Source organism: Novosphingobium sp. BL-S-20, assembly GCF_055521635.1.
Window position 1 is genome coordinate 3,102,802 of record NZ_CM145494.1, and the last position, 57,671, is coordinate 3,160,472.

The window sequence follows — 57,671 nt, forward strand, 5'->3', positions numbered from 1 at the left end:
TTTCCGAGGCGGGAATGAATCCTTTCGTGCATTGGGCACTCTACGGAAAGCAGGAATTGCGGCCGGCCCTTTCGTTCAGCCGTAAGCTAGCAAAAAAGCGGTATGCTCCTAAGGTTTCTGCCATCGTTCCGAATTACAACCATGGCCGGTTCCTTGCTCAACGCCTTGATTCCATTCTGGCGCAGACCTATCCGAATATCGACATTCTTGTCCTGGACGACTGTTCGAAGGACGACAGCAGAGAAGTGATCGATAGCTATGTCGCGCGCCATCCCGATCGCATCCGGACAATCTATAACGAGACAAATTCCGGCGGGGTCTTCAAGCAGTGGCGCAAGGGTGTCGAGGCCATAGACGGCGAGATCGTTTGGATCTGCGAGAGCGATGACTACTGCGAGTCCGATTTCGTCGAGAAGTTGGTTCCCAAATTCGCTGACGACAGCGTGCAAATGGCTTTCGGTCGGATTCTGGAAGTCGATACCGATGGAGCGGTGAACTATTTTCTGGATACGTATCGGGAAAATTCCGAGGCAGGGATCTGGGAGAGGCCACTCGTTCGCCCGGCGGCGGACTGGTTCGCACACGGTTTCGGCATTAACAACGTGATCGCTAATGTGGGGGGCTGCCTGTTCCGGCGCTCGCCTATTCCCCTTCACATATGGGAGGAAGCCGCGACCTATCGCGTCGTCGGTGACTGGTACCTCTATTTACAGATAGCGTCGGGCGGTCAGATCGCTTGGGAACCTGAAGCCGTTTCCTATTTCCGCCGTCACGGTACGAATACTTCGTCGAGTTCTTTCGACGGAACGAGATTCTATTCCGAGCTTGAGCGCGTAATGATAGAAATGCGCCACACCTGGGATATTCCCGACACCACCGTAATTAAATTCTACAATAATTTCCTAAACCAGTATCAGCATTTTCAGGTCGACAAGGAACATGGCCCATTCGACCTGTACTGCAACCTTGACAAGATGCTTGCGGTGAAGCGTCAGCGAGGCCATATTGTCTTGGCCATGTTGGGCTTTGTCCCGGGTGGTGGCGAGAATTTTCCGATCCAGCTAGCCAATAGCTTGGTTGAGGCTGGATGGGTGGTTTCGCTGCTGGTCTTCGTGTCCAGCGAAGTAAACGAACACATGCGCGCTTCGCTTAATCCAGCGGTATCCGTCTATGATGCCGCCTGGATTACGGAGTATGGCTGTGAGCGGTTCATCCGCGAAGCCGGTGTGTCCCTGATTCATTCGCATACGGTGGGTGCGGAGATGCACTTCTATCACTTGTGGGATATTTCTGCGGACGTTCCTTATGTGGTGACACTGCATGGCTCCTATGAAGCCTCGGACATTCCGCCTGCTATGATGGTCCGGATCACGGAATCGGTTGATCACTTCGTTTACACGGCGGACAAGAACCTTCTGCCCTTGCAGGATCAGAATCTTCCGGACGACCATTTCACGAAAATGGCTAACGCCATGCCGATCGATCCCCTTCCCTATCCGCAAACACGGGCGGAGATGGGTATTTCTGAAGACGCAATAGTGTTCACGTTGGTGGCCCGCGGTATCAAGCGCAAGGGATGGCGCGCCGCGATCGAGGCGTTCCGCCAGATTCGAAGCCGCAATCCTCATCGCCCCATGCACCTTTGTATGGTGGGTGAGGGCGAAGAGCCCGACTTCCATCGCGAAAAGCACGGCAATGATCCTGACATCAGCTTCCTAGGGTACCAGTTGCGCATTCACGGCCTCTACCGGATCAGCGACGTAGCTGTTGTCCCCACACGTTTCGCCGGAGAATCCTATCCGCTCTGCATTATCCAATCGCTGCAGGCAGGGACTCCTGTCGTTGCCAGCGACGTAGGTGAGATCCGCAATATGCTTGAAAATGAGGCGGGTGTAAGGGGGGGGATTGTCGTTGATGCCCATCGCGATACCGACGTATTTATCGACCTTTTTGCCAAGGGTATGGAGCAGATCCTCGATGACCACCTGCGTCAGGAACTGAGGGAGGGAGCGATGGAACTGGGGCGTCGCTACGACATGGAACCGTTGGTCGAAATCTACGGAAATCTCTATTCGCAGATCATCGGACAAGTGGTGTTGGAACTCCCGGAGCTCGTCGCCTAGAGGCCAAGGCGCACCCTATCCGCAAATTCGCGGCTCAGGTGCGCACTTTTTGCAAGGTTGAGGTAGAACCATCACCAACCTTGCCAAAGCGATGGTTAAGGGCAAGAACATGGCCATACATCCCTATCTTCGCATGTTTGCGCTGCTAGTCGTGCCGCGGCAGCCCGCTAAAGCGCTCGAAATCGCTTGGTGGTGGATCACGCGGCGTCGCGTGCGGGCGCTGAATCGCCTGCGTCTGGCCGCAGCAGACATGCCGGAAGCCTACGGCTATTGGCGGGCGTTGAACCAACCAGGACCTGGAGTCCGGGCGGATGGGTTGCTGGCCGTACACCTGCACGTCGGCCTTGAGGCTTCGTCGGATATGGCGACCGAGGCGCTGGTCTCAATTCTGACCCAGCCCGGCGATGCATGGGAGATCCATGTCACCATGGCGAGGGATAGCGCTGTCGTCTTGCCGGACGACCCCCGTATCTGCGTCATGTCCGTGCCAGTCGATACGCGGGCTGAAGGATTAACGCTTGTACTCGACGTGATCCGGGCAAGCCATGTCGTTCCGCTTGCGGCGGATTGCACCCTGACTCCCGGAGTCTTGCCTGTCCTTGCCCAAGCAGTGGCGAGTGGAGAGCCGGCAGGTATCTTCTATGCCGATCAGGACGAACGCGGTGCACATGGAGAACGGAGTAATCCCTGGCTCAAGCCGCAATGGGATGCGGATTTGTTCCTGTCACAGGATTATGTCTCGCAGGCCTGCGCTTTGCCGGTGGATGCGGCGCGAAGGGCTGGTATCGATCCGCAGTGGCCCGACGAGGTGGTTGTGGCAGGGCTTGTAGAGAGGCTTATGCAGAATTTGCAGGCGCCCTCCCCACTCCATGTGCCCATCGTTGCGGTTACTACACCGGCGCGGGTGTGGCAGCGGTCGGCCTCCGCACGACGAGCCATGATGGAGGAACTCACCGGCCTGCCCGTTCATGAAGGGCTATTCGGCACGCTGGTAATCGATCGCCCCCTGCCCTGCCCTGCGCCCCGTGTCAGTGTGATCGTGCCTACGCGAGATCGACTTGACTTGCTGGAAACTTGCATCTCAGGGGTGTTGAACAACACGGACTACCCTGACCTCGAATTGATCGTAGCGGACAACGAAAGCGTCGAGCCTGAGACGCTGGCTTATTTTGAGACGATTTCACGCGACCCGCGGGTGAAAGTTGTGCGCTGGCCCCATCCCTACAATTATTCCGCAATCAACAACTTTGCCGTTACGCAGGCAAACGGGGCATTCCTTTGCCTGCTCAATAACGACACGGAAGTGGTCGATCCTGCCTGGCTCCGCCGGATGGCGGCCCATGCGGCGAGGCCTGGAGTCGGTGCCGTGGGCGCGCGATTGCTCTATCCTGATCACAGTGTCCAGCATGCCGGCGTAGTAGTTGGTATGGGGGGGGCTGCAGGTCACGCCCATCGTGGCTTGCTGGAGGGGGAGCCAGGATATTTCGCACAAGCCCTCGTCACGCGTGAGGCGACTGCAGTCACGGCCGCATGTCTTGTCGTATCTCGAAAGGCATTTGAGGCTGTTGGCGGTCTTGATGAAATTGATTTGGCAATCGCTTACAATGACGTCGACTTGTGCCTGAGGTTAAAGGCGGCAGGCTTGCGGAACATCTACGAGGCTCAGGCAGTGCTGATCCACCATGAGAGCAAGTCGCGCGGTCAGGATTTTGCTCCTGAACACGTTGCCCGTTACAAGCGGGAACTTGCAGTATTTCAGAAGCGATGGGATAGCATTGGGTTCACCGATCCGATGCATCATCCAGGTCTTGATCCGATAAGCGAAATTTATCGCTTAAGGATTTGAATTAAATTAATTTTCTATTAATCTTTAGAGCCCTCTCTGATCGGGGCCTAGTTGATCAAGCCGCTTTCTCGACATTGTGATCATACCCATGGATCACTCGCTTCTCTCCGCGGTCGGCGCGAGGCCGCCGCATAATGGGGTCATGGAGAGCAAGACTTTTTGACCTGCCCCCCTGTACCTCGTTCGTGTCCGCGCAAACCTGGACACCTTGACCTGCTCCCCGTAAACTGGTCCGAATTTGGTGAGAAATTCTCGGTTAGGTTTGGCGAACGCCGAGCCCAGAGAAGTCCTTAATGTGATCTATCTGTCATATGGATGAATGAAATTTAATCAATTCTGCAATCCGACTCGCAAGTATCCCTCTTGTGATCGATGATTGTTTGAGGAAGTCTTGAAGAGAACTTGGACACACATTTACAGGGATTCCCGTGATGCGTTGGACTGCTCCTGACAGGTTTGAAATTGATGGCGCTCGCTTCCTTATCGATGCAACCGTAGGCGGAGATGGAGCCAAGACCAACGCAAACGAGTTTGTGATCGTTAAATATCCCAGTTTTCTTGAGAGATATGTGAACCTACGCCATTCTGGATGCCACAATGTCCTTGAACTCGGTGTATTTGAGGGTGGTTCGGTTGTCTTCCTAGATAAAATTCTTAAACCCAATAAACTTTCTGCTGTAGATCTTATGGATATTCCACGCCCCTTTCTTGATGATTACGTTTCGAAGGCGTCGAACCAAATCCGCGTTCATTGCCCGGTATCCCAGGCAGATGAAGTCGCTATTACTCGCATAATTGATGAGGATTTCGGCGGGGAGCTTGACCTTGTAATAGATGATGCATCTCACTATTATGAGGAGACGCGTAATTCCTTCCTGACAGTCTATCCTCGGTTGCGCCCTGGGGGCTTATATATCATTGAGGACTGGGGATGGAGCTATCATCAGCCTTTCCAAGGAGATGCCGCTCCGTGGCAAGATAAGAAGGCTTTGGTCAATTTTGTTTTTGAGCTCCTGGAAGAACTCTCCGTCAACAATTCATTGCATGATCTGACGATCACGCCGGACATGATAATGATTCGCAAGCCACTTACAGCACCGCATGCACCTTTGTTGACGAAGCACGGACGAAGGGGGCGCATCCTTGGCGAGTTATAAGGCGCTTGTTAACGGATTGTACAGCTGCACCGCGAGGCGGTGCAGCTGTACTTTAAAATAGCGCAATCTCACCAGCTGTTTATTTTTATTTGAAAATTTTACGGATTCTGTTCAGGATATTGCGCAAGCTCTTGTGTTTGCGTTCTAATCCGATGCGTTCGCCCATATAAGTGTTGGGCCGCGGCAAGCCGTCGTGGATCGCATTCAATGTACGCAGGTCGAGCCGCCCCATCCCCTCGTCGGAAAAGGCCGGTGTGTAATAGATGCATTCGTCAAAATAGTAGTGCGTTACCTGTGACCAGCGGGTCAATGTCGGGTCGATCTGGCGACTGCCGCCGTGGAGCAGGTTCGCGGTCCAGATCAGCGCCTGCCCCTTGCGGGCTAGGAATGGTTCTTCGGTTGCGCCATAGGCTTCGCATAGCGAACGCCAACCCGGTTCGAAGGGTTGTTGTGCGAAAGCACGATCACTGCCGTAACCGCGCCGCCCAATCAGTTCGTTTGTCATGCGCGGCCAGCGGTGTGATCCGGGAAGGTAGAATAGCGGCCCCGCTTCCGGTCCGATGTCCTCCATGGCCAGCCAGACGCCGCACATGAACTTTTCGGGGATGCTGGAGAAGTGCACCGCATCGGTATGCGCTTCCTGTTGCGTTCCGACCGGGAAGTTCAGGGTCTGAAACGGAAAAGCGCGCCGGCCGTAAAGCTTACTCAACAGGGTGAGCATCGTCTCGTTGGCCGCGATCGCCCGAACGTCAGAATCAAATGTCCAGGCATCCTGCAGGCGCCGTTCGCCACAGGTCTTGTCGCTTGCAGGATCGGCGAAGTCGAGACCATGAAAACGTGGAGCGAGGTTCTCTTGGATGCGCGCGATACGGGCCGCGATATCAGGATCCGGAAAATCAAGGACGGCATATCCCCGTTCGTGCAGTTCGGTGGCAATCCGCTCCTCTTCCGTAGTCATATCCATGGTTGGCAGGAGCTTCGGAAGCAGAGGGGATTCGATCAGGGGCAAGCCAGGAAAAGGATTGGTCACAGTGCGTATAAACCTCTCAGTTGGCTGGTCCTAACGCGTCATTTCAAGCGATTAAAGCTCTTTGTTGCGTGTGACGCGGCCGATACTTTATTTGGTTGCTGCTAGATATCCGTGCCTGTTGATTGCCACTGAGAAGTGACCCGGGGTTTCCATTGAGAATTGACCCGGGTGGGTATGGGTTATGTGCTGCCGTATCCCGGCAGGTTCAAGATGCTGGCTTCTCCTTTCTGGCTTTTGGCGCAGCGGTGCTGGCACGGAAGCGGAAGCTGTCGTTTCCGGTTTCCAGGATGTGGCAGTGGTGGGTTAGCCGATCGAGCAACGCGGTGGTCATCTTGGCATCGCCGAACACGCCAGCCCATTCGCTGAAGCTTAGGTTGGTGGTGATGACGACGCTGGTGCGCTCGTACAGCTTGCTGAGCAGATGGAAGAGCATGGCTCCGCCCGATGGACTGAAGGGCAGATAACCCAGCTCGTCGAGGATGAGCAGGTCGAGACGTAGCAGGCGTTCTGCCAGCTGGCCGGATCGGTTCATGGTCTTTTCCTGCTCAAGCGCATTGACCAAATCGACCGTGGAGAAGAAGCGGACCTTCTTGCGGTGATGCTCGACGGCCTGGACGCCCAGCGCAGTTGCGATATGGCTCTTGCCGGTTCCGGGCCCGCCAATCAGCACGACATTGTCGGCGTTTTCCATGAAGTCGCCCTGATGAAGCTGGCGCACGAGGGCTTCGTTTATCTCACTGGCAGCAAAGTCGAAGCCAGCCAGATCCTTATAGGCCGGGAAGCGGGCCGCCTTGATTTGGTAGGCGATGGACCTGACCTCGCGTTCGGCCATCTCTGCCTTCAGGAGTCCAGCGAGCATCGGCACGGCAGCATCGAAGGCAGGCGCGCCCTGCTCGATCAGTTCGTCGGCGGCCTGAGCCATGCCGAACATCTTGAGGCTGCGCAGCATGACGACGACCGCGGCGCTGGCGGGGTCATGACGCATGGCGGATATCCCTCAGCCTGTCATAGCGAACGACATTGGCCTCGGGCTCCTGCGTCAGGCGCAGGGCCTGAGGCGCATCGATCGGCGAAGCTGGAGGCGCCTTGCCGTCGATGAGGCGATGTAACACGTTGAGAACGTGGGTCTTGGTGGCGACACCGGCCTCCAAAGCCAACTCGACCGCGCTCAACACAGCCTGTTCGTCGTGATGCAGAACGAGAGAAAGTATCTCGACCATCTCCCTGTCGCCACCAGGGCGCTTGAGCAGATGGCCCTGTAACTGCCGGAAGGCTTCGGGCATCTCGAGGAAGGGGGCGCCATTACGCAAGGCGCCGGGCTTGCGCTGGATTACCGCCAGATAATGCCGCCAGTCATAGATTGTGCGTCCCGGCTTGTGATGAGAGCGCTCGATGAGCCGGGCATGTTCGCACACGATCTGGCCTTCGGCCGCTATGACCAGACGATCAGGGTAGATCCGCAGGCTGACCGGTCGGTTCGCGAAGGAGGCAGGTACCGAGTAGCGGTTGCGGTCAAAGGCGATGAGGCAGGTCGGCGACACGCGCTTGATCTGCTCGACAAAGCCATCGAAGGGCCGGCCCAGCGGCATCAGGCAGGAAACTTCCTCGGCATGCGCATCGGCCACCGTGCCGGGCATGACGCCATGCTGGATATCGCTCCATTGGACGATGCATTGCTCTTCCAGCCAGGCGTTCAGCTCAGCCAGGCCAGGGAAACTGGGCATCGGTTGCCACAACCGGCGCCGAGCGTCCTGGACGTTCTTCTCGACCTGACCCTTCTCCCAACCAGAAGCCGGATTGCAGAAATCCGTCTCGAACAGATAGTGGCTGGCCATGGCGGCAAATCTTGCGTTGACCTGCCGCGCCTTCCCGGTCCCGATCTTGTCGACAGCGGTCCTCATATTATCGAAGATCCCACGCTGGGGCACGCCGCCCAGCACTCGGAACGCCTGCGTCAGCGCGTCGAACAGCATCTCATGGGTCTGGAGCAGATAGGCGCGGACGATGAAGGCGCGGCTATGCGCCAGTTTGGTATGAGCGACCTGCAGCTTCGTGGGCTTGCCATCCAGCACGGCATAGTCCTCGCTCCAGTCGAACTGGAACGCCTCGCCAGGCTGGAAAACCAGGGGCACGAATGTTCCACGCCCGCTGGTCTGCTGCTCATATTGCAGCTCGGTCCGCCATCGTCGGGCAAAAGCGGCAACCCGGTTATAAGAGCCATCGTATCCCAGCTCGACCAGATCAGCATGCAACTGCTTGGCAGTCCGCCTTTGTTTACGGGACTTCTTGGATTCCACTCGCAACCAGGCCGTCAGCTTCTCGGCGTAAGGGTCGAGCTTGCTCGGCCGGATCGGAACCTTGAAGTTCGGCTCAATCGCGTCAGAACGCAGATATTTGCGGATGGTATTGCGGGACAGGCCGGTCCGCCTCTTGATCTCCCGAATGGAGATCTTCTGCCGGAAATGCCACCGGCGGATCACACTGAGTAAGTCCATGTTGATCACTCCACGACCCTCCGACTGGCAGCCGGAGGCGAGGGAAACATGGGTCAATTCTCAATGGTAATTTATACGCCCCCCGGGTCACTTCTCGGTGGCAATCAACACCGCAAGTCCTCAGAAACCCAGCATTTACAGCACTTTTATGCCGATCCTGCTGCTATTTCGACGAGGCAAGGAATCACCCGACCTGTGTCGGGCGCCAGGTTTCCTGCGGATTGCGCCAATCCACGCCTTCCAGCAGGCAGGCCATCGCCGAGGCCGAGATCGCGATCGTCCCGTCCTTTGCAGATGGCCAGACAAAACGCCCTCTTTCCAGGCGTTTTGCATATAACGACATCCCGAGGCCGTCATGCCACAAGATCTTGCACAGCGATCCGCTTCGCCCCCTGAAGACATACAGATCGCCGGCATGGACGTCCTTGTTCAGCGATTGCTGGACCTGCAGGGCCAGCGAGCGCATTCCCCGCCGCATATCCGTATGTCCCAGCGCGAGCCATACCCTCACGCCGCTCGGGATCGGGATCATCGGGCCAAGGCCTTGATGACGGCCGCTGCCATGGTCGGCGACGCCGAATTGTAGATGCTCACCCGGGCGCCGTGGGCAAGCTCGACCATGATCGCCGGCTGCACGGGCGTGGGCACGGAGCTCTTGTCTTCCAGCACGACAGCTTCGATGAAGCCATGGTCTTCCTGCGACGCGACGAGCGCCGCGCTCAGCTTGCGCCGCCAAGTATAGACCAACGCAGTGGAAACGTCGTGCCGCCGAGCAACCTGCGCGACACAAGCGCCCGGCGCAAACGCCTCTTCCAGAATGCGCCGCCGTTCCTCAGCACTCCAGCGACGGCGGCGTTCAGGCCCGCCGAAAACCGTGATCCGCCCCACAAACACCGCTCCTAAGTTCGCAAATAACTGCGACCTTAAGACCGATCCATCACTCCACCGGCAAGGCGCCGCTCAGCGGATGCGTACGCTGCCCTGATCGGAGCTGAACGATGAGCCGCGCCAATCCCTTCGGTGACCTTGATGACTTCGTTCCGCAGGTTGCCGCCAAGCCGGTCCGGGTGGAAACCATTGAGCCGATCGCGCAAGCATCCGGTTTCCTGAGCTGCAAGGCAGGAGGGCGTCAGCAGGCGGTTCGGAGCAAAGCAAGGCCGCTTCCGCGGAAGTTCAGGTGCCTGTGCCTCGCGCCCAACGTCGGCGCACAACCGGACGTAACCGCCAGATCAACATCAAGGCGACCGAGGAGACGATCAAGCGTCTCTACCGTGTCGCCGATGCGCTGGACCTCCCCATCGGGGCTGTACTTGACCAAGCCTTGGAAGCTCTGGAGAAAGGCCGGAAATCCTGATTCCCACGAGATGGATATCCATTGGTATCACAAGGATACTAATAGCTATGCAGTAGCTACTCTCTTATCGGGGGCGCGGTCCAAGCGGTGATTGCAATCGCGCAGGGAAACTGGACTTGGCTGAGTGTCAGGTCGGTGAACCCGGCACGGTGCACAAGGGTCCAGGCATCAGCACCGAATTCGGTCTGAACGAGAAAATCCGCTCGGCCCGCCGCCGGGTCCCCATGGTAGCTGGGCGACAGTCCTGCACGGCTGCGGGAAAGGCGTTCGTGGATGATGGGCACGGTATAGCAGAGCCGACCCCGCTCGTTCAGCACGCGGCGGCACTCCTCCAATGCGAGAACTGGGTGTTCGATGTGCTCGAGCGTGTCTGAGTGCACCAATAGGTCGAAACTGCCATCTGCGAAAGGCAGGCAGAGCATGTCGTATTCCGGGTAATCCGCCCGGAGGTAGCCCGGCAGAAGTGCGAGGACCGCCGAAATCCCTTCCGCGCCGTTGCAGTCCAACACACGCCAGCCTTCGAATGCTCCTGCCCCGATTGCTTGTCGCAGGGGCAGCGGCGTGCCGACGAGAGCCCGGATCGCGTTGCCCAGAGCAATGATCCGCAGGTTGGCTCCACAGGCTAGGCAACTGCAGCCTTGCTGGCGGTCGACATAATTGCGTTCAGCTTCGTTCAACTGCCATTCCGCGACCAGTTCGTCCCACAGAACCCTTTGTTCCCGAAAAGCATTACCGCCGCAAATCGAACAGATCAGGTCGTCCACCATAGTCCTCCAAGCAAGGCTTAACCCTTTGCCGCGAAGGTGGCGCGATGCAAGGTCTCGCCGTTTTTAGGATGATATAAAAGTATCGGATTCCGCGTCGGCTTCTTCCAGCGGGTTTTTCCTTGGTTGCCTACGGATAAGCGATTATCGGCAGGCGATGCCCGCGACATGCACGAATTCCGACGAGTGGCCGAGCGAGCCAGGAAAAAAGCCAAGAAAAAGTGTGGCACGCCGAGTCTTGCTCAAGATGGGACTTCACCTGCAAGCCCTGCACAAAACCCCACGCCCTTATCTGATTGCACTATGGTGGCGTTTGCTAGGCAAGCGGGTACGCGCCCGCTTGCAATTTGCGCCATTGCTGGCTTCGTCGCCGCTGGCCTACCGGGTATGGTTAGCGTGCGAAGAGGCTTTGGAGGGCGAAACGGCGCTCACTAAACCCGCACCTGCGATCTTTGCGCTTGTCGATACACGGGAGGAGGTGGGAGGAGCCGGACTCGGAAGGACCCTGAGCAGTCTCGCCGCCGAGGGGATCGCAGTCCTCGGCGCGGCAGCTTCCACCTTCGAAACGGGTGGGGAAGTCTGGTTCATGCCCCTTGCGGAAGGCGATGTGCTCGCTCCGGGGGCGGGGGCGGTCTACCGCCGGGAAATCGCCGAAAAAGGGGCTGATACCGGTGTAATCTATGCGGACGACGATTTACTGGACACGCGCGGCCAGCGCCGCGCGCCTCATTTCAAGCCGGCGTGGAACGCAGAACTGTTCCGCCATTTCGATTACCTTACCGGCGCCTGTGTCGTGCGCGTTCCGAGGCAAAATCCTGAGAGGATGAGGGAAGGCGCATCCGGAGCGCGCTTGGTCGAAGAGGCCGTGGCCCGTGCGCGGGTCGAGGGACGGTCTCCAATACGTGTACCGCACGTTCTGCACCATCGTCGCGCTCGTCCCATGCCTCGTATTCCTAGCCCTTTGGTTCAGGCCGAGGCCGACTTGCCACTGGTCAGCGTGATCGTGCCGACCCGCAACCGTCTGGACCTGTTGCGCACTTGCCTCGAGGGGCTGGCGTGCACCAACTACCCGCAATTCGAGGTCATTGTCGTCGACAACGGCAGCGACGATCCGGCGACGCTCGCGTATCTGGATGCTCTCGATCCAGCCCATCATCGGGTTCTGCGTTGTCCTGGGCCGTTCAACTTCTCGGTGCTCAACAACCGGGCGGCCGCGCAGGCGAACGGCACAATGCTGTGCCTGCTCAACAACGACATCGAGGTGATCGAGCCGGACTGGCTCGGGACGATGGTGGGGCAAGCTTTGCGCCCGGATGTCGGCGCGGTAGGCGCCAGGCTGCTTTATCCAGATGGGCGCATCCAGCATGCCGGCGTGATCCTGGGAGTCGGGGGAGGAGGCGCTTCCCATGCTCACCGCCTGCTGCGCCCCGACGAGGAGGGCTATTTTCACCGCCATGCCTTGCCACAGTTCGTCTCTGCGGTGACTGCAGCCTGCCTGGTGGTGCGACGGGAGCGGTTCGAGGCAGTGGGCGGCCTTGACGAAACGCACTTTGCCGTTGCCTTCAATGATGTGGATCTGTGCATGCGGCTGAACGCGCGCGGGTGGCAGTCATTTTACGAGCCGCGCGCGACGCTGATCCACCATGAATCCGTATCCCGCGGACTGGACCGCGATCCTGTGGGTGCGGCGAGGCTGGCTGCGGAACTGGCGCAGTTGCAGACGCGCTGGGGAACCGCCGATGGAGTAGACCCTTTTCACCATCCTCAGCTTGATCCATGCAGCGAACGCTTCGTTGTTCGGCTATAGGCTCCGACCATGACTGCTTCTTCATGTGATGATCGGCTATTCCTGCCGCAGGTTTCCTTATGTGCCGCAACCTCGGTGAACGTGGCGGCGACAGTGCGGGCGCTCGAGGCTTGTCTCGAACAGATAGCCTTTGCGGACTGCATGCTCTTCACCGATGCGCCGATCCGTCCTGCTCACCCGGAAATCCGGGTTGTATCGATCGACAGGCTTGGGTCTTCGGCCGCCTATTCCGATTTCCTGCTGACCCGGCTCGTGGATCATGTAAAAACACCCTACTGCCTTATCGCTCAGTGGGATGGCCATGTGCTTAACGCCGGACGTTGGGATCCCGCATTTCTAGACTACGATTATATCGGCGCCAGCTGGCCGCAGTTCGATGACGGTCACAATGTCGGCAACGGCGGCTTTTCGCTGCGTAGCCGGCGTTTGATGGAGGCCTGCCGCAGTACCCAGTTCCGGAGCTTCCATCCCGAGGATTTAGCCATCGGTCGGGGTAACCGGGCTTGGTTGGAAGAGCTGGGCATGCGTTTTGCCCCGCGCGAACTGGCCGACAGCTTTTCGACCGAACGGGCTGGGCATCTGGAGCAAGGCTTCGGATTCCACGGCGTGTTCCACATGCCTCAGGCGCTGGGGGTGGAGCGCTTCTGGAAGATATATCGTAGCCTTGATGATAGAGGCACGGTTCGCCATGATTTTGGTGCAATCTTGGGCGATGTGTGTCGTGGCTCTGGTGGATTGGCACGTGCACTGAAGTTGACCAGCGATCGCATGCGCGACGCAGTGAGATAGATCGCCTGTGCTGCACTGAAATGCCCGATAAGGAGCAAGGGTTTCCCGGAAATCAGCGGTAAGGGCGACTGCTCGGGCTTTTTGCTTGGCTGTAAGCCAAGGTATTGACGCCCCAACTTCATGCGCGCAAACGGTTGCAGGGGACATAGTATACGTATTAATCTTAGGGGTGATGAGTTTTGTACCGTTTTGGTGGGACGAGCAACGTAAAGCCAAAAATATTTCTGCACGCCGGTTTTCCGAAGACCGGAACGACGTTCTTACAGAATAGAATATTTGATATTCGCAATCGAATCCTTGAAGGACATAAAGTCCTTGTTCCAATGATGAGTGCGAATTTAACTGACGCATTATGCACGATGTTTCATGACGATGCGATGGTGCACATAACAAATCGCATCGATCAACTTGATCAAGTTGCCTTGCAGAAGCGTAAGGATTATTATTTTGAAACTCTCGAGCGAGAGATAAGATCGACTTTTTGCAGGGCGATAGTCTTGTCAGCAGAAGGCGTGTCAAACCTGAATTTGAAGGAATTGGCGCGCCTGAAGGATTGGGGGGATCAGTTCTGCAGTGACTGGGAAGTACTTTATTGCGTGCGAAATCCCGTCGATTGGGTTCGCAGCGTAGCCCAGGAGTTGATGAAGGGCGGCCGCACCATCAGTGAAATGAGAAAGCAACTTCCGCTTCCTTATTATAGGCGGCAGATCGATATAGCCGTCGAGGTGTTTGGACGCGATCGCGTGACAGTCTATTCCTACGATGAGGCGCGGAACTATCGTGGTGGGATTGCATCTCATTTCCTGTCGCTTCTAGGAATAGGTGAAGTGTTTCATAATCCGGACGATGAGACTGAGGTTTCGCAAGAAAACCAGTCGATGTCGTATGAAGCGGCTTTGGTCCTAGACCGTCTTAATATTTTGAGACCTCTGTTTCGGGAGGATGGCTTGCTGGGTGAGCGACGAACCGGGCAAGAGATTTTCAATCTTCTCAGAATTACAGGATCTCCTTTCCGCCTTTCGCCGGACATGGAGATGCAAGTGCGCGAAGCGACTGCAGGCGAGAGGCAGTGGCTCAAAGAAGCCTGCGGGGTCGAGTTCGGAGAGGAGCTGGTCAAGAAGTCTGCCGAGCGGAATTTCGGCGTGAAGAGCATTGATTCGATTGCGCTGCTTTTGTCGGATCTGATGAATGACTTACATCACATGACAGAAATGAATGATTTGCGCCGCACAGCGGAAATGCACAGGCGTAGCCTTGATGAAAATAGCTCAATTGCGTGATCGGGCGAAATGCCGTGCACTTTAACGTTGCCCATTCAGTCTTTTTGCTTGGCGACGAAAAAGGGTGCGGCTAGGTCACCCTCTGAGTGGCGGAGCAGCGGTTCCGTACCGCTGCGACAGTTAAGATGCGACAGGAAGACGGACTTTGAATTCTGGGATCGGCAATCGGCGTTCAGCCCGCGAAAGTACGTTTGGACTGGCCCGGAAACCGCAAAGGGTGGCGGCGAAGTCGGCTCGCGATCAAGGTAGGGATCTGGTGGCCGGGAATGTGACTGTCCTTGAAGCGCTTTACCGCGAAGCGCACGGTACTGCCCTGGCCGAGCGCGCCAAGCGGGCCTGGCTGCACGAGGCAGCCAGGGAACTGGCTCGTGCCCCCCGTGGGTGGCAGCGCTGGTTGCCCGCCTGGCTGTGGCAGCGCAAGCTGGAACGTCGTCTCGAAAGCAGCGGCATCTTCAACTCTGCCGACTATCTGTTCCGTTATCCTGACGTGGGTGTGGAAGGCCTCAGCCCGATCTTCCACTATCTCGCGCACGGCATGGCCGAGGGACGCGATGGAGGCACCAGCGCCGACATTGCAGCCCAATCGCATGTCGAACCGGACCTAGCGGCAATTCCGGCGATCCTCGCCAGTGGCCTGTTCGATCCGGAATGGTATGCCGAACGGTATGGGGTTTCAGGCAGCGACGAGGACCTTGTCGAGGATTTCCTCAGGAATTCCCCGCAGGATGCGCTGCGTCGGCCGGGGCCGCTGTTCTCCTGTGCGTTCTACAGCCTGGAGCATCCCGACACGCGGATCGTGAACGCCCTGACGCACTATGTGTGTTACGGGATGCGCGAAGGCCGCAAGGCGTTCCAGTCGATGGCTGCCGACGTGTTCATGTCTCAGGCTTCCAACGAGCCCCTTTACACTTTCCGGGACTTTCTCACGCCTGGCCGGCCCGTGGTCGTCCTGCACTGGAAGGACGGGAACTTCTTTTTCACCGACATCGCCCAGTACGTAACCGAGACGCTAGTGGGGGCCGGCTTCGAGGCACGGATGCTCGACGATCACCATGGCCTCGATCTCGAAGGTACGGAGATCGTCGTTGTCGCGCCGCATGAGTATTGCGTCCATGGTCCCGGTGCCCATTTCACGCCGGAGATCGCCAAGCGCGTCATCCACGTCAATCTTGAGCAGTGGCACACCTCATGGTTCTCACTCTCGCTCGACAAGATGCTGACGTCGCGCAAGGCGCTCGACATCAATCCGGTATCGGCTCGCGGCCTGTCCCGTCTTGGCATCAAGGCCGGGTTCCTCCCGCTGCTGCCGCGCCCCGGCGGCGTGTTCGACTTCGGACAGGAACCTCCGTCGGAGCAAATGGCCGGGCTGCGCGCGATCAAGCCGCTGACCTATCCGCGTAAGGCGCTGGATCGGCCCTATGACATTCTGTTCGTAGGATACCTCAACAAGCGCCGGGCCGAATCCTTGGCCGAGCTCGGGCACGTGCTCGCGAATTACGACTGCTTCCTGCATGCTCCGCGCTTCACCGGGCCGATCCGGCCGGGCAACCCGAATATGATCGGCAGCCGGGATCTCGCGCAGATCGCGCAGAACGCCAAGCTCCTGCTCAATATTCACCAGGGCGAGAGCCACTATTTCGAGTGGCACCGCCTCGTCGTCTCCGGCATTGCACAGGGCTGCGTGCCGATCACCGAGCCCTGCGCGCACATCGGCATTGTCGAGCCGGGTGAGCATTACATAGAGGCGACGCTTGAGGAAATGCCCGAACGCATCGATTGGCTTCTCGGTACGCAGGAGGGGCGGCAGGAACTGGAGCGTCTCCATGAGAACGGTCGGGCACTGATGGCGCGACTTGGCAAGGAAATGGCGGGGCACCTGTCGTGATTACGCAGCAATCTGAAGTCGTCTACCAGCGCGGTTCGCTGGATCGCCGTGTTTCGGTGGTTATCGCCTTGTACAATTACGAGAATTGTATCGAGGAAACGCTGGATTCCATCGCTGCACAGACCATGGACGACATTGCGATCATCGTTGTCAACGACCGCAGCAAGGACAATTCCCTCGCGGTGGCGGCCCGGTGGATGCGCAAACATCAGGATTTCGGAATGAGCATGCTACTGCTCAACCATCGCGAAAACAGCGGCGCCTCGATCGCGCGGAATACCGGTATAACGGCCTCGCAGTCCGAATTCTGCTTCATGCTCGATGCAGACAACCTGCTCTACCCTCGCTGTATCGAGAAGCACGTCGCCGCGATCGACGCGCGGCCAGACGCAGCGGCAGCTTACAGCCTTATCGAGATTTTCGAGGGCCGCCGCGAGCTGTTTGGCGCGGGTGTGTTCGTCCAGGAAGGGCTGCTTCACGGCAACTTTATCGACCTCATGGCGCTCTATCGCCGGTCCTTGCTGGTCGGCCTCAAGGGCTTCGAGAAGATCAAGTCCGGTTGGGAGGACTACGATCTGTGGCTGCGTATCCTTGAGGCCAAGGAAATCGCGCTGCACATCCCCGAGATAACGGCGCGCTATCGTCATCATTACTCGTCGATCACGCGCACCGAGCAGAATTCGAACAATATTCTCGATCTGCACAAGGAGATGGTGCGGCGCCATCCCTGGCTCAAGCTGCATTGATCGTGCGAGCCGCCCCACTTGCGCAATGGTGCTGCATGGGGCGGATCTGGAAATGGGCAAGAAGGGCACGCAGCCCGGATTGATTGCCGCCCAGCCCGTGCGGGCCCGGCGGCAGGGTATTTGGTGGAGTGACTGAGCGTATGTTTCAACTGACCAACGTGGACCCGAAGCAGGATGGCTCGGCGTATCGGTGCCCTACCGACCTGACGCGCTCGGGCGCGGTGTTCCAGCGCGCTTTAGTCATCGGCCAGTGCACGGCGGATCACATCCGCCACTATTTACTGGAAGCCGGGATCGCTTGTGATTTCGTGCATATCCAGTCCGTGCTCGATCCCTCCTTCGCGCCGCCTCAGCCGATCGAGTCCTATGATCTGCAGATCGTCTTCCTGCCCATGGACCGGATCATTCCGGATCACATCTCCTTCCGTCTTGCCTATGACGCCTCCGCCGAGGAGGAGCGCTTCGCCCAGGCGGAACAGATGACGCACCACCTTCTCGACGTGGCCACGCGCTGGTTGAAGAGCCATGGAATCCTGACTTTCGTCGGCAATTTCCTGGTGCCGCAGAAGAATCCGCTGGGGAGCCTTCTGCCGCGGTACGATCTGCGGAACCCCTGCTACTTCATGGAGAAGATCAACGAGAGCCTGTCGCGCCGGGTGGACGCGATGGAAAACGCCTACATCATCGACATGGACGGGATCGCGTCGACCTTCGGCAAGAAGTATCTGGTGGATGACTCGATCTGGGCGCTGAGCCATGGCGGCTTCTTCACCAATGTCGAATACGACAATTTCGAAGCCCACCGACAGGGCAGCCAGAAGCGCCTGGAGGATCTGGGACCGGTCTCGGAATACTATTCGGTGCGGACGGACGACGGCTATCGCTCGCTGCGCGATGAGATCCTGTCGATGTATCGCGTGGTGCGCCAGTCAGACGCAGTGAAGATCGTGGTCATCGACCTCGACGACACGGCGTGGCGCGGGATCGCGGCAGAGGAAGACAATTCGCACGAGTTCATGACGCTGGGCTGGCCGATGGGCTTCGTCGAGGCGCTCATGTTCCTCAAGCGTCGCGGTATTCTCCTGGCGATCGTCAGCAAGAACGAGCATGAGAACGCCGTGAAGGCGTGGGAATATGCCTACGGCAACGCATTCCCGATAGACAACTTCGTGTCGGTCAAGGCGAATTGGCTGCCCAAGCACGAGAACATGCGCCAAATCCTGCAGGAGACCAACCTGCTGGCGCAGAATGCGGTCTACATCGACGATAATCCGGCGGAGCGCGACATCATCCAGTCGATGTTCCCGGATATCCGTGTCATCGGCTCCAACCCCTACTATACCCGTCGCATCCTGCTGTGGTCGTCCGAAACGCAGGTTCCCTTCATTTCAGGGGAATCCGCTTCGCGCACGGAATCGATCAAGGGCGTGATGCAGCGCGAGGCCGATCGCTCCACGATGGATCACGATGAGTTCCTTCGCTCGCTCAACATCCAGAGCCGCTACAGCGTCGTGCGCAATTCGTCCGATGCGGAATTCAAGCGCTGCTTTGAGCTCCTCAACAAGACCAACCAGTTCAACACGACCGGGCGGCGCTGGACCCTTGAGGAAATTAGCCACGAGCTGGAACAGGGGCTCCGGATTTTCGCTTTCGATGTCGACGACCGGTTTACCAAGTACGGCATTGTCTGCGTGGCGCTGGTCAAGGATGACGCCATCCTGCAGTTTGTGATGAGCTGCCGGGTTATCGGTCTGGGTGTCGAGATGGCCGCGATCAGCGTCATCATGGACGCCATGCGCGGGCAGGGCTTCCATGATGCCCTCGGCATGGCTCAGGAAACCGACAAGAACGTCCTGTCGCGCGACCTTTTTGCGCGGGCCGGGTTTCAGATCGGCGATAACGGTACGTGGAGCCGCGACCTCAACATCACATTCGCGCCGCCGAAGCACATGCAACTTCAGGACGCCTGATCCGCTCGGTGCGAAAAGATTGGGGTAAATTATGAGCCGAGCGAGGGAATATCCTTCGCTCGGCTATTCTGGTCCGGCGTGAACTAATCAGCCGGGCTTCTGCAGGACCGCGAGAGCCTGCCAGAATGCCGGATGATGCGTTGCATCCGACCCATCGGTGAACTGCGGTTCGCAGAAGCCGGTATCGCGGGCAAAGCGACGTATCCAGTCGCGATGGAGAAAGGCGTCCAACTGAATGGAAGCCTTGCCTGTCCTCAACAACTCGACGCTTGCGTTCCAGACTCTGTCGTGTGCCGGATCTTCCAGTTCCAAGAAGGAAAACACCATCTTCCCGCCCGGCTTCAGCGCGCGAAAGGCGTCGGCGGTGTAAAGATAGGACTCGCCGGGAAAAAGGTGCGTGAAGACCGACCAGTGGAACACCATGTCCAGCGAGGCATCGGGCGCGGCGATCGTGGGCGTGAAATTGAGAGTAGTGGCATAGCCCGGGCACTGAAGCGCCAGCTCTTCCAGCAATTCGGGAACCACGTCGGCTCCGGTATAGCCACCTTGCCAGCCCGCACGGCGCAGTGCCTGTGCCGTGCGCCCACAACCGCATCCAAGGTCGTAGACTTGCATGCCGTCAGCCAAGCCATGATGGTATAGCACCGCGACATGGCCATCACCTTGCGAGGCGAAGGTTTCCATGGTTTCGGCACCGATCGCCTGGGCAAGAGCAAGCGGCCGTTCTTTCGGCATCTTGCGCAGCTTCTTGCGAACCAGCTTTTGGTAATCGCGTATCGAAGGACTTTGATTGAGCTTCTTAGACCGGAGACGAGGAAAACGTATCAGCAAGGTGGCATGCTCCTGAGGCCCAGCATCAATATCCATAAATCAATGGAATTGATGCCGAGCCAAAGCTCTATAATATACTGCCAATGCGATACGCAAGCGATGTTGACGCGTATTTCAAGGAGTTAACGACCAATATGTTGGCCGTAAGTTTATTTACCGTTGGTCAATACGTTGCGCAGATATCGACCATAGTCTGACTTTCCGAGCTTGCCGATCGCTTTTTCCAGCCCGGAACCGTCAATGAAACCTTGACGAAACGCAATTTCTTCGGGGCTGGCGATCTTGAAGCCTTGGCGTTTTTCCAGCACGCGCACGAATTCGGCGGCATCGAGCAGGCTGTCGGGCGTGCCGGTGTCCAGCCAAGCGAAGCCGCGCCCCATGATTTCGACCGAGAGTTCGCCGCGCTCGAGATAGACGCGGTTGACGTCGGTGATCTCCAGTTCGCCGCGCGGGGAGGGCTGGAGATTGGCTGCGATGTCCACCACCTGCTCGTCGTAGAAGTAAAGGCCGGTGACTGCACAGTTGGACTTCGGCTGCGCCGGCTTTTCCTCGATCGTGACGGCGCGCTGGTTGTCATCGAAACTGACAACGCCATAGCGCTCGGGATCGTGGACATGGTAAGCGAACACGCTCGCGCCAGACTTGCGGGCACTGGCGTTGTTCAGCAATTCAGGCAAGCCGTGGCCATAGAAGATGTTATCGCCGAGGATCAGCGCCGAATGCTGGCCGGCAACGAAGTCCGCGCCGATGATGTACGCTTGTGCTAGGCCGTCGGGGCTGGGCTGTTCTGCATATTCAAGGGTCATGCCCCATGCGGAACCGTCACCCAGCAGTGCCTGGAACGCGGGTAGGTCACGCGGAGTGGAGATGATCAGGACTTCGCGGATACCCGCCAGCATAAGGGTGCTGAGCGGGTAGTAGATCATCGGCTTGTCGTAGACAGACATCAGCTGCTTCGAGGTTGCCAGCGTCATCGGATATAGCCTGGTGCCGCTACCGCCGGCCAGGATGATGCCCTTCATATATCTTCATTCCTTGTCTGGAAAATGTTCAGGCCGTCGTGTCTTGCAGACGCGAGATCACGGTTTCCAGCGACCCGTGCCAGTCCGGCAGGGCGATGCCGTGGATTCTTGCAATGAGGCCGCATTCGAGCCGCGAGTTCGCGGGTCGGGTGGCAGGCGTGGGATAGTCGGCGGTGGTGATCCGCCGTACCGTGGCGGAGGGGCCGCCGTTTTCGGCCGAAGCGGAGAAGATGCCTTCGGCGAAATCTGCCCAGCTCGCTTCTCCCGCGGCAGTCATGTGGAACACGCCGCGCAGCGCCGGCTCGGGGCTTGCGGCCAGATTCTGCGCCACCTTCAATACACCATCGGCGATATCGAGCGCACTGGTGGGATTACCCACCTGATCGGCCACAACGGAAATCTCGTCGCGGTCTCCGGCGAGGCGCAGCATGGTCTTGACGAAATTTCCGCCAAAGGGGCTGTAGACCCAAGCCACGCGCAGCACGGCGCTGCCTTCGGGATAAGCGCCGAGCACCGCCTGCTCGCCTGCCAGCTTTGATGCGCCGTAGATGCCGGTCGGCCCGGTGGGATCATTCTCAACATAGGGGCGGTCCAGCGTCCCGTCGAAGACGTAGTCGGTGGAGATATGCACCAGCGGCACGCCGAGCGCCTTGGCGGCCAAAGCCACCGCGCCCGCGCCTGCACCGTTGACGGCATGGGCCAGTTCGGCCTCGCTCTCCGCCTTGTCGACCGCGGTATAGGCGGCCGCCGAAATCACCGCATCGGGGGCGGCAGCCGTCAGCGCACGCAGGACCGAGGCCGGATCGGCCAGGTCCAGTTCGGGCCGGCCGAGTGTGATCACCTCGTGTCCGGCAGCCGTTCCGCGCTCGACGAGGCAAGTCACGACCTGCCCCGCCTTGCCGGTAACGGCGATCTTCACGCGGAGACCTTGTCGGCAGCCGAAAGCCCGAGCCTCTCGCCGTCGTAGCGCTCACGCAGGGGGCGCCACCACCATGCGTTGTCGAGATACCAGCGCACCGTCTTCTCGATACCCGTGTCGAAGGTTTCCTGAGCCTTCCAGCCCAGTTCGTTCTCCAGCTTGGTGGCATCGATGGCATAGCGCGCATCGTGACCGGGACGATCAGTGACGAACTCGATCAGATTCTCACGCGGAGTTTCGCCGGGAACCAGTTGGTCGAGCACCGCGCAGATCCGGCGCACGACATCGATGTTGCGGCGTTCGTTGCGGCCGCCGACGTTGTAGGTCTCGCCGATGCGGCCTTTCTCGATGATGATGTCGAGCGCGCGGGCGTGGTCGTCGACGAAGAGCCAGTCGCGCACGTTCTCTCCCTTGCCGTAGACGGGCAGGGGGCGTCCTTCGAGCGCATTGAGAATAGTGAGCGGGATCAGCTTTTCGGGGAAGTGATAAGGCCCGTAGTTGTTCGAGCAGTTCGAAACCACGATCGGCATCCCATAAGTCCGCTCCCACGCCTTTGCGAGGTGGTCGGATGCGGCCTTCGAAGCCGAGTAGGGGGAGCTGGGGTCGTAAGGCGTGGTTTCTTCGAACAGGCCCTCGTCGCCGAGCGAGCCGTAAACCTCGTCGGTCGAGACGTGGAGGAAGCGGAATGCCGCCTTGGCCGCGGCATCCAGCCCGTTCCAGTAGCCGCGCGCGGCCTCAAGGAGAGTGAAGGTGCCCACCACGTTGGTCTGGATGAAATCCGCCGCTCCGGTGATTGAGCGATCCACATGGCTTTCGGCCGCAAGGTGCATGATGCGATCCGGACGGAACTCGGCGATCGCGGCATCCATCGCAGCCCGGTCGCAGATGTTGGCCTTGAGGAAATGATGGTTGTTCCGGCCTTCCACCTCTCGCAGCGAAGCCTCGCAACCCGCATAAGTCAGCGCGTCGACGGTAAGGACGTCGTAGCCCTTATCCAGCACCAGGTAGCGGACTAGGGCCGAGCCGATAAAGCCGGCGCCGCCGGTCACGATTACGCGCATGGGTTATTCGCTCCCAATGGTATCTGGGTAAGTGAAATAGACGGGAAGGTCCGCTAGAAGCGGCTGTTTGCGATCCTTGGCCGAAAGGGTCTCGGGATCGGCTGCTTCCGGCCAATCGATACCGATAGCGGGATCATTCCAGGCCAGGCCTTTGTCGCACTCGGCGCTGTAATAGTCGGTAACCTTGTAGGCGATGACCGTGTTCGGCGCGAGCGTGCAGAAGCCATGCGCGAAGCCGGGCGGCACCCACAGTTGCTTGCCGTTCTCCGGGGTCAGCGTTTCGCCGATCCACTGGCCGAATGTTGGCGATCCCTGACGGATATCCACGGCAACGTCGAACAGTGCGCCGGCGGTACAGCGTACCAACTTGCCTTGGGGATGGGGCTCCGACTGGAAGTGAAGGCCGCGAACGGTGCCGCTTTTCGCGCTGAGAGATTCATTGTCCTGAAAAAAGGAATATTCACCGCAGTGATCGGCAAAAATGTCAGCGCGAAAAGTCTCGGCAAAATAGCCTCGCTCATCGCCGATATGGCGAGGAGTTAAGACCTTGACGCCATGTATTCCGAAGGAGCCTACTTCCATACTCTGTCTTTCGAATAAATTCTTGAGATGCAATGGATGAGTGTATCAATTACTGTTCTGAACAGTTTGAACGGCAGCAACTACTGTCATGATGGGCGAGAATAGCTGGCTGACCAATTGCAGCAGCTTGCTTGGCTGATTGGCAGCCGCATTCCCGAAGTAGATTACATCCTTGTCATGCATGTCGAAACGCTGTGCGAGCAGATATGCACCTGCATGCATCATGTTGAGATGATAAACGACAGGGACTTTGTCCCCTTGATCATCAATCGTATAACGGAAAACAAAAATAGCCGCAGGGTCGCCCATCCCGGGATTTACACCGCCTGCGGTAGCAATTGCTTCAGCGAGCGAAGTTTTTGATTTGCTAAAGGGGACCAATTCAACTCGCCCTGCAGCACCCATGACAGAAAACGAGCGAGGGGAATTAATCAACATAAGCCGATCGCCCGGGTAAGCTCGTACATCCAGCGAGGGGTTATCCACAAGATCGTCCAAGCGTAAATCGATAAACTTGTTCTGACGTACAAGTCGTAAGGCCAAATCTTTAGCATTGCCTCGATAGCCCCCAGAGAGGGCAATCACATCAGAAAATGTTTCATGATTTGTTTGCAGGACAAGGCGCCCCGGACGAGTTACTTCCCCACTAACAAGAACCGTGTTGGTTATCGCCTGGCTCATTGTGACAATAATTTGAGGGTTTTGAGAAAGTCCGCGCATTGAGCGGCGGATTATTTGTTCAATTTCACCCACCGTATGGCCAACGACATGCAACTTGCCGACGTAAGGCACAACGATGTCTCCATCGTCATTGACGCGGGTTGGTGGTAGTCTTTGTGCCTGCACGCCAGCGTTAACCGTAATGCCCGTGGCCTTCTCCGCAGCGGCAGCGCCACCGGATGAAAAAAGAGTGACCCCTGCTTCGTAAATGTTGATGTCTAAAACATCACCAGGGCCCACCATGTCGGTTGGAGGAGGAGCCAGATTGGCTTGAGGTATGGATATTGGTTCGCTTTGGGCGGGGGCAGGTACGTCTGTGATCGTGAGGAGTTGCACAAGCCGAATTGGCGTTGCCTGCTCAGGATTGAGCACAGATTTTTCAATCTGCTTTTTGGTAGGCCCGCTTGTGGGCAGAGAGGCGCAGCCAGCAAGCCCTGCAAACAACATTATGCTGACAAATTTTTTGGATTGCATCGCTGATTAAACTCTAGGCCTTCGGCTTGGATGGCGGCTGCCTTAGCATTGCGGAATGAAAATGGACAATAGCAACGTGAGTGGTGAGGCAGTTCCTTCGCTGTGAGATTAAGCCCGGTCGAAGTTCGAGGTGATTATGGCAGAAAATTTACAATGCCACCGCCTTCACTTCCGCCAGATTGATCTCGTCGCATGGGCAGTCGTAGAGCAGGATTGTTCGCTTGAATCTGGGGTTTGCCTCATCAGCATCGAACTCGCCCGAGCACCCCTCCTTGGCTATGCGTCCAAACGTTGGCCACGGCAGTGTGCAGTTTTCAGCATCGAGACAAATGTATGCGACTTTTCAGACCACCTTTATCCACGAGTATGAGGTCGTGAACGCGATTGGCGGGAAGACCTTTGGCGAGCGCCGTGAGGTTCCGAGTCAGCCAGTCATGAAGATTGATGCAGCGTACGCATCCGCTAGCTGGCGCGGATCTGCAAAATGTCAGGCGGCGATTCGTCAACGTTTTGCTGCCGAGCGGCCTTCCAGGGCCATATCTGGACGACTCCCTCTTGCAAGGGCTGAACGGAAAATTTGATCGGATCGTTTGCTTTCATATGTACGGCCTATCGGTGCGATCGTACATGACCGCTGGCCAAGGGGACTGTCCGGAATTTCGTGTGTGGCGAGGCACAATGGGTAACAATGAGACCCAACATGTCCCGACGCAAAAAAACCGTGATACCGAACGACATTCTCGACCAACTGCTTGCCAGCACTGACGCGGCGGCAGCGCTGAGCCAAGGCGACCTGCTCGATTCCATGAAGAAGGGATTCGCCGAACGAGCCCTCAACGCAGAGATGGATCACCATTTTGGCCAGAAGGAGCAAAGGAGCAACAGCCGGAACGGCTATGACCGCAAGACAGTGACGACCGACGGCGGACGGATCGAGATCGAGGTGCCGCGCGATCGGGCGGGCAGTTTCGATCCGCAGCTGATCGCCACATACCAGCGACGCTTCCCCGGTTTCGATGACAAGATCATCTCGATGTACGCGCGCGGTATGAGCACGCGGGAGATCACCCGTCATCTGCGCGACCCGTATGGGATCGAGGCGTCGGCCGATCTGATCAGCACGATCACCGACGCGGTTCTGGAAGAGGTTGCAGCTTGGCAGAAACGGCCGCTGGATCCAGCCTATCCGCTGGTTTTCTTCGATGCGATCCGGGTCAAGATCCGCGACGAGGGGATCCTCCGCAACAAGGCGATCAATATTGCCCTAGTGTCATGGCCGACGGCACCAAGGTCGTTCTGGGCCTATGCCTGGAGCAGAATGAAGGCGCCAAATTCTGGCTGCGCTTCATGAACGAACTGCGTAACCGCAGCCTCGAGGATATCATGCTGGCCGTCGTCGATGGCCTGAAGGGATTTCCCGATGCCATCACCGCCGTCTTCCCCGAAGCGACGGTCCAGACCTACATTGTCCACCTGCTGCACAACTCGATGGATTTCGTAGCATGGAAAGATCGCAAGACGCTCGGAACGGCCGTGAAGGCGATCTATCGCGCCGTCGATGTGCTCCGCCGAGGAGGCGCTGACCGCCTTCGAGGCAAGCTTCTGGGGCCAGCGTTGCCCGGCAATCGGCTAGAGCTGGCGCCGGGCATGGCCCGAGGTCATCCCATTTTTCGCCTTTCCCGGCGAAGTCCGACGGATCGTCTATACGACGAATGCCATAGAGGCATTGAATTCCAAGCTTCGCCGCGCTGTCCGAGCGCGCGGCCATTTCCCCAACGATGAGTCGGCCACCAAGCTGCACTATCTGATCTTGAACCAATCCGAAAAAAGTGGAAAATGCCGCCGCGTGAGTGGAACATGGCAAAGGCGAAATTTGCCTTGCACTTCGGCTAACGTTTCATCAGGGCCATGACGACCTGATGGTCAACCGCCTCGCCGCACACGAAATTCCTGACAGTCCCAGCCAGCATAGCCGCTGAAAAGTGCCAAATAGCAGATCGGCCATCCTACTTAGCCAATACAAGCTATGGGACGCGCTCACTAGGCGTCCCATAGCTTGTCAACTTAGAATCCGAGCCGCACCCCCCCATTGACGTTGGTTATGCCGTTAGCTCCTGCAAAAGCCGAACTTCCTCGCGCAAACAGCGTGATGCCCGGCCTCACAGCCCAATCGAAACCACCGCCAACTTGGGCATAATTACGATCCCGTTCAGCACCGAGCACGGAGAACTGCCCAGAAACGCCGGTGAAACCTGCGGTGGCGAGGGTCGTATCGCCGCCGATACGGCGCCGCCAGCCAGCGGTCAGCCAAGGCCGCAGTCGTTCGGAAGACGCCATATCCAGCCGAACGTCAGCGCTCAGGAACGTGGCGTCCTGCTTCCGGCTCTCCACGTCGAGCGCGAAAACCGCATTGCCGCTTTCCTCCGCCTGCCCCCGCTTCACCCGAATGTGAGTCACGCCCAGTTCCGGCCCAAGACGCCATCCCCCCTTGCCGAGAGCAAAGCCGTAACCGCTATGGGCATCGAACGTAAGGCTATGCAGATCGTAGTGGCCAACTGCCGTTGTGCCGTCGAATAGAGCACGACTGGTCTTTGCCGAACTGCCATCCCAGATCACGGCGCCGCCGATATCGAACCCGCCGCGGGTAAAGGCCGCGGCAGCACCGGCAAATATGCCGTCGGCCTTTGTCTTCGCCCCAAGGGCCGCGATGGATTGATTCGCGTAAATCCGGCCCGCGAACGCGGAAACTGCGAATTCGCCAGCACGATAACCGATGCCCCCGAGGAAGCCGCCGCTGCTCTGACTGACCCTGGCCGTACCGCGAGCCGGATTGGCACCCAGGTTCTGCCAACTGCCCAGGCCCTGCCCCAGCATGAAGAAGCTGGAACGATCATCTGCACCAATGCGCTGCGCAGAACGAAGCGCCGAAGAAATCGCCAAACCGTTGTCGATGCCGATCTGGCTGGCTACAGCATAAGCCTCAGGATGAAGCGTGCCCGCCAGCCTGGCATCTACATAGCCATCTGCATCGGTGAGCTGCGGCAGGGCGGCAATCATCTGAGCGCTCGCGTTGCCGCCGATCAGCAAATCGTTGATATAGGCCATGGCAGCCGAAACAGGCCTTCCCGCACCGGAACGAACCTGGAGAGTGCTCAGCAGATCCAGACTGTCGGCAGTCTGGACGAGATATCCCAAGACGGTCTGCGCCTTATCAATGGTCGAGAAGGTGCCGGTGATACCTCCGGTGGTGGAGATCAGATGATAGGTCACCCCAGGCGTCAGTGGGCGCTCGCCGACGATCTGCAGCGTCGAGCCGTTCGCGATGGTCAGTGTTCCACCGATCACAAGGGCATCGCTCACCGTCGGCGTCATCTCGAATAGCGTCGTCGATCCGGTCGCCAGCGCGACGTTGCCGTTTACGGTCATTGTTCCCGGCGAGGCGCCGGGCGAGAGAGTGCCATGCACCTCGATATTACCGTTCACCGTACCGGCGCTACCGAAGGTGGCACCGCGTGCGACGGTGATGCCGCTCGCCGCATTGATCATCGAACCGGCAAGGCCGATGAGCCGGCCACCGTTCACCCAGATCGAATCGAAATCCGCCCGGCCAGCCAGCGAACCGATCCCGCTTTCCAGCGCAAGCTGCTCGAAGCCGGTATAAGTCGCGAGATCGATGGCCGTTGGCGTGTTCGACGTTTCGCCGAGATGGAACGCGAGCCGATCAACCCCTGCTCCGGCATCGACGACACCGCTAACCGAAGAGCCCGCATAGGCCTCGAACACATCGTCGCCGTTGCCCAGCAGCACGTCGCCGACGATGCTGCCGCGATTGATAATCCGCTCCGATCCATCCGTGCCAGTGAGCGCGACTTTGCCCAGCGTCTGCAAGGTCGAGCCTGCCTGGAGTTCAAAAGTCGCCCCCGTGTCGACCAGCAAGGTCTGCACCGGCAGGATGCCGTTCACCGAAACGCTGCCGGAGCCCGTAACGCCGAAGTTATCGAAGCCGGAGAACGACGCAAAGAAGGAAGAATCCAACACGCCGCCGCCGGTCAGATCGACAATCGCGGTATCACTGCCTTCCCCGCCATATACCGTCCCTTCTAGTTTGGCCGTGATTCCCTGCACGAAGCGGTCGTCACCGGCGCCGAGGTAGACGTCGCCAATGATCGAGCCGGTATTGACGATGCTGTCGTTGCCTCCGCCCAAAGCGATCGAACCGATGATAGTGCCGCTATTGACGATGCTGTCCGCCGCATCGCCGAAGGTCTGAACCGCACCTGCAAATTCAGTCGTGCCGAAATATTCGAAGCTCATGTCGCTGGCATCGACCACGAAACCATCCGTGCCAATGATCGTGCCGGCGTTCACCAGGGTTAGCGGTCCATTTGATCGGATCGCTGTCGAAAGCGTACCGCTCGCCTCGATCAGACCGGAGGCTTCATTGGTAATCGTCGTCGAGACCGGATTTCGCAGGCGCTCTCCGTTTTCGTCCGAATAAACGATGCCATAGCTGTTGATCGCAGTGGCCGGCACGGTTTCGTAAACCGTCCCATAGCACGCAAACGGGTCGAAATAGTTGGTGCAACCGGGATCGAAGTAGAAGTTCTCGAACAGGCTTCCGCCGCCATTTGCGCGGATCGTTCCCGAGTTCGTGATCGAGAAGGCTTCCCCGTCTGGCGCCGAAGTTTCCAACGCCGTGCCGCCAGCAGCTGTCGCTTCGATCGTGCCGCTATTGAGGATCTTGAAGACACCGCGAGCCGCGCTTTCATCGGATGTCTCGCTTACGAAAATCGCGGCACCGACTTTTCCGGTGATCGTTCCGCTATTCGTGAATGTGCCCGACGACGCCGAGGCGTTCTCTGCGAATGAGAGCGAAACGACAAACCCGCTGCCCTCGATTGCCCCGGAATTCGAGATATGTGCGGATGTCAGGTCATCACCGGAGACCCTGGCAGTGTAGTCCCATCCGCTCGAGCGAATGGTGCCGGAGTTATCAAAGGCAATCTCTCCCGTAGCGCGCTGGCTGAGCGCTCGCGAAGATAGGTCGGCAGAACCGACTGCACCTGTGTTGATCAGCGACGCTACGCCAAGCCCAATTCCACCGGCCGCGTCGGCCGTGTTCGTCAGCGAGACGAGCTGGAGGTCCTCGAGATAGGAGATGGACAGGCCCGTATCGCCAAGCCCCGTGATCCGGCCCGAGGTCGACGCATGGTTGACGAACTTTCCGTCACCTGCAAGCAGGATGTCTCCATCCCGGCCCGTTTCGGCATCGATCGTTACCGTGGTTTGGCCGCCGCGCGACACGACGAACTCGCCCTCGAAAGTATCGGGCAAGGCTCCACCAAGCGTGACGGTCGCATCCTGCGCCCGTTCGTGGCCGATGTAGTCAAAGCCGTCGCGGCCATCGATCTTGCCAGTTACGCCGAATCCCGAGCCCGTTTCGATCAGCGCGTCATTGCCCTGACCGAACAGGAGGTCTCCTTCCAGCGTTCCTCCAGCAGCCACATAGGCACTGTCTTGCCAGGAGATGCCGTAAGAGGCCGAGGCGAGGTCGACATTGCCCTTGATGGTGCCCGCATTGATTACCGTCGCGCCCTCAAGCCGAATGGCCGTTCCCTTGCCCGCGATCGTACCTCCCGCGAGGTTTTCGATCAAAGTTCCATAGGCATAGGAACCACCGATCGCGGTAGCGTCCGTGCTCTCCAATGTACCACTGTTCACGACGCTGCCTTGGGAAGCCAGCATGACCGCAGCCCCGGTCGCAGTCACCGTTCCGCTGTTGGTCAACAAGACCGCATTGGACACGCCGGTCCCGCCATCAACGGATATCGTACCGGCATTGACGATCGTGCCGCCGTTGATGGCGGTGATCGATCCCCGCGACAGCCCCAAAGGATCACTGACCGTAATGACACCGTTGTTGGTAAAGCTGTCCCCCGATCCGATCTGTACCACAGCGCCGAAGTAATATGCCGTTTCCGCACGCGTGAGAGTGATATCTCCGTTGCTGACGATCGAAACGGCGCTGGGGTCGTAGGACGTGCTGTAGGGATCAATCACATAGCCGGTCGTGATCGCGGGATCGGAGCCAACATTGAAATCGGCATTCAGTACGGCGCTTCCAGCGCCGGCGAAGGTCAGTTGCTGGTCGAGTGGCCCCGCACCGGTCAGGGTGAGCGCGGCGCCATCGTAAAGGTCGTACCCGATCGAACTGAAACCGGCGATGGAAGCCACAGACGCTTGCGCATCCGCTTTCACGACGTAGCGCAGGTTCGACCCGTTGCCGGTGACGGAACCGTTTATGCCCGCAAACTGGCCGCTCGCCCCATCTCCAAGGCCGAGCACGAGCGTGTCTCCATATCCAAGCGAGAGATTGCCGTTGAGAAGGCTGCCCTCCTCGATGAAGAAGCGGTTGTTCGTGGACCAGGTTCCGGTGGAACTGCCTAGCGACACATCGCCGTTAATCGTTCCTGCGTTGATGATCGTTGCACTGGAAACCGTACTGCCGGGCATGCCGCCGATGGCAAGGCTTCCCCCGGTCACGATCCCATCGGCGCGGTTGTAGAATTTTCCGTAGCTTCCGATCGCCACCGCCTGGCCTGCCGATGCAATGTCTCCGTCATTGATCAGGGACCCATAGAGGCTAAGGCCGACGAGGCCGCCTTCGATGCGGCCTGTATTCTTGGCGGTTTTTTCGTCGAAACTGTAGGAATAGGAATCCAGCCTGAGCGCGGTTCCATCGGACGAATGGATTGTTCCAGAATTCGAGAAGGATGTTGCGTTCACAGCCAGCGCATCGGACACCGCGCTGATCGTCCCCTGGTTGTCGAAACTGCCTCCAGCTATGAACTTTACAGCGTAGTCGTTGGAAGATCCCGTAGCCGTGATAGTCCCCGAATTGGTGAAGCCGCCATTGTCAGACAAGGCCGCTGAAAGGATCGTACCCGTGCCGGTGATATCCGCGCGATTGACGATCGAACCCTGACCTGAAGCCTGAATGGTGCCTGGAGCGGAGAACCCTTGGTCCAGCGTGACAGTGCTGTCCGCAGCGGTGATGAACTCGAACTTCTGGAAGTTTTTCGGCAGGACAAGTGCGCTCGATACCGTCGCATCGGCGAGAAAGCGCGTCATGAGCGTGTTCGTGCCCGCGCCGCCATCGATCAGGCCGGTAACACCCGTCGAAAAGCCACCGTCATCGGTGTAGACGGCGTAAAGCAGGTCGTCGCCGCCACCGAAAGTCAGATTGCCTTTGATGGAACCCGCGGTCGAATCGACATAACTCGCCGACCCCGTGAACGTGTTGTCGCGCCCGGCATAGACGTCGCCGACGATCTCGCCCTCGTTGCGCATGTTCAAACCGATCGAACTGTTGATCGCAGTTCCATTCGACAGGATCTTGCCACCAGCCGCATTGGAGATCGTCACGCTCCAGCCGTCGACTGCGGGCCCCGTGCCTCCTGTCGAGATCGTGCCGCTATTTTTGAGGGTGATGAGGCTGCTGGTGGTGATGGCAGGTCCGGTTGCCGCCGAAATGAGGCCCCCCTCTTCATTCGTGACATCGATCACGCCGCCGCTGATGGCGGCACCGCTGCCGAGATTGGAAATCGTGCCGGAGTTCACGATCGTCTTGCTTTTGCCAGCAACCGTGGCGCTGCTTCCCGAGGACGTGATCTTCCCCGAATTGATCAGCCAGGTGGAGTTTTCAGTGCCGTTGATCGCACTTCCGGTGCCGCCATCGATCAATCCCTCGTTCTCGATTTTGCTGAACGCGCCGGACATGCCTCCGATAATGCCAGTCGACCGATTGGTCACGGCAAACGAGGTGCTGCTTCCTGTTGTTGCCAGCAACGCGGGTCCGCTGGTGCCCCGGATGGTTCCGGAATTATCGAGCGACACGGAAGCATACCCGTATCGATTAGCCGCCGACGGTGCGATGCTGATACCGTTGGCCCCGGTAACAAGGCCGCCTTCCGCAACATTCACACTCACATAGCTCGGTACGACCCCATAAACACTGTTCTGAAGCGGACCGGTATCCACAGCGATACCGGAACTGCCGACGCCATCGACAGTCCCACCGACCGAAATCGTCGATTTACGCGATATTTCGCCGGTACCCGCAGTAATCGAAACGGCAATGGCCGGTCCATTGCTGTTCGAAACGATGCCCCCCACCGGAACATCCACGACGGAATTGTTGGTCGAAACGATCAAGCCGTTTCGGTCTACCCCTGAGCAGACCGTAGTGCCGGCGGTAATCGTCGGATCGGGAACGCATTGTGCGCGCGCGGCTCCGGAACCCCCAACCATTGCACCGACACTGCACGCAAGAAAAAGCTGTGCGCGAACCCGCTTCGAAACTGCCATCACGTGAAGAATGCCCCCAATTCGCATTTCCGCCGGATAATTGCCCAAAATCCGGCTACATCGTTCCCGATAGCGAAGTCTTTGCGAAGGACCATTAAAATCAAGAAATAACAAAAATTTTAACCGGCTTTTATGACCTCGCAGGACGAGACCTGTAGAGCGCAAACTCGCGGTTCCACACGCCAGAACGCCGTCAGGCGACACTAAACATCATATCGCCCGAGATGGTTTTCAGCGCCGGCGAACCGATCTTGAAATCGCGCCAGAGGAGGTCTCAGCGATTGTATGCGCCGACAGGTGACCTTCCAGATCGCTATACCTTGTCCGTTATAGACCGGGGAGCACCCGACTAAATGGCGCCCCCGGTCATCAATTTTGAAATATATGTTGTTCAGTCTTCAAGCGAAAAGTCGTCGACCGCGTAGGCGGCTGGATCGCGTATCCATTCCATGATGGTGCTTTCCCGCCATCCGCAGCGGCGCTCGGAAATACGGACCTGTCCCGGAAAGGTGCCGGCCTCAATCTTGCGGTAGAGTGTCGCACGCGAGAGACTGGTGCGACTAACCACTTCGTTGATGCGCAAGAAGCGATCACGGGGCATGATGTTCATGTTGGATGTCCTTTCCAGTTTCCATTAAAATGAGACCGACGATAGGTTTATGAGGCCCAGCTACGCGCCATCCGTTCCTTTCCTTCGCTGCTTGAAACCGCGATCACTCTCCAGAAACGCCGACAAGATCGCAGGAACCAGATCGGCAACAGCAACGTCACGCCCGTAGGAGGCCGCGTAAGCCAGAGCGTACTCCTGAAGGTCCTGATGAAGGTCCGGCGTGACGGAAACCGAAAGCTTCATCGGCGTCCTGTCCGGGAGCTGCGGAAGTTTGATCGTATTCATGGCCGCGCCTCCCGTTCCTTCCAGGGTGCGAGCATCAGATCCTGCCGGACAATGAGACGTACAGCTGCGCCCGGACGAATCGTGATCGTCGGCCGGATGTCGAGGTTTCGCTGCGTGATCTGATCCCCTGCCCGGGATGTGCTGGTTTGCGCCGACTCCCGGATCGCCTGCACGAGATCGCTTTCGCCGCTGATCGAGAGTTCAGTGCCCACCCCTAACAGGGTCGCGATCGCAACACCTTTCAGCAGTTGGCCGGAATGATAATCGACCTTGTCCACCAGTCCGGCCTGCCCGGACGGACCGGTTGCGGGCATATTATCCAGCCGAAGCGATTTCCCATCCGGCATGACGAGACGCTGCCACACGACCAAGGCTCGGCTTTGCCCATAGGCAACTACACTGTCATAGTTTCCGATCAGCCGCGCACCTTGCGGAATAAGCAGGACTTCACCTGTGGCGCTGTCGAACACCTGCTGCGTCACTTGCGCCACGACCATTCCCGGGATATCGGAATTTATCCCCGTGATCAGGCTGCCGGCGATGACGCTCCCGGCCATGAGCATGTTCGCCGAGGGCGCCGGCGAGAGAACGTGCGGGTTGATATTCCCCCGCGTATCGAGACGCTCGGCAAATTGCGTTTTTCGGTCTTGTCCGCTGCCTTCCGCGCTCTCGCTGTCCGATGTCCCCGAAAGGGCCTCTTTGGTATCATTCGCTGGCGGGGCCGTTATCCCGGCAGGGGCTTTTCCGCTTTGAATCATGAGCGCCGACTGAAAGGCAGATCGAATCTCGCCCTCACGACGTTCTCGATCGACATCCCGAGTGGACGCCCCGTCGCTCGGCATGATCGGGGGGGACAGGTTGCTCCTCTCCTGGGCCCGTAGGATCGGGCGCCCCAGATCGCCGGGCAGCGGCGGCCCGAGCTTCGGCACCTTTCCATAGCTCGTCGGAAGCGCTGCTATGGTCTCATTCGGCTTCCGGTTCGGCTGAGACAGGTCTGCCGTCTCGTGGCCGCCGCGCCTGAAGGTTCCGCCTAACGCGAACCAGGCAATGCCGCCAATCACCAGCGCAGCGGCCGCAGATCCTGCAATGACGATGTCCTTGCGAAACCGGATCGCTCTGGGCACTCGGCCCCGGATTACGAGAGTTTCCGGATCGACCTTGGCGCCTCGGGGTGGAACTGTATCCGCGGAGTTTCCACGGGATGCGTTAGCGCCGCGCCTCTCCGGTCCTTCACCGGTCAGGTCCTGAACGGTGCGACCGGCGCCCTGACGATCGGACGACTGCCGCCCCGCTGCCTTCGGTGCGGGGATTTCCGGGCCGCTCATGGGCGCCCCCTTTTCGCCGGACCGCGTGTTATGCGAACCACCTGCTGCTTCCTGGTCCCAAGCCGCAGTTCGGCCACGCTGAAGATGCGGTCGACCACATAGAAGCGGTCCCGCATGCGGTAATTCACGAGCTCTGCGGCTCCCCCCTCCCCGATCAGAAACAGCGGCGGCGCCTCGTCGACGCCGATTGATGTCGGAAACTCGATGAAGGTCTGCCTACCGTCATCGAACGCCCGTACAGGCCGCCAGGACGGCTGATCGCCGGTGATCCGGTAACCGAAATAGAGCCGTTCGATACCGAGCCCCGCCGCAACCGGCTCGGCTGCTTTCGCCGCGGCCTCCGACCTTTTGAGAGCGATCATCTCGTCGAGCGGATAATTCCAGGAGAGCGCCGCCATTCCGCCGCTTGCCGCGCTGGACACGCTGACATGATAGACCCGCTTGTCGGTGGTAATGACGATGTTGGTGGCAAGACCTGCACTGAACGGTTTGACCAGGACATGGGTGCGCCGGTCCTCCCCGCTGCCGCTGGTCGTGTCGCCGATGACCCAGCGCGCCGTATCGCCGGCCGCGACGGAAACCAGCGCTTCACCGGCCTGTAGCGCAATGTCGGTGATCATGCCCGGCTGGGTGTAGACCCTGTAGACCGCGCCGTCCGACCACAGGAACACCTGCCTCGCATTGATGTATGAACCGGTAGCAGGCTCCACCCAGCCGCGCCGCTCCGTGGCTGCCTGCCTCGGCAGACTCACGGCTAAGGCGCAGACAGGGTGTATCGCTGCAGCGATAGCCGCAGCGGCGGTGATCCATGACCTCATCACAATACCTCCTCGGTTTCATGGGAAGAAGCACCTTTACCGGTTTCAGGTGTCGGTAGTTCGGCCGGGCCCGGCTCAGGACCGACGGAAGCGCCCTGCCCCGCAGGCTCCAGTTCCTGGCTCCAGTCGATCGCATCGACGTAGATCCCGAGCGGGTTGCGCCGCAGGGTTTCGGCATCGCGCGGCGGCCGCTCGACGAGCGTCAGGATCGCCGTCCATCGGCTTGTCCCGGTGGCATCGCCGCGTTCGAACGCGCGCTCGGTCCACTTGACCTGAAAGCTGGCTTCCGACGCCCTTACGACACTGGTGACCTGCACGGACACGGTGCGCTCGCCGATCCGGGTCAGCGCCCCGGAAGCCCGAGCATACTCACTGAGCGCACGCCCCCCGCGTTCGGTCGTGAAATCGTAAGCCTCAAGCCAGTCTGCGCGCATGACGACGGGATCGAGCGAGACGCCGCGAACATGGGCAATGTACTTGGAAAGGGCCCAGGCAATCTGCGGGTCGGTCGGCTTGTAGCCACGGTCCGCTTCGCTGACTGCCCGCGCCGCACCGAGGCGGTCGACTTCGACCACGTAGGGCACGACGCGGCTCTGCGCGGAGAGCCAGACGAACCCCGTCGTGACCGCGCATGTCAGGCCAAGGGATCCGAACGCCATGATCCGCCATGCCCGGGCCTGGACCCGCGCAGATCCGATCCGCTCGTCCCATAGCTGCCCGGCACGCTGAAACGGGGTCTCAGGTTCGGGGGTGCGTCCATAGAGCGGGACGCTGCGTTTGAAGCGCATGGTCAGTCGTTCCTTTCGCTGATGTCAGGAGTGGTGGACCCGCCGCCGCGATCACCCTGCTGGACCGCGTGAACGGCAAGCTGCCTGCGGTGGCGTGCCTTCTCTTCGCTGCGCAGCGACTTCGCCCACGCAGGTTCCGTCTCTCCGCCGCCGGATGCCGGCGACGGAGAGTTCGTGTCCCCTGCATTCGACCCGGCGATATCGGAGTGGGAGGCGGGCGCGGGGGCCCCCGCCTGACCGGGCGCACCCGCACGAGGCGCTGCGGAACCGGCCGGCGAAGTTCCTCGATGCCCTGAGGCAAGCCCAATCTTCGGGCCACCATTTGTCGCGGCGCTGGAAACACCGGATGAAGCTGCTGCCCCCACCGACGTTCCGGCCCGAATGCCGCCGAGTGCGGCGCCCCCCATCCGCACACCGGCAACGGCGCCTCCGCCGACCATCATCACCGTGCCGCCTGCCGCCATGGCGGTACCGGCCACGGCGCCTGCGCCGAGCTGCGGCGCCCCGGAAGCGAGGCCGCTGGCCACCGAAGGCGCAAAAATGCCGAGACCGAGGAGGGACAGGCTCGCGAGCACGAGACTCATGGCCTGGCCGATATCCGGCTCCTGCCCCTTCAGCGCCTGTGTCAGATCGTCGAAAAACGTGGAGCCGATGCCGACGATCACCGCCAGCACCATGACCTTGATGCCCGAACCGACAACGTGGCCGAGTACGCGCTCCGCCAGGAAACTGGTCCGGTTCCACAGCGCGAAAGGCACCAGGATGAAGCCCGCGAGGCTCACCAGCTTGAACTCGAGGATACAGACAAACATCTGCACAGCGAGGACGAAGAAAGCGAGGATCACGATCAGCCAGGCGAGAAGCAGGATCGCGATTGTCAGGAAATTGTTGAAGAAGCTGGTGAAGCCCAGCATCTTGGAAGCTTGCAGGAGCAGCGGCCAGGACGCCGAAAAGCCGATACCGGCAAGCCTGCCGGGCTTCATCAGATCGTCCTGTCCAAGCGCCCCGCCGCCTGCCGTCAATCCGGCCTGGGAAAAGGAGCGGAAGAGGATGTCGGCAAGATCGGAGAAGTTGCCGATAATGAAGGCAAAGGCGCCCACGAACAGGATTTTGCGCACGAACCTGGCGAGAACATTGTCCTCTCCGGCCAAAGTCCAGAACAGCGCGGCCAGGGTCACATCGATCGCGATCAACGTGCCGGTCAGGAAGCGTACATCGCCCCCGAGCAGCCCGAACCCGCTGTCTATGTAGCGGATGAACGTCGCCAGGAAGGCATCGATGATGTTGAGATTACCCATGCTTGCTGGCCTTCCTGCCGCAATGAAGAGGGGTGTCGCGGGGCGCGCAGCCGGAGGACGATAGGCACGCGCCCCGCGACGCGGCGGCGGGAGAGGCGATCCGCCGCCGCTGGCTGGATCGAGCCGACCGGCTCGAAGCCGCTAGTTCGGCGTGTAGGCGCTGCCGGACCCGAGGAACTTCGTCGTCGCCGCCTGGGCCTCGGCCGCTTCCTGCGCCCGGTTGCTCTCGCGCACCGCGTCGGCGCGGTACTGCGCGGCCATCATCTGCTGGATCTGGAATTGCTGCTTGGCCGTAAGGGCGAGCAGCTGGTTGGCCGCCTGCTGGACCTGCAGGGCGCCTTCCGCCCCCTGGCTGCGCTCGACGAGCGAATTGAGCGTCGCGGCATCGGCGGCGACGTTTTCGGCGATCTGCGCCTGGAGCGTGACGGTCTTGCGGTAGGCCGCGACCTGCGCATCCATCCGTGCGCGTGACGCGGCGACCCTGTCGTCGAGCTTTAGCGATTGGCGATAGGCATCGGGATAGAGCTGCGCGAACTGCTGGTCCGCGGATGCAACCTTGAACTCGATCCCCTGGGCCTGCCCCATCAGCACATCGATCTTGCGTAGGGTATCGGTGAGCGCCTGGAGTTCCGGAAAGCGTACGCTCGAAAGGTTCCTCGCCTGGTTGACGAGGCTCTGGGCCTGGTTCTGGAGTGACTGGATCTGATTGTTGACCTGCTGCAGCGCCCGGGCTGCCGTCAGCACGTTCTGCGCATGGTTGGTGGGATCGTAGACAACCAGCGCATGCGCGGGTGCCGGATGGACTCCGATACCCGCGCCGACCGCCGAGACCGCAAGGAGAGCCTGTGCAATTGCGCAGCGGTGGCGGCGGCGGAAAACGGACACCTTCAACATAGCGATTCTCCTGGAATTGGAACTTCGTCGTCAGATGAGAAAGGAATTTGCCCGTCCGGCCCTAATCCTGTGGCCCTGGAAACAGGCCGATCAGGTCGGCCGCCCACGCCGCTCCGGTCCCGGCAAGAAAACGGGAGAGAAAGGCGCTGGAACCTCCCTCGGCCAGCAGCCCATCGATCCGGGCTTGGACGGCAGGATCGGACGCGCCACACAAGGTGAGCGCCAGCGGCCCGAGGCCAAGTTCGAAGAGCCGGTTTCCCCGAGCTGATTGCAGGTAATAGTCCCGCTTCGGCGCGGCGCGGCTGATAAGCTCGATCTGCCGCGCATTGAGGCCGAAGCGCTCATAGATCTCGCGGGTCTGCGGTTCTTCCGCGCGGTCGTTGGGCAAGAGGATGCGCTGCGGGCAGCTTTCGAGAATTGCAGGCGCGATCGGCGAGCCCGCGATATCGGCCAGGCTCTGCGTCGCGAACAGGACCGAGACATTGCGTTTGCGCAGAACCTTGAGCCACTCACGGATGCGGGCGGCGAACAGCGGATGGTCGAGGAATATCCAGGCCTCATCGAGCACCAGCAGCGTCGGCCTGCCGTCAAAGCTCTTTTCGAGGCGGTGGAAAAGATAAGTAAGGACAGGCGCGACAACGCCCGTGTGCCCCATCAGCGCCTCGGTTTCGAAGCACTGTACATCGGCAAAGGGCAGCGTGTCCTCGGCCGCGTCCAGCATCCGCCCATAAGGCCCTTCGACCGTGTAAGGCGACAGCGCGGTACGCAGGGCATTGGATTGCAGCAGCAAGGTCAGCCCGGTGATGGTCCGCTCGGCGGCGGGCGCCGTTGAAAGGCTCGTCAGCGCCGACCAGACCTGGTCCTTGACCTCCGGAGTGACGGTCATGTTTTCCTGCGCCAGCAGCGCGGCGATCCACTCTGCGGCCCAGGCCCGCTCCGCCGGATCGTCGATTCCGCGGAGCGGCTGAAACGCGAGTGCGGATGCGGCGTCCGTGCCGAGGCCGAGCACATGATGTACGCCGCCGCAGCCGAGCACCGCCGCCCGCGCAGAAAGGCCTTTGTCGAACACGAAAATCTGCGCGTTCGCATAGCGCCGGAACTGCAGGATCATCAAAGCCAGGAGCACGGATTTGCCCGCGCCGGTCGGACCGGCCACGAACATATGGCCGACATCACCGACATGGGTCGAAAGGCGGAACGGCGTCGATCCGGATGTTCTGGCATGCAGCAGCGGCGCACCGCCAAGGTGATCGTTGGACGCGGGGCCTGCCCATATCGCGGAAAGCGGCATGAGGTGCGCCAGATTGAGCGTATGCACCAGCGGCTGCCGCACATTCGCGTAGACATGCCCGGGCAACGAAGAGAGCCAGGCCTCGACAGCGTTCACCCGTTCGCGGATCGTCGTGAAACCGAGGCCGCCGAGAATGCGCTCCACCTGCCGCATGCGGCCTTCGACCACGTCCCGGCCTGGATCGCTGACCGTGATCGTCGTGGTGAGGTAGCCGAACGATACATGATCGCCCCCCAGGGCCTGAAGCGCGAGGTCGGCATCGGCGACCTTGTTGTCGGCATCGCTGTCGAGAAGCTGGGAAGGACTGTTGTAGAGCACTTCGCGCAGCATGGCCGTCAGGGACTTGCGCTTGTTGAACCACTGGCGCCGCAGCGAGGTAAGCTCCTTCACCGCTTCGGCCTTGTCCATGGCAATGAACCGGGTGACCCAGCGATAAGGAAAATCCTGGCTGTTGAGCGCATCGAGCATTCCGGGATGGCTCATGTTCGGGAAACCCAGAACCGAGATCGTGCGCAGGTGCCGGTCCCCGAGTTGCGGCTCGAGTCCCCCGGTCAGCGGCGTGTCGACGATGAGACCGTCGAGGTACATCGGCGTGTCGGGCACCCGGACCGGATGGCGGGAATCGGAGATGGTCGCATGCAGATAAGTCAGTAGCTCGCCGCTGGTGAGGCCGCGGACTTCAGGCATGAAACCGCTCATGAGATCGAGCGCGCGGTCGGTCTCGGTCACAAAGCCGTCCAGCGCTTCCCGCCAGTCTCGCCCTTTCGCATCGTCCGCGCGCTCGACGAGACGGCGTCCCGCAGCGTCCTGGCTGTCAGCGGGCGGCAACCAGGTGAGGGTGAGGTAGAAAGCACTTTCGAAATGCATTCCTTCGGCCAGGAAAGCTTCGCGCCGCTCGCGCTCGACGAGCCAGCTGGCAGGATCGGGAAAGGCATCGTCCGGATAGGCCGTTGCCTCGCGGCGCTCCGCTTCGAAGAACAGCGCCCAGCCCGAGCCTAACCGCCGCAGTACATTATTGGCCCGCGCTGCGATCGAGATAAGGCCGCCGGATGTCGAGGATTCGAGATCCGGCCCCCGGAAGGAAAGCACCCGGAGGAAAGAACCGTCCTTGTTCAACATCACGCCGGGGGCGACGAGCGCCGCCCAGGGAAGGTGATCGGCAAGGCATGCGGGCTTCCTGCGATACTCGGCAAGATTCAGCATCCGTAGTATCCCTTCTGGCGGAGGTGGCGGAGAAGGACCGGCGCGAAATCGGGATCGCGCCGCGCGGCGAGCACGGCGAGGCTGTGCCCCGCCGCCCAGATGACGAGACCGGCCAGCCACTGCTGGAGCCCGAGACCCACCGCCACCGCAAGCGTACCATTGACGATGGCAATGCCGCGCGGCGCGCCGCCGAGCAGGATCGGGGCGCTGAGGCTCGCGTGGATAGGGACTTCGAATCCTTCGATGTGCTGGCCGGTCCCGCTCATGCGACCAGTGCTCCGCCGCCGAAGCTGAAGAAGGAGAGGAAGAAGCTCGAAGCGGCGAACGCAATCGAGAGGCCGAACACGATCTGGATGAGCCGCCGGAATCCACCGGCCGTTTCACCGAACGCCAGGGTAAGCCCGGTCGCGATAATGATGATGACGGCGACGATCTTGGCGACCGGTCCCTGCACCGATTCAAGCACCTGTTCGAGCGGTTGCTCCCACGGCATGCCTGAACCGGACGCCGAAGCACGCGATGCAAAGAACAGAGCAGCGGTAGCTCCCAGCAGCGAAATCGATGTCCCAGGCGAGCGGATCAGGCGGAAAGGCAGTGACTTCATGGCGTCATTCTCCTTCTGGGGTTGAGGGGGACAGCAGATCCGTGAGCCGGTATTCGCCGCTTGCGCCGTCCAGCCCGTCAAGCTGCGTAACTGCCGCTATCCGGCGCGCGAGACCTCGACCGGAAATGAACACGATGAGATCGATGGCCTCGGCGATGAGCCGGCGAGGCACGGTGACCACCGCTTCCTGCACCAGACTTTCGAGGCGATGGAGCGCCGCTGCCGCACCGTTTGCATGGACCGTTGCGATCCCGCCCGGATGCCCGGTGTTCCAGGCCTTCAGCATGTCGAGTGCCTCAGGTCCGCGCACTTCGCCGACGATGATGCGGTCAGGCCGCAGCCTCAGCGTCGATCGGACAAGGTCGCCTATCGTAACGTGCCCCGCCCTGGTGCGCAGGGCGACCGTATCGGCCGCCGGGCACTGGAGCTCCCGGGTATCCTCGATGACGACAACACGCTCATCTATCTCGGCCATTTCATTGAGCAGGGCATTGGCCAAGGTGGTCTTGCCCGACGATGTGCCCCCGGCGACCAGGATATTGGCGCGGTGAAGCACGGCCTGCCGCAGGAGTTCCGCGACATCCCGGCTCATGATGCCGTCGGCCACGTAGTCGCCGAGCGAATGAATCCGGGCCGCCGGTTTTCGGATTGCAAAGCAGGGGGCGGTTGCCACGGGAGGCAGGATGCCCTCGAACCGCTCGCCGGCACCTTCACCATGCGCGGGAAGCTCCGCCGAAACGATCGGCCGGTCGCCATGCACTTCGCTGCGGACATGGCTCGCGACGAGGCGGATGATTCGCTCGACCTGGTCCGGCGCGATCCGCACCTGCGTGTCCACCCTGCCTTCGCCCAGCAGATCGATGCGGAGCACACCGTCCGGATTGACCATGATCTCAATGACGCGGGGGTCGCCTAGCGCCGCTTCGATCGCGGGACCCATGGCGGTGCGCAGCATGGCGCGCTTGCGCAGGTTGGTTTCCGCGCCGGTCAATGTGCATCTCCGCCCTCGAGCGTGCGCTTGCCCTTGCCGACCTGCCGCGCAACCTGATTGAGAAACGCTTCAAACCGCAGCGCTCCCGCCGCCCGGCCTGCCTGATCGCCCTCCGCGAGCGGGGGATGGATCGCGAGCTCGTAGCGGATGAACAGGGCCAGCGTTTCCAGTTCGATGTGGCTGTCGCGGACCAGCCGATCGAGGCTGTTTGCGAGACGGTCGAGCCGGCGCCCGAAACGTTCGTCGAGTTCGGATACCCCCTTGCGGTCCAGCCAATAGGCCAGCGCCTGCGCCAGGATATCGGACTTGGTCACGCCGCCCTTGCGCGCAAGCTCGGCCAGCCTGTCGCTCGTGGCCTTCGGCAGAAGGAACTGGTGACGGATCTTCGGCGCCATGGTCAAACCTCCAACTGGATCTGGTCGGGATGCTCGGGCGAACCCATCGCGTAAGCCGCGCGTGCGAGCCTTTGCTGCAAGAGTTCCATGGCGCGCCTGTCCACAGCCGGATCGTCGGCTTCCGCTTCGAACCCGAGCTCGTCGATACGGACCTGCGCCGCCGGCCCGGTGAGGGGAATGTCCAGTTCGAGTTGCTGGACGTGTGCGCGGGCACTGCCGGTATCGTCGGACTGCTGCTTCTCTCCCTTGCCGGGCGTGCGCGGCAGCTCCGGTGCCGGTCCGGCGTTCATCGATGCCAAGCGCACGTCGCTGTCCCTGACCCGGTCCTGCCAGTCGTCGGGCCGCGGGGGGGGCGCGTCATTATAGGCGCCCTTCGAAAGCTGCGGCGCCGGCAACATGCGCTCGGAGAACACCGCCTCCTCGAAATAGCGAAGCTTGGCCGCGCGAACCGGGGGCATGCCCGAGACAAGCACCAGCTCGTCACTCGCAGGCAGCTGCATGACTTCACCAGGCGTAAGCAGCGGCCTGGCCGTCTCCTGGCGGCTGACCATCACATGAGAAAGCCAGGGAGCCAGCCGGTGGCCTGCATAATTGCGCATCGAACGCTGTTCGGTCGCAGTGCCCAGAGCATCGGACAGCCGCTTGGCGGTACGCTCATCGTTGGTCGCAAAGGCCACCCGGATATGGCAGTTATCCAGGATCGAATTGTGCTCGCCATAGGCCTTCTCGATCTGGTTCAGACTCTGGGCGATGAGAAAGGCGCGCACCCCGTAGCCTGCGAGAAAGGCAAGGCTGGTCTCGAAGAAGTCGAGCCGCCCGAGCGCCGGAAACTCGTCGAGCATCATGAGCAGCTTGTGACGCCTCGAACCGCTGTTTCCACCTGCGCCGTGGTCGTGCAGCTCCTCGGTCAACCGCCGGCCGATCTGGTTGAGAATGAGGCGGATCAGCGGCTTGGTCCGGCTGATGTCCGAAGGCGGAACGACAAGGTAAAGCGAGGCGGGATGCTTGCCCTCGACCAGATCGGCAATCCGCCAGTCCGAAACTGCCGTAACGGCGGAGACGGTGGGGTCACGGTAGAGCCCGAGAAAGGACATGGCGGTCGACAGCACGCCCGAGCGCTCGTTGACCGACTTGTTCAGGACCTCGCGCGCAGCCGAGGCGACCACGGGGTGGACCATGGGCCGCTCAGGCGTGCCGATGTGGTTGACCGACATCATCGCATTCAGGGTCTTCTCGAAGTCGCGCCCCGGATCCGACAGGAACTTCGCGACACCGGACAGGGTCTTGTCCTTTTCGGCGTAGAGCACGTGAAGGATCGCGCCCACGAGCAGCGCATGACTGGTCTTTTCCCAGTGATTGCGGCGCTCCAGCGCCCCTTCGGGATCGACCAGGATGTCGGCGATGTTCTGGACATCGCGCACCTCGTGCTCACCGCGGCGCACTTCAAGCAGCGGATTGTAGCGGGCGGAGAGTGGGTCTGTCGGGTTGAACAGCAGGCAGTGCGAAAAGAGCGAGCGCCAGCCGGCGGTCAAATGCCAGTTCTCTCCCTTGATGTCATGGATGACTGCCGAACCCGGCCAACCCAGCAGCGTCGGCACCACGAGACCGACACCTTTGCCGGAGCGCGTCGGCGCAAAAGCCATGACGTGCTCCGGTCCGTCATGCCGGAGATAGTCTCCGCCGACCCGGCCAAGGAACACACCCTGTCCGGCAAGCAGACCGCCTTTACGAAGATCCATCCGGTCAGCCCAGCGGGCTGACCCATAGGTGGTGACATTGCGCTGCTGCCGTGCCCGCCAGACCGAACCGAAGATCGCGGCGCCGCAACCCATCAGCCCGCTCGCGGCGGCCAGCCCCCCGGCTTCATCGAAGACGGCAGGAGCATAGGCATCGAATTCGAACCACCAGATGAACAGCGCCCAGGGTTCGTAGACCCGCCAGCTTCCAAGGTAGAACCATGGCTGGCCGAGTTCAGGCTGATAGGCGAGCTCAGCCGCGGCCCACTGGGTCGCGAACCACACGCCGGCCTGGACAATGGCGAACACCACCAGCATCTGGCCGATCAGGAGTTTGGTTGGGGTCATGAAAGCCTCCGCCCGTCGCAGCGATGGCCGCAGGAGCAGTGCTTACAATCCCGGAATTCCAAATCCGCCGACAGACCCTGTCTGAGGCACCCAGGTACGTTTTTGCGGCAACTCAGGCTCGGTTTGCAGTCTCAACGCGAAGAGTGGTGCGAATCAGTACGCGTGCCGCTCGCGGCATCCATCAGCTGGAAGTGGGCGGTGATCGGTGCCGAGGATGCGAACGACAGGCTGACAAAGATCGTCAAAATGCCCGATCATCACGTCAAGCATTCGGGCCATTGCCAGACCGAGGTGCATCGCCGCGTATCGCTCAGAAGTAGATATCAACGTAATCCGTCAAGCTGTCGCACCACTCGAACTCGCGCAGCCGATAGTAACGCCGGTTCTGCGTGACGGCGAAATGCCAGGTCTTGTCCGCCGAGCAGGTACGGCCCGGATCCGGCGTGTTACTGATCGTGATCTTGCCCTGAAACGTGAAATAGTCCGGGCCGATTTCGGTGATGGTGCCGTCGAGCGCGAGCAGTCCGGGACCGTTGACGTCCGCCTGACGGCCATGCAGACTCCATAAGCCGGCCCGCCGCGTGACGGTCGCTGTGCCGCGGTGATCCCAGTCTATCCACTGGAGCGTCAGGCCCTTGTTGGCGAGCAGCCTCTCCGCGTTTCTCTTGTCGAGAATGCGGGTCTGATCGGCTGTGGTCGGACTTTCACCTCCCCCGGTCGCGTGCGATGCCGAAGGCGAAACGGCTAGCGCCAGAATTGGCGCCACGAGCATGCAGAGGGCAATGCCGGCTTTGGTTGGGACCATTTTTCAGTCTCCCAGGTGATGAACTCATAGACATGGCAGGCACCTTCCAGGGATGCCAGGCGTTGCCCATTGCGTGACATATCAATCATCAAGACAGGGATATGCAACCCAGCAATGCCGAAGGGAGCAGTCATGATACCCTCGCCCGTTCGCCGTCTCTGCGCTGCGGCCCTGGTCCTTGCCTTGTGTGCGAACGGCAGCCCGCCCACTCCCGCCGATCAATTTGGCGACTTGTTCACCGCGGTCCAGGAGCAGCGGATCTTCGGCGACGGCAAGACCTTCGTCGACGCGTCGCCCACGACGGCGCCGGCGGAGATCATGCGACTGTTCGCTACCCAGGCGCCGAAGTCCAAATCCGAGTTGCGACGTTTCGTGCTGGAGCATTTCACCGTTCCCGGCGTGAACGACAACGCGAAGGTTGCGCTGCGTGACCATGTCAGGGGGCTATGGCCGCAATTGACGCGCGACGATGCCACGTCCCCTGAGGTGGGGAATCCCTCGCTGATCCGCGCCATGCACCCTTATGTGGTGCCCGGCGGACGCTTTCGGGAATCCTATTACTGGGACTCCTATTTCACCATGCTCGGTCTGAAGGCGGACGGGCGCGCCGATCTGGTCGAGAGCATGCTCGGCAATTTCACCGACCTCGTCGAGCGCTTCGGCCACATTCCGAATGGCACGCGAACCTATTATGTCAGCCGATCGCAACCACCCTTTTTCGCCCTCATGGTCGACCTGTCCGAACAAAAGGATCCAGCGGTCCGCGCCCGCCGTCTGGCTGCGCTGCGCCGGGAACATGCGTACTGGATGGCCGGCGAGGCCTGCGCGCGCAAGACGAGACAGCCTTGCGAACGCGTCGTGCCGATGCCCGACGGCAGCCTGCTGAACCGCTACTGGGACGATCGCGATACGCCGAGGGACGAGTCCTTCGCGGAAGACCGCGACACAGCCGCGCAGGCTCCCGCGCGAGCCCCCGAGGCGGTCTATCGCGACTTGCGTGCCGGTGCGGAAAGCGGGTGGGATTTCAGTTCGCGCTGGTTGGCCGATCCACAAAACCTATCGACGATACGGACGACCGCGATAGTACCGGTCGACCTCAATGCGCTGCTCTGGGGCCTGGAAACCCGTATCGCCGATGGCTGCCGTCAAGCTGCCGACACACCCTGCCGGATCGAATTCACCCGGCGAGCAGACCAGCGAAAGGCGTCCGTTGACCGCCACCTCTGGGTCAGCAAAGAGAGCCGCTATGCCGATTGGTCCCTGACCGACCGCAAGCCCACCTCGGTGGTCTCGAGCGCAACTCTCTTTCCGCTGTTCGTCGGCATGGCGTCTTCCGCTCAGGGCAAAGCGGTTGCCCGCACGACGCGCGGCGAGCTGGTTGCACCGGGCGGCCTGCGCACGACGGGGCTGCGGACCGGTCAGCAATGGGATGCGCCGAACGGCTGGGCGCCTCTCCAGTGGGTCGCGATCGACGGCCTCGAACGATACGGCCAGAAGGAACTGGCGCAAGATATCGCGAAGCGCTGGATACGGACGGTGGACGTGACATACCGCGAGAACGGCAAGATGCTGGAAAAGTACGATGTCGAGGAACGACTTCCCGGCGGCGGCGGCGAATATCCCCTGCAAGACGGCTTCGGATGGACCAACGGAGTGACCAGCGCCATCCTGGAACGAATGCCGGAACTGGACCCGCACTGAGGCGGCTGAGCGCTGCTGCCGCGTTCGCCGATCTTCCTTTTCCGTTCTGCCTTCCCGAACAGGCTCTAGGATATTTCCGGTCCTGCCCGTCCCCTCCCGAATTGCCAGCTTATGCCGTTCTCGCGCATGATGCCGCCGGCCTCCTGACCGATCTGTTTTTCCAGCACCGGCCTCCAGGGGACGAGTGTAAATTCACGGCTTTTCTCGATGAGGGCATAAGAGCCGGAAATGCCCTCGACCCGCCGCGCCACACTGCCCTCAATCCAATCTCCGCGGCGTGCCTCTGCAAATCCCTTGCCCAGCTCATCCGAAAGTCCCGCCGCGATCCGCAGCAGCTCCCGCCTTTGAAGTGACGCCAAAGCGTTCTGTTTCAACGCGAAGCCCTCTCCTTCCCCGTCGGCCAACCCCTGCTCGACCAGCCATTGCCGACGCGCAGAGACGGCGGCACACACCTCGCCGCCAAATCCGCCGTCCCGGAAGTTGAGGCCGGACGGCGATGCCAGTTCGCGATCAAGCCAGCTGGCACCTTCGACGCCGATCAGCTTGTCGACAGGTAGAGCCGAGAGAACCTCGACGTCGACGGGACGATCCGCAACAAGTCCGTGCTCGAAACGCTTCACCTGCTGCAAATGGTCCGGTGAAATGCGCCAGGTGCCGTCAGCCTCGCGCTCGATATCAACGCGTGCCCGCCGCATGGCCTCGAGGCGCCTGACATGTGTCTCGGCGAACACCTCGCTGATACGGGGATCATGCCGCCGGTGAAGAGCTGCGGAATAGCGCCCGTCATTCGCTTGCGCCACTTCCAGCACCGTCCGGTCCATCGCCCTTACCGCAGGCACACGAGGATCGATGCGGACCGTCGCCCTCCCGGGCACCGGATCGACAGCGGATGCAGCGCCGATATCCACATAATGTGCTCGACCGTCGACGCCGTCGATCACCAGAAAATGACGGTCGCGATGTTCGTCGGCAAGGCCTCGGGTCACCACACGTCCCACGAGTGGTCCATTCTCCGGCACGAAAATGCTCTGATCGGGTCGATCGAGCCTTGCTCGGGATATCTCCCGCTGCATCTGGCGGATGATGTCGCCGCGCTCGGCCATGGTCCGGAGCGTCTCCTCCGTGTCCTCGCCAAGCTGCCAGCGGCCGCCGCCCAGATCCTCCGCCAGTCCCATGCGCCGCAATGCCTGAAGACGCCCGGTCTCCAGAGCGTGGAACAGTGGGTCCGCAGCACTCGGCGCGACAACATGCTCCTCGTTCATCCGCCCGATCAGCCGGCGATCGAGACTGGTGAGCCGCTCCTGCTCGATTTCCATACGGAGCCGAGCCTCGATTTCGTGTTCACTACGCGGGCCAAGTTCAAGCGAAACGATCTCGGCAGCTCGCTCCCGAAATCCGTGGGCGATATACTCCCGGGCAATCACGAGATCGCGGGCCCGGTCGTCCACGCCGCGCAGCACGACGTGGGTGTGGGGATGGCCGGTATTGAAGTGATCGACGGCAACCCAGTCGAGCTTCGTACCGAGGTCATCGCCGACCTGCTCCATCAGCCGCCGAATGACCGGCTTGAGGTCCTCGAACCGATCGCCGTCTTCTGCCGAGACGATGAAGCGGAACTGATGCCGATCTCCCTTGCTGCGCTCGAGAAAATACTTCCCGTCAACGCGGTCATTCGCGGGACCGTAAAGCTCTCCGGGCTTGCCTTCCCGGGTAACCCCATCTCGCTGTATGTAATGGAGGTGAGCCCGGGCTGCTCCAAGCCCCTTGCCGCGCAGTACCGCGAGCCGGGTCTTCACCACGACGCGCCGCGAGCGAAGGCCAGCCAGCCTGTCGCGAGTCGACAACAGACGCCCGGTTGCCGCACCGCGACCGATCCTGCTGCCGTCGTAGCCCCGGTTCCCCGATCTCCGCGCCTTCCCGAGCAAACCGGCAGCATGGGCGACACGGGAGGCATAGCGATCAGGCGTCCTCCCGCCCGTACCGCGCTGCCGCCCCAGCCTGGGCTCGAATTCGTCGTCCTTCGCCATTTCCACGCCTCCGAACCGCAATGCTCCGATCACGCTATCCGGGAAAACACATGCCTCCCGCTAAGCTGATGTGCAGACAGGAAAAAAGCTGTGGCGGGAGGCACTGCTTCTATCTTGCACTCCGCCCCCGACCTGCCCGAATTCTCCCGCAGCCTTAAAAACCGGGGCTGCACACACGGCACAGCCCCTTTGGCTTTCCGCTTCCGCGCTTCACCAGCGCCCCACTCTTCATGCACTCAGGGAACATCTCGCCGGATGGCAAAGAGAGAACCGGTCCGGGGTTCCTGCACTGCCGCCTCTCCCGTTTCCCGCAGCTGCTCGGACGCCGCCCCATCTGCAAAAAGCGGAGTAGATTTCCGCGGCACCTTAGTCGTCCCGGCACCAGTTATTTCCGCAAGATATGCCACCGTTTCGGCGGGCAGCGGTCGCCCGGCAAGGTGCTTTTCATAGCGCCCCGGCCCGGCGTTGTAGGCCGCGAAAAGTCCCGGATAACCGAAGCGATCATAGAGCTGGCGCAAGTAGAATGTCCCCGCCAGGATATTGTCGCGCGGGTCGTCCGGATCGCTGCCGAGCGCCAGCCGATCGCGTATTTCCGCCCATGTGCCCGGCATAAGCTGCATGAGGCCCATCGCGCCTTTCGGACTCCGAATCGGGCGGCCGGAAAGCCGGGTTCTACCCCGGCTTTCCGCGCGCATCACCCGCTCGATCCAGTCGGCGGGTACGCCGAAGCGAACTGAGGCCTCGGATATCTGCGGCCGCCAACGGTCCACTTCGTCCGCCTGGAGCGGAGCGGCGGCCAGCAGCGCGAAAACGACCGGCCCCGCGCCGATGATGGGCTTCAGTGTGCCCATATCAGCCTCGCTGGACCGATGATATCCGACGCCCTGGTCACCCCGAAATAGCGGCCATCGAACGATTTGGGGTGTCCGGCCATGAGCAGGAAATACTCACTGCCACGAAGCCGACGGCATCCTTCCCACCACGGGAGCAGGCGCGCCTTGCCATCACGCCTCGACCGGTGGGCGAGCGGTTCCCCGTTCACGAAGAGACGGGGACCAAGTGCGCAGATTTCATCGCCCGGACCGGCGGCAATGCGCTTCACGAGCGGAACCCGTTCGGGCAGATAGCGCCGGCCAGCAGCAAAGCCGCGCCAAGGGGCGGGAAGTCTCGCAATCACCGTTTCGCCGGCGCTGACCCGCCTACCGGGTTCCACAAGATACAGGCCTAACGGAGCGCTGGGACTTGCATTCCACACCAGCCGAGGCGCCGGTGGAAAGGCCAGCGTGAGGCCGACCGCGCATAGGGCCGCGCCTGCTGCCGGTAAAACGAGCCGGTCCCGATTGCGTCGCCGCCCTGGCTGACCAAGCGCCTCGCCGAAGGCTCGCGAGGGCGCATCGGTTGCGGATGTCCGGTGCAAACTCACCGCCGAAACGCCCGGCCGGAATTGGCCTCGCTCCACGCATCGAGATCGTCGATGTGGTACTGGATGAAGCGGCAGTGATACCGAAAGATCGGACCGCCACCGTTGCGGCGAAGCTGCCTGAGAAGGCGGTTCGATATCTTGAGATAGGCGGCTGCCTGATCGGTATTGAGGAAGGGCGAACCGCTCTTCGCGCGCTGCGCCCTGTCGATCTCGTTCGATCTTTTCATGATGTCCCTGCCTCGTTGTGCGCGGCGGCACGGTGCCGTCCGCGAGGGACACACGATCTGAGGCAGATTGGGGCGGTCAGGCAGGGTCGGAAACGGCTATAGCCGATTCCGACCCCCCTCCCGAAACAACTTGGAAATCTAAAGCGGGTGGCGCTGTCCATCGGCAACTGCGCGCAATGGAGCCCATGCTCAAAGGTTCAGCCGAGCACTGCACCGGCTGCGAAAAGGAGACCGTTCACGAGTACAATCGCCCCAGCGGACGCATTACTCCGACCGGACTACGCCGGTCCGCGGCTCCCAGGTAGGCGTCCGCTCAGCGCTTTACGTGCGGCTCAAGCGGCGCTCGGCAACGGCTTTGACCTCTGCCTGGAGCAGTTCGACGCGCTCGAGCAGCCATTCCAGTTCGACGTCGCGAATGACATAATGCGGAGAGTAGCGGCCCTTTACATAGGCCTGCTGCAAAAGTTCGTAGCAGCGCCGGGCGAACTTGGTGTCGCGCGGCCATACAGTGATCAGATCACGAGAAACATCTTCAGCCCGATTGCGCAAGAAATTGATGTTATGCGATTTGGGTGAGTACAGTTTCAGGACGAGCAGGACCATGTGGTAGAAATGTTCGGTCGCTTGATGCAGCTGGAAAACTGTTCGGTTATGATAGCCTTTCGACATGCCGAATTTGGCGAACTCGAGAAACTCTGTGCCGCTTTCAAACCACTGCTTGAAGTAAGTCTCCGCCTCGACGTGGGCGAGGCCGGTATCGAGCGCCTTGGGCGCTTCGAACTGTTCCGCGGCAAGTTCGTAGAGCACGATGCCCTCGCGCACCACGTCGACAAAGAAGGGCCGTCCGCGCGACAGCTGGAAGTTCACGTCCTTCATCGAATGGACAACCAGGCCGACCGGCGCGGATAGCCTTTTCGCGATATCGTATTCGCGGTTGAGGTGGTCCTTGGCCCTGCCCCAATATTCCGCCTCGTCGGCAAGACGCTCGTCGTTGACAACCACGAGAATGTCGTAGTCGGAGAAGTAGCCGCCGACCGGGTCGGACACCCAGTCGCCGCGCGCATAGGAGCCGTAGAGGATCACTTTCATGATCCGGCCCTGGCGTTTCCACCCCTGGGTGGCGAGCGCCAGAACGTCCTCGAATTCGGCAAAGATGATCTCGACCGCGCGCTTCAGATCGGCGCGTTTCTGCTCCGGCAAATGGTCGAGATCGGTCTTCATAATCGCCTGATTCTAGACGAGTTCGGGCCGGGAACAACCGTTCTCTTCACGCCGCCCCAGCGCAAACGTGTGCAACGTTCCTTCCCCATTTCAAAAGACGGGAGAGCCCATCCAGCTTGTGATTCGATACCGCCGCCGACATTTAATCCGGGTCGGTACAGCAGCGCCGCACGGCAAAACCCCGCGCCCGAGGGCGCGGGGCGCGGCGGGTCAGTCCGCCGGATTCCAGATGATTGCGAAGCTGTCCTCATCGTCCCGGCCAGCGGCACGGCCAAGGTTGGCGTAGAGCCGCCGGGGCCCGAATTCCGGGGCAGCGAGGCTCAGCGACACGTAGTCGTTGCCGGAGGCTTCGCTGCGGCGGATCCAGCCTGCCCCGACTTCGGCGCCGCCGCAGGTGACGCGGTAGTCCGGCTGGGTGTCGGCGGACTTGGCGGTATTGGGGGTGATCTCGATCTCGGCGCGGATCGAGAGGGTGCGAAGCTGGCCCTTGAAGCTGCGGCCATCGCGGGTGACATATCCGATTGCGGGCATCTTTCGTCTCCTTGAAGCATTCGCCGCAGAGCCATTTCCGGGCGATGGGCAGACCTTCGGGAACGGTTGCAGCGGGCATCCGAACCGCCAGGCCGTAGCGTCAGCGAAGGACCGGAGACCGGCCCTTATTTGCAGCGAAGCGGCCGCGAGGAGCCTGCCCCCGGGCAGGCGGGGAAATAAGGGCCGGACCGATGGTTTCGGATGGCCGCGACCGTTCCAGGTCGATGCCCCTTGCAGCCGGAAATGACTCGCTTGCGATCTGCTTCCGAGCAGGAGACGGACTTGCCCGCCTCGATATGCCGGCCGCGATGGCCGCGGTTTCGATGCTGGGCGAACTGCACCCGCTTGGTCCGCGCCTTCCATCGAAATGCCCTTGCCCCGCCAGGTCGGGCGACGCCCAGCCCGGATACCGACACCGCCCTCGGCGCCGCCTGGGGCAGGCCGGATCCGCCGCAGCGAAACGTGCTGCGCTGCTACCGCCGCGAGCCTTGCCGCCCCGGAATTCGGGCCCCGGCGATTCGCCTGCGGACCTTCTCGCGCTGCCTACCGGGGCGATGAAGATGCGTGCCCACACTGGTCCCGGCAGACTGATACGCCGCTCCCCTGCCTTCGGTCGCGGGGATTTGCCGGGAAGGTGTAAGCCTCAGTCGATCAGGACTTCCTCTGGCGGCAGCGGGTCGGGCGCGCCGTTTGCCAGGTACCTCTGCACGATGTCCGCGACGGCGAGCGGCGTCAGCCGTTCGGCGGCGCGGGCGAGATCGGCCACTTTCCACCACTTCAATTCGGTGACAAACCGAACTTCATCGGCATCCAGCATGCGCGCGTCGAACCGCTGGACCGGCACGATGCGATATTCCTCGCGCTGCGAAAGACGCCTGCCGTCCCAGTCGAAGGTGTGATGGCGCAGCCAGACCACCGGGCCGGGTTCGCACTGCGCAAGACCGAGTTCCTCGCGCAGTTCCCGCCGCAAGGCAGCTGCCGGATCCTCGCCCGGCTCGATGCCGCCGCCCGGCATGACCCAGAACGCCGGCCCCTCGGGCGGCCGGATACGGATAAGCAGCACCTCCCGATCCGGCGTCAGCAGGATGGCGCGCACCGCGCGGCGTTCGATCACTGCCGTGATTTCGGGAGCTTCATCCATGCCCTGGTCCGTGCCACCTGCAAGGCTGCGGTGCAATCGGCAGGAGATCCATGCGCCTCCCGGCACGCGCCCGTGCGCCGCAAGGCGTGCGGGCGCGCCGGAATTTTCCCCTGCCCAATTTCCCCGCGCCCATGGCGGGTCACCCTTGCCAGCGATCCTGCCCCGACCGGGTCATCACCCGACCTGATCCGGCGGGCAAAAGGAACGCCCGGCAGGATTAAGTGGTCCTGCCGGGCGTCGTGGTCACGCGGCCTGCTGCGTGGTCACCTGATCCGACGGGGATCCGTCAGCACCGGCCAGTTCGACGGGCACTTCTGCATCCAGCGCAGCATCGGTCGGATCGGAAGCCCTCACGCAGCCATCGCTTTCCCCGGCGTCCTTTCCGACGTCCTCCATCGCCGCCATGGCCCGCGCATGCGCCGCCACCGTGCCGACGCCGCCGCGCGGCGTGTAGGCAGACGGCGGGAAAGCCATCCAGCGCGGCACCCAGCCTTCCTTCTTCGTCCGCCCGTCCTCGCCTGCAAGATGCGCGCGGATAATCGCTTTCAGGGTCGTGCCCTTTTCCTTGGCATTGGCGGCGGCGATCTGCTCGCCCGCCACTTCCGCGACCATCGCGAGCAGAACTTCGCGGTCGCGCAGGCCGTCAAGGAAAGCATCGTCCGCCTGCCACCAGTCGGCCATCGAGAGACCGAGCATGGGGCCGAGCACCTCGATTTCGGGCGTTCCGGCGGCAAGCGTCTCGCCCATGACGAGGGCGAGAATATCGAGCACCTCGGCATCGGGCAGCGGGACAAGGCGGGCGAGCAGGCTGCGGACATTCCGGCCCGGTGCGCCGTAACAGTAGCCGCTGGATGTTACGGTGGCATCTTCACCGTCGAGGCCCAGTGCGGCGATAACCCCGCGCCGCCGCGCGTCGAACACGCTTTCCGCGCGGCTTTCGTCGAGACTCTGCCGCACGGCATCGCTCTTCACCGCTTGCGGCTCGGGCTGGACGCGCCACAGCGCCGACCCGGCGATCACATGCGCCACCATCAACCGCAGGGCGAGACGCGGGCTGCCGAGCAGTTCCGTCCGCACGGCGGCATGGCGGTGGAGGTCCACGTAAGTCTGGGTGAGCGAGGTGAGTTCGGCGCGCACCGGCTTGTCGCCTTCGCCCTCCGGTCCCGCGTTCCCGGCCTTGGCGAGACGGGCCGCTTCCTTGCGCGAGAGATAGCCCTCGTGGACGACGACTTCGCCGTTCCCGCGCACATCGAGATAGACCCGCCCGCCCTTGCGCTTGGCGGTCTTCTCGTATTCCCACGAGTGGAAGTGCTCGCCTACCGGGACAATCACCGCATCGGACCAGCCTGCGCCGATCAATGCCGCCCGGCGCTCCTCGATGGCAGCGTTCTGCAAGACCCAGAAGGCTTCGCATTCCGCAAAATAGGCATCCTCCCCAAACAGGTCGGACACGGTCGCAAGGCCGCTGGCCGCGACATCGAACAGCGCATGCCGGGTCGAGATCGAGGCCCCGCCCAGCAGCCACGATTTCAGCTGATGCCCGCGCGGCGCATAGGCATCGGGATCGTCGACCAGCGCGAGCCAGGCCTTCTGGCGGCTCTTCGAGGCCAGCGTCAGATGCCGGATGGTCACGGCATCGATTTCCTCGCGCCGGTACATGTCGCGAATGCGCGGCAGCAGGTTGCCGAGCGCCAGCGCGCGGCGCACCGCCAGATCGGGCAGACCGAAGGTCGCACCGATCTCGGCAATGCTGCGCCCTTCCTTCACCAGCCGGGTGAAGCAGGCCCAGCGCGAGACCTCGTCCGGATCGAGCCGGGCGATGTTCTCGATCAGCGAGGCCTCGACGGCGCTGGCATCGTCCGCCTCGTCGAGGACGGCACAGGGCAACATGGCTGCGCCAGACTCCGGCCCGTCAGGCTCGTCCGGCTCGCCTCCCCCGATGCGGGCTTCCTCCCGCTCGGCGACGACGATCAGGGCGGCGTGGAAGCGGCGGCATCCGGCGACGATTTCATAGTGCTGCCCGTCTTCGCCGGGCGCGCCGCTGGGCCGCACGAGAATCGGCTGGAGGACGCCGCGCGCCCGCACGGTCGGCAGGATGTCGGAAACATCGGGAGCCTTGCGGGCGTAACGCATATTGGACTTGCTGACCGACAGGTTGCCAAGGGCAATGAATTCGAGTTTCATGGATAGCACTCCTCAAGAGAGTGCCGGTCCACCCGTTCGTGATGGGATATGGTGGACCGGCTTTCAGATGGGCAGGAAAACGCCTGCCCGCGTCATCGGCCCCTCAGCGGGGCAGAAGCCTGATGGCGTCCGGGTCCTCGCGGGTCAGGCGGTTCAAGAGATCGGCGGCATCGGGGATCGACCCGGCAAGCCGAGCGGCCTCGGCCCAGACCGACAGGCGGTGCCGGGTGGTGAAGGCGAGATCGCGGGCGATCTTCAGCCCGAGCGGCAGATCGATGGCCTCGATCTCGCGCAGTGAGAAGATGCCGAGTTCCGGATAGCCGAAGCCGAGGTCGGCCAGCCCGTAGAGCGTGTCATCATCGGCATAGAGTTCGCTGACCAGCCACACCGCGCGGCCCGTGGGATTGAACAGGCGAACGAGCGGAAACGGATCGAAGCGTGGGTTGCGGACGCAATGCTCGAAGTTTGCACTGAGCAGCGAGCGGATGCCGGGAGACAGCAGCTTCATGACACCGCCCTCCCCTCGTCCGTTCGCGAATTCCAAAGACCTGCCGCGATGTCCTCCGCCACTTCGGCATCGGCTGCGGCATGACGTGCCAGCAG

Annotated in this window: 47 protein-coding genes and 1 pseudogene (2 of these 48 only partly in view); 11 read left to right on the forward strand and 37 right to left on the reverse strand. The window is 60.9% G+C overall.

The features are described from left to right. The 3 genes from ACZ1II_RS22290 to ACZ1II_RS22300 all read left to right on the forward strand — a co-directional run. Positions 1-2,123 carry the 3' portion of a glycosyltransferase gene (locus ACZ1II_RS22290; RefSeq protein ID WP_465145734.1) on the forward strand. 484 nt of this gene lie to the left of the window's left edge, so only the last 2,123 of its 2,607 coding nucleotides appear in the window; its start codon lies off the left edge, out of view; the stop codon is at positions 2,121-2,123. Positions 2,124-2,214: 91 nt separating this feature from the next. Further along, positions 2,215-3,969: a glycosyltransferase gene (locus tag ACZ1II_RS22295; RefSeq protein ID WP_465145735.1), complete on the forward strand. Its 1,755-nt coding sequence runs from the start codon at positions 2,215-2,217 to the stop codon at positions 3,967-3,969. A gap of 431 nt (positions 3,970-4,400) precedes the next feature. Further along, positions 4,401-5,126, forward strand: a complete 726-nt coding sequence (locus ACZ1II_RS22300) for a class I SAM-dependent methyltransferase (protein ID WP_465145736.1) — start codon at positions 4,401-4,403, stop codon at positions 5,124-5,126. Positions 5,127-5,211: 85 nt separating this feature from the next. Here ACZ1II_RS22300 and ACZ1II_RS22305 read toward each other — a convergent pair whose 3' ends face one another. The 6 genes from ACZ1II_RS22305 to ACZ1II_RS22330 all read right to left on the reverse strand — a co-directional run bounded on the left by ACZ1II_RS22305 (position 5,212) and on the right by ACZ1II_RS22330 (position 10,769). Continuing rightward, entirely contained in the window at positions 5,212-6,156 is a 945-nt protein-coding gene (locus tag ACZ1II_RS22305; RefSeq protein ID WP_465145737.1) for a phytanoyl-CoA dioxygenase family protein, read from the reverse strand. Between the two features lie 205 nt (positions 6,157-6,361). Continuing rightward, positions 6,362-7,141, reverse strand: coding sequence for an IS21-like element helper ATPase IstB (gene istB, locus ACZ1II_RS22310; protein WP_132470100.1), 780 nt, complete (start codon positions 7,139-7,141; stop codon positions 6,362-6,364). After that, on the reverse strand, positions 7,131-8,651 hold the full coding sequence (gene istA / locus ACZ1II_RS22315; protein ID WP_465145738.1) for an IS21 family transposase: 1,521 nt from the start codon (positions 8,649-8,651) through the stop codon (positions 7,131-7,133). The genes istB and istA overlap by 11 nt, the downstream gene beginning before the upstream one ends. A gap of 184 nt (positions 8,652-8,835) precedes the next feature. Beyond that, complete coding sequence (gene tnpB, locus ACZ1II_RS22320) at positions 8,836-9,183, reverse strand: IS66 family insertion sequence element accessory protein TnpB (RefSeq protein WP_317210012.1); 348 nt, start codon at positions 9,181-9,183, stop codon at positions 8,836-8,838. Next, positions 9,180-9,539 (reverse strand): IS66-like element accessory protein TnpA, encoded by a 360-nt coding sequence (tnpA, locus tag ACZ1II_RS22325; RefSeq protein ID WP_465145739.1) that lies wholly within the window; start codon positions 9,537-9,539, stop codon positions 9,180-9,182. Before tnpA ends, tnpB begins: the two co-directional genes overlap by 4 nt. Before the next feature lie 522 nt (positions 9,540-10,061). Next, a complete protein-coding gene (locus ACZ1II_RS22330) occupies positions 10,062-10,769 on the reverse strand; it encodes a class I SAM-dependent methyltransferase (RefSeq protein WP_465145740.1) in 708 nt (235 codons plus the stop codon). Positions 10,770-11,016: 247 nt separating this feature from the next. Here ACZ1II_RS22330 and ACZ1II_RS22335 point away from each other — a divergent pair, with 247 nt between their 5' ends. The 6 genes from ACZ1II_RS22335 (at position 11,017) to ACZ1II_RS22360 (ending at position 19,246) form a co-directional block, all read left to right on the forward strand. Next, positions 11,017-12,576 carry a glycosyltransferase family 2 protein gene (locus tag ACZ1II_RS22335; protein ID WP_465145741.1) on the forward strand — a complete coding sequence of 520 codons (1,560 nt, stop codon included), beginning with the start codon at positions 11,017-11,019 and terminating at the stop codon, positions 12,574-12,576. Positions 12,577-12,585: 9 nt separating this feature from the next. Beyond that, complete coding sequence (locus tag ACZ1II_RS22340) at positions 12,586-13,365, forward strand: DUF5672 family protein (RefSeq protein ID WP_465145742.1); 780 nt, start codon at positions 12,586-12,588, stop codon at positions 13,363-13,365. A gap of 179 nt (positions 13,366-13,544) precedes the next feature. Beyond that, positions 13,545-14,645: a hypothetical protein gene (locus ACZ1II_RS22345; protein ID WP_465145743.1), complete on the forward strand. Its 1,101-nt coding sequence runs from the start codon at positions 13,545-13,547 to the stop codon at positions 14,643-14,645. A gap of 217 nt (positions 14,646-14,862) precedes the next feature. Then, on the forward strand, positions 14,863-16,530 hold the full coding sequence (locus tag ACZ1II_RS22350) for a hypothetical protein (protein ID WP_465145744.1): 1,668 nt from the start codon (positions 14,863-14,865) through the stop codon (positions 16,528-16,530). Then, on the forward strand, positions 16,527-17,276 hold the full coding sequence (locus ACZ1II_RS22355; RefSeq protein WP_465145745.1) for a glycosyltransferase family 2 protein: 750 nt from the start codon (positions 16,527-16,529) through the stop codon (positions 17,274-17,276). Before ACZ1II_RS22350 ends, ACZ1II_RS22355 begins: the two co-directional genes overlap by 4 nt. An 83-nt stretch (positions 17,277-17,359) precedes the next feature. After that, on the forward strand, positions 17,360-19,246 hold the full coding sequence (locus ACZ1II_RS22360) for an HAD-IIIC family phosphatase (RefSeq protein ID WP_465145746.1): 1,887 nt from the start codon (positions 17,360-17,362) through the stop codon (positions 19,244-19,246). Positions 19,247-19,333: 87 nt separating this feature from the next. Here ACZ1II_RS22360 and ACZ1II_RS22365 read toward each other — a convergent pair whose 3' ends face one another. The 6 genes from ACZ1II_RS22365 to ACZ1II_RS22390 form a co-directional block, all read right to left on the reverse strand. Continuing rightward, a complete protein-coding gene (locus ACZ1II_RS22365) occupies positions 19,334-20,113 on the reverse strand; it encodes a class I SAM-dependent methyltransferase (RefSeq protein ID WP_465145747.1) in 780 nt (259 codons plus the stop codon). A 113-nt stretch (positions 20,114-20,226) separates the two neighbouring features. Continuing rightward, positions 20,227-21,099 (reverse strand): glucose-1-phosphate thymidylyltransferase RfbA, encoded by an 873-nt coding sequence (gene rfbA, locus ACZ1II_RS22370; RefSeq protein WP_465145748.1) that lies wholly within the window; start codon positions 21,097-21,099, stop codon positions 20,227-20,229. A 28-nt stretch (positions 21,100-21,127) separates the two neighbouring features. Continuing rightward, entirely contained in the window at positions 21,128-22,018 is an 891-nt protein-coding gene (gene rfbD / locus ACZ1II_RS22375) for a dTDP-4-dehydrorhamnose reductase (protein ID WP_465145749.1), read from the reverse strand. After that, a complete protein-coding gene (rfbB, locus tag ACZ1II_RS22380; protein WP_465145750.1) occupies positions 22,015-23,079 on the reverse strand; it encodes a dTDP-glucose 4,6-dehydratase in 1,065 nt (354 codons plus the stop codon). The genes rfbD and rfbB overlap by 4 nt, the downstream gene beginning before the upstream one ends. Before the next feature lie 3 nt (positions 23,080-23,082). Beyond that, positions 23,083-23,661 carry a dTDP-4-dehydrorhamnose 3,5-epimerase gene (gene rfbC / locus ACZ1II_RS22385; protein ID WP_465145751.1) on the reverse strand — a complete coding sequence of 193 codons (579 nt, stop codon included), beginning with the start codon at positions 23,659-23,661 and terminating at the stop codon, positions 23,083-23,085. Between the two features lie 45 nt (positions 23,662-23,706). Then, the gene (locus ACZ1II_RS22390; RefSeq protein WP_465145752.1) at positions 23,707-24,855 is read right to left on the reverse strand and encodes a polysaccharide biosynthesis/export family protein; all 1,149 of its coding nucleotides are present in this window, start codon (positions 24,853-24,855) and stop codon (positions 23,707-23,709) included. A gap of 700 nt (positions 24,856-25,555) precedes the next feature. On the opposite strand from ACZ1II_RS22390, the pseudogene ACZ1II_RS22395 reads away from it, so the two are divergent. Then, positions 25,556-26,748: pseudogene (locus ACZ1II_RS22395) on the forward strand (IS256 family transposase). Positions 26,749-26,919: 171 nt separating this feature from the next. Here ACZ1II_RS22395 and ACZ1II_RS22400 read toward each other — a convergent pair. The 15 genes from ACZ1II_RS22400 to ACZ1II_RS22470 all read right to left on the reverse strand — a co-directional run bounded on the left by ACZ1II_RS22400 (position 26,920) and on the right by ACZ1II_RS22470 (position 46,613). Then, complete coding sequence (locus ACZ1II_RS22400; protein WP_465145753.1) at positions 26,920-33,069, reverse strand: hypothetical protein; 6,150 nt, start codon at positions 33,067-33,069, stop codon at positions 26,920-26,922. Positions 33,070-33,613: 544 nt separating this feature from the next. Then, positions 33,614-33,832 carry a helix-turn-helix transcriptional regulator gene (locus ACZ1II_RS22405; RefSeq protein WP_465145754.1) on the reverse strand — a complete coding sequence of 73 codons (219 nt, stop codon included), beginning with the start codon at positions 33,830-33,832 and terminating at the stop codon, positions 33,614-33,616. Between the two features lie 60 nt (positions 33,833-33,892). Beyond that, entirely contained in the window at positions 33,893-34,117 is a 225-nt protein-coding gene (locus tag ACZ1II_RS22410) for a DUF2274 domain-containing protein (protein ID WP_159832009.1), read from the reverse strand. Then, on the reverse strand, positions 34,114-35,241 hold the full coding sequence (locus tag ACZ1II_RS22415; protein WP_465145755.1) for a TraB/TrbI/VirB10 family type IV secretion system protein: 1,128 nt from the start codon (positions 35,239-35,241) through the stop codon (positions 34,114-34,116). Before ACZ1II_RS22415 ends, ACZ1II_RS22410 begins: the two co-directional genes overlap by 4 nt. A gap of 197 nt (positions 35,242-35,438) precedes the next feature. Beyond that, entirely contained in the window at positions 35,439-36,260 is an 822-nt protein-coding gene (gene trbG / locus ACZ1II_RS22420) for a P-type conjugative transfer protein TrbG (protein WP_465145756.1), read from the reverse strand. After that, positions 36,260-37,048 carry a conjugal transfer protein TrbF gene (gene trbF, locus ACZ1II_RS22425; RefSeq protein WP_465145757.1) on the reverse strand — a complete coding sequence of 263 codons (789 nt, stop codon included), beginning with the start codon at positions 37,046-37,048 and terminating at the stop codon, positions 36,260-36,262. The genes trbG and trbF overlap by 1 nt, the downstream gene beginning before the upstream one ends. A gap of 2 nt (positions 37,049-37,050) precedes the next feature. Further along, entirely contained in the window at positions 37,051-38,346 is a 1,296-nt protein-coding gene (gene trbL, locus ACZ1II_RS22430; RefSeq protein WP_465145758.1) for a P-type conjugative transfer protein TrbL, read from the reverse strand. 141 nt (positions 38,347-38,487) lie between these two features. After that, a complete protein-coding gene (gene trbJ, locus ACZ1II_RS22435) occupies positions 38,488-39,240 on the reverse strand; it encodes a P-type conjugative transfer protein TrbJ (protein ID WP_159832004.1) in 753 nt (250 codons plus the stop codon). A gap of 61 nt (positions 39,241-39,301) precedes the next feature. Then, positions 39,302-41,734: a conjugal transfer protein TrbE gene (gene trbE / locus ACZ1II_RS22440; protein WP_465145759.1), complete on the reverse strand. Its 2,433-nt coding sequence runs from the start codon at positions 41,732-41,734 to the stop codon at positions 39,302-39,304. Then, positions 41,728-42,000 carry a VirB3 family type IV secretion system protein gene (locus ACZ1II_RS22445; protein ID WP_465145760.1) on the reverse strand — a complete coding sequence of 91 codons (273 nt, stop codon included), beginning with the start codon at positions 41,998-42,000 and terminating at the stop codon, positions 41,728-41,730. The genes trbE and ACZ1II_RS22445 overlap by 7 nt, the downstream gene beginning before the upstream one ends. Then, positions 41,997-42,338, reverse strand: coding sequence for a TrbC/VirB2 family type IV secretion system protein (locus tag ACZ1II_RS22450; protein WP_465145761.1), 342 nt, complete (start codon positions 42,336-42,338; stop codon positions 41,997-41,999). The genes ACZ1II_RS22445 and ACZ1II_RS22450 overlap by 4 nt, the downstream gene beginning before the upstream one ends. 4 nt (positions 42,339-42,342) lie before the next feature. After that, positions 42,343-43,329 carry a P-type conjugative transfer ATPase TrbB gene (trbB, locus tag ACZ1II_RS22455; RefSeq protein ID WP_465145762.1) on the reverse strand — a complete coding sequence of 329 codons (987 nt, stop codon included), beginning with the start codon at positions 43,327-43,329 and terminating at the stop codon, positions 42,343-42,345. Further along, a complete protein-coding gene (locus tag ACZ1II_RS22460; protein WP_465145763.1) occupies positions 43,326-43,724 on the reverse strand; it encodes a ribbon-helix-helix protein, CopG family in 399 nt (132 codons plus the stop codon). The genes trbB and ACZ1II_RS22460 overlap by 4 nt, the downstream gene beginning before the upstream one ends. A 2-nt stretch (positions 43,725-43,726) precedes the next feature. After that, positions 43,727-45,808, reverse strand: a complete 2,082-nt coding sequence (locus ACZ1II_RS22465) for a conjugal transfer protein TraG (protein ID WP_465145764.1) — start codon at positions 45,806-45,808, stop codon at positions 43,727-43,729. Positions 45,809-46,118: 310 nt separating this feature from the next. Continuing rightward, positions 46,119-46,613, reverse strand: coding sequence for a hypothetical protein (locus ACZ1II_RS22470; RefSeq protein ID WP_465145765.1), 495 nt, complete (start codon positions 46,611-46,613; stop codon positions 46,119-46,121). A gap of 132 nt (positions 46,614-46,745) precedes the next feature. On the opposite strand from ACZ1II_RS22470, the gene treF reads away from it, so the two are divergent. After that, positions 46,746-48,314, forward strand: a complete 1,569-nt coding sequence (gene treF / locus ACZ1II_RS22475; RefSeq protein WP_465145766.1) for an alpha,alpha-trehalase TreF — start codon at positions 46,746-46,748, stop codon at positions 48,312-48,314. Between the two features lie 65 nt (positions 48,315-48,379). Here treF and rlxS read toward each other — a convergent pair whose 3' ends face one another. The 10 genes from rlxS to ACZ1II_RS22525 form a co-directional block, all read right to left on the reverse strand. Then, positions 48,380-50,341, reverse strand: coding sequence for a relaxase/mobilization nuclease RlxS (gene rlxS / locus ACZ1II_RS22480; RefSeq protein ID WP_465145767.1), 1,962 nt, complete (start codon positions 50,339-50,341; stop codon positions 48,380-48,382). 236 nt (positions 50,342-50,577) lie between these two features. Continuing rightward, complete coding sequence (locus ACZ1II_RS22485) at positions 50,578-51,192, reverse strand: lytic transglycosylase domain-containing protein (protein WP_465145768.1); 615 nt, start codon at positions 51,190-51,192, stop codon at positions 50,578-50,580. Beyond that, on the reverse strand, positions 51,180-51,800 hold the full coding sequence (locus ACZ1II_RS22490) for a S26 family signal peptidase (protein ID WP_465145769.1): 621 nt from the start codon (positions 51,798-51,800) through the stop codon (positions 51,180-51,182). The genes ACZ1II_RS22485 and ACZ1II_RS22490 overlap by 13 nt, the downstream gene beginning before the upstream one ends. Continuing rightward, positions 51,761-51,991, reverse strand: a complete 231-nt coding sequence (locus ACZ1II_RS22495; protein WP_159831993.1) for a helix-turn-helix domain-containing protein — start codon at positions 51,989-51,991, stop codon at positions 51,761-51,763. Before ACZ1II_RS22495 ends, ACZ1II_RS22490 begins: the two co-directional genes overlap by 40 nt. A 321-nt stretch (positions 51,992-52,312) precedes the next feature. Further along, positions 52,313-53,212, reverse strand: a complete 900-nt coding sequence (locus ACZ1II_RS22500) for a HEPN domain-containing protein (protein ID WP_465145770.1) — start codon at positions 53,210-53,212, stop codon at positions 52,313-52,315. A gap of 210 nt (positions 53,213-53,422) precedes the next feature. Further along, positions 53,423-53,743 carry a DUF736 domain-containing protein gene (locus tag ACZ1II_RS22505; protein WP_086493821.1) on the reverse strand — a complete coding sequence of 107 codons (321 nt, stop codon included), beginning with the start codon at positions 53,741-53,743 and terminating at the stop codon, positions 53,423-53,425. A gap of 643 nt (positions 53,744-54,386) precedes the next feature. Next, entirely contained in the window at positions 54,387-54,884 is a 498-nt protein-coding gene (locus tag ACZ1II_RS22510; protein WP_465145771.1) for an NUDIX hydrolase, read from the reverse strand. Between the two features lie 243 nt (positions 54,885-55,127). Continuing rightward, positions 55,128-57,068: a ParB/RepB/Spo0J family partition protein gene (locus tag ACZ1II_RS22515; protein ID WP_465145772.1), complete on the reverse strand. Its 1,941-nt coding sequence runs from the start codon at positions 57,066-57,068 to the stop codon at positions 55,128-55,130. Between the two features lie 103 nt (positions 57,069-57,171). Then, positions 57,172-57,576: a DUF2958 domain-containing protein gene (locus ACZ1II_RS22520; protein WP_465145773.1), complete on the reverse strand. Its 405-nt coding sequence runs from the start codon at positions 57,574-57,576 to the stop codon at positions 57,172-57,174. After that, positions 57,573-57,671, reverse strand: partial view of an ArdC family protein gene (locus ACZ1II_RS22525; protein ID WP_465145774.1) — the 3' portion only. 1,131 nt of this gene lie beyond the right edge of the window; the window shows 99 of its 1,230 coding nt (coding positions 1,132-1,230); its start codon lies off the right edge, out of view; the stop codon is at positions 57,573-57,575. Before ACZ1II_RS22525 ends, ACZ1II_RS22520 begins: the two co-directional genes overlap by 4 nt.

Excerpts from the sequence above, each read along its gene's own strand:
- ACZ1II_RS22295 (WP_465145735.1), top strand. The coding sequence starts at position 2,215 with ATGGTTAAGGGCAAGAACATGGCCATACATCCCTATCTTCGCATGTTT.
- ACZ1II_RS22300 (WP_465145736.1), top strand. The coding sequence starts at position 4,401 with ATGCGTTGGACTGCTCCTGACAGGTTTGAAATTGATGGCGCTCGCTTC.
- istB (WP_132470100.1), bottom strand. The coding sequence starts at position 7,141 with ATGCGTCATGACCCCGCCAGCGCCGCGGTCGTCGTCATGCTGCGCAGC.
- istA (WP_465145738.1), bottom strand. The coding sequence starts at position 8,651 with ATGGACTTACTCAGTGTGATCCGCCGGTGGCATTTCCGGCAGAAGATC.
- tnpB (WP_317210012.1), bottom strand. The coding sequence starts at position 9,183 with ATGATCCCGATCCCGAGCGGCGTGAGGGTATGGCTCGCGCTGGGACAT.
- ACZ1II_RS22335 (WP_465145741.1), top strand. The coding sequence starts at position 11,017 with ATGGGACTTCACCTGCAAGCCCTGCACAAAACCCCACGCCCTTATCTG.
- ACZ1II_RS22340 (WP_465145742.1), top strand. The coding sequence starts at position 12,586 with ATGACTGCTTCTTCATGTGATGATCGGCTATTCCTGCCGCAGGTTTCC.
- ACZ1II_RS22365 (WP_465145747.1), bottom strand. The coding sequence starts at position 20,113 with ATGGATATTGATGCTGGGCCTCAGGAGCATGCCACCTTGCTGATACGT.
- rfbA (WP_465145748.1), bottom strand. The coding sequence starts at position 21,099 with ATGAAGGGCATCATCCTGGCCGGCGGTAGCGGCACCAGGCTATATCCG.
- rfbB (WP_465145750.1), bottom strand. The coding sequence starts at position 23,079 with ATGCGCGTAATCGTGACCGGCGGCGCCGGCTTTATCGGCTCGGCCCTA.
- rfbC (WP_465145751.1), bottom strand. The coding sequence starts at position 23,661 with ATGGAAGTAGGCTCCTTCGGAATACATGGCGTCAAGGTCTTAACTCCT.
- ACZ1II_RS22390 (WP_465145752.1), bottom strand. The coding sequence starts at position 24,855 with ATGCAATCCAAAAAATTTGTCAGCATAATGTTGTTTGCAGGGCTTGCT.
- ACZ1II_RS22405 (WP_465145754.1), bottom strand. The coding sequence starts at position 33,832 with ATGAACATCATGCCCCGTGATCGCTTCTTGCGCATCAACGAAGTGGTT.
- ACZ1II_RS22410 (WP_159832009.1), bottom strand. The coding sequence starts at position 34,117 with ATGAATACGATCAAACTTCCGCAGCTCCCGGACAGGACGCCGATGAAG.
- trbG (WP_465145756.1), bottom strand. The coding sequence starts at position 36,260 with ATGAGGTCATGGATCACCGCCGCTGCGGCTATCGCTGCAGCGATACAC.
- trbF (WP_465145757.1), bottom strand. The coding sequence starts at position 37,048 with ATGCGCTTCAAACGCAGCGTCCCGCTCTATGGACGCACCCCCGAACCT.
- trbL (WP_465145758.1), bottom strand. The coding sequence starts at position 38,346 with ATGGGTAATCTCAACATCATCGATGCCTTCCTGGCGACGTTCATCCGC.
- trbJ (WP_159832004.1), bottom strand. The coding sequence starts at position 39,240 with ATGTTGAAGGTGTCCGTTTTCCGCCGCCGCCACCGCTGCGCAATTGCA.
- trbE (WP_465145759.1), bottom strand. The coding sequence starts at position 41,734 with ATGCTGAATCTTGCCGAGTATCGCAGGAAGCCCGCATGCCTTGCCGAT.
- ACZ1II_RS22445 (WP_465145760.1), bottom strand. The coding sequence starts at position 42,000 with ATGAGCGGGACCGGCCAGCACATCGAAGGATTCGAAGTCCCTATCCAC.
- ACZ1II_RS22450 (WP_465145761.1), bottom strand. The coding sequence starts at position 42,338 with ATGAAGTCACTGCCTTTCCGCCTGATCCGCTCGCCTGGGACATCGATT.
- ACZ1II_RS22460 (WP_465145763.1), bottom strand. The coding sequence starts at position 43,724 with ATGGCGCCGAAGATCCGTCACCAGTTCCTTCTGCCGAAGGCCACGAGC.
- ACZ1II_RS22465 (WP_465145764.1), bottom strand. The coding sequence starts at position 45,808 with ATGACCCCAACCAAACTCCTGATCGGCCAGATGCTGGTGGTGTTCGCC.
- ACZ1II_RS22470 (WP_465145765.1), bottom strand. The coding sequence starts at position 46,613 with ATGGTCCCAACCAAAGCCGGCATTGCCCTCTGCATGCTCGTGGCGCCA.
- treF (WP_465145766.1), top strand. The coding sequence starts at position 46,746 with ATGATACCCTCGCCCGTTCGCCGTCTCTGCGCTGCGGCCCTGGTCCTT.
- rlxS (WP_465145767.1), bottom strand. The coding sequence starts at position 50,341 with ATGGCGAAGGACGACGAATTCGAGCCCAGGCTGGGGCGGCAGCGCGGT.
- ACZ1II_RS22485 (WP_465145768.1), bottom strand. The coding sequence starts at position 51,192 with ATGGGCACACTGAAGCCCATCATCGGCGCGGGGCCGGTCGTTTTCGCG.
- ACZ1II_RS22495 (WP_159831993.1), bottom strand. The coding sequence starts at position 51,991 with ATGAAAAGATCGAACGAGATCGACAGGGCGCAGCGCGCGAAGAGCGGT.
- ACZ1II_RS22500 (WP_465145770.1), bottom strand. The coding sequence starts at position 53,212 with ATGAAGACCGATCTCGACCATTTGCCGGAGCAGAAACGCGCCGATCTG.
- ACZ1II_RS22505 (WP_086493821.1), bottom strand. The coding sequence starts at position 53,743 with ATGCCCGCAATCGGATATGTCACCCGCGATGGCCGCAGCTTCAAGGGC.
- ACZ1II_RS22510 (WP_465145771.1), bottom strand. The coding sequence starts at position 54,884 with ATGGATGAAGCTCCCGAAATCACGGCAGTGATCGAACGCCGCGCGGTG.
- ACZ1II_RS22515 (WP_465145772.1), bottom strand. The coding sequence starts at position 57,068 with ATGAAACTCGAATTCATTGCCCTTGGCAACCTGTCGGTCAGCAAGTCC.
- ACZ1II_RS22520 (WP_465145773.1), bottom strand. The coding sequence starts at position 57,576 with ATGAAGCTGCTGTCTCCCGGCATCCGCTCGCTGCTCAGTGCAAACTTC.